General features: G+C 59.1%; 44 protein-coding genes and 1 tRNA gene (1 of these 45 running past the window's edge). 20 read left to right on the forward strand and 25 right to left on the reverse strand.

The genetic code is table 11. From position 1 onward, the window contains the following. Nucleotides 1-139: 139 nt before the first annotated feature. Nucleotides 140-961 (reverse strand): universal stress protein, encoded by an 822-nt coding sequence (locus tag AB731_RS12840; protein WP_047094427.1) that lies wholly within the window; start codon nucleotides 959-961, stop codon nucleotides 140-142. 245 nt (nucleotides 962-1,206) lie between these two features. Between AB731_RS12840 and AB731_RS12845 the strand changes: the two genes are divergently transcribed. Continuing rightward, nucleotides 1,207-1,491 carry a hypothetical protein gene (locus tag AB731_RS12845; RefSeq protein WP_231638948.1) on the forward strand — a complete coding sequence of 95 codons (285 nt, stop codon included), beginning with the start codon at nucleotides 1,207-1,209 and terminating at the stop codon, nucleotides 1,489-1,491. Here AB731_RS12845 and AB731_RS12850 read toward each other — a convergent pair. Together AB731_RS12850 and AB731_RS12855 are read right to left on the reverse strand one after the other, a co-directional pair. Continuing rightward, nucleotides 1,488-2,120: a response regulator transcription factor gene (locus AB731_RS12850; RefSeq protein ID WP_047094429.1), complete on the reverse strand. Its 633-nt coding sequence runs from the start codon at nucleotides 2,118-2,120 to the stop codon at nucleotides 1,488-1,490. The genes AB731_RS12845 and AB731_RS12850 overlap by 4 nt on opposite strands. After that, complete coding sequence (locus AB731_RS12855) at nucleotides 2,113-3,264, reverse strand: sensor histidine kinase (protein WP_047094430.1); 1,152 nt, start codon at nucleotides 3,262-3,264, stop codon at nucleotides 2,113-2,115. The genes AB731_RS12850 and AB731_RS12855 overlap by 8 nt, the downstream gene beginning before the upstream one ends. A gap of 268 nt (nucleotides 3,265-3,532) precedes the next feature. Here AB731_RS12855 and AB731_RS12860 point away from each other — a divergent pair, with 268 nt between their 5' ends. Then, nucleotides 3,533-4,747 carry a L,D-transpeptidase family protein gene (locus AB731_RS12860; protein WP_052769065.1) on the forward strand — a complete coding sequence of 405 codons (1,215 nt, stop codon included), beginning with the start codon at nucleotides 3,533-3,535 and terminating at the stop codon, nucleotides 4,745-4,747. 16 nt (nucleotides 4,748-4,763) lie between these two features. Beyond that, nucleotides 4,764-5,279, forward strand: a complete 516-nt coding sequence (locus tag AB731_RS12865; protein WP_052769066.1) for an Hsp20/alpha crystallin family protein — start codon at nucleotides 4,764-4,766, stop codon at nucleotides 5,277-5,279. A gap of 98 nt (nucleotides 5,280-5,377) precedes the next feature. On the opposite strand, the gene AB731_RS12870 is transcribed toward AB731_RS12865, so the two are convergent. From AB731_RS12870 to AB731_RS12910, 9 genes are all read right to left on the reverse strand, one after another. Next, complete coding sequence (locus tag AB731_RS12870) at nucleotides 5,378-6,463, reverse strand: AI-2E family transporter (protein ID WP_047094431.1); 1,086 nt, start codon at nucleotides 6,461-6,463, stop codon at nucleotides 5,378-5,380. Between the two features lie 46 nt (nucleotides 6,464-6,509). Beyond that, entirely contained in the window at nucleotides 6,510-7,586 is a 1,077-nt protein-coding gene (locus tag AB731_RS12875; RefSeq protein ID WP_197076230.1) for an NAD(P)-dependent alcohol dehydrogenase, read from the reverse strand. A 92-nt stretch (nucleotides 7,587-7,678) separates the two neighbouring features. After that, nucleotides 7,679-8,611, reverse strand: coding sequence for a 1-phosphofructokinase family hexose kinase (locus tag AB731_RS12880; protein WP_047094433.1), 933 nt, complete (start codon nucleotides 8,609-8,611; stop codon nucleotides 7,679-7,681). Next, nucleotides 8,608-11,037 carry a phosphoenolpyruvate synthase gene (ppsA, locus tag AB731_RS12885; protein ID WP_047094434.1) on the reverse strand — a complete coding sequence of 810 codons (2,430 nt, stop codon included), beginning with the start codon at nucleotides 11,035-11,037 and terminating at the stop codon, nucleotides 8,608-8,610. Before ppsA ends, AB731_RS12880 begins: the two co-directional genes overlap by 4 nt. Next, a complete protein-coding gene (locus tag AB731_RS12890; RefSeq protein ID WP_052769067.1) occupies nucleotides 11,034-19,388 on the reverse strand; it encodes a GH36-type glycosyl hydrolase domain-containing protein in 8,355 nt (2,784 codons plus the stop codon). The genes ppsA and AB731_RS12890 overlap by 4 nt, the downstream gene beginning before the upstream one ends. Beyond that, nucleotides 19,328-20,410: a universal stress protein gene (locus tag AB731_RS12895; RefSeq protein ID WP_047094435.1), complete on the reverse strand. Its 1,083-nt coding sequence runs from the start codon at nucleotides 20,408-20,410 to the stop codon at nucleotides 19,328-19,330. The genes AB731_RS12890 and AB731_RS12895 overlap by 61 nt, the downstream gene beginning before the upstream one ends. 595 nt (nucleotides 20,411-21,005) lie before the next feature. Next, a complete protein-coding gene (locus AB731_RS12900; protein WP_047094436.1) occupies nucleotides 21,006-23,621 on the reverse strand; it encodes a cation-translocating P-type ATPase in 2,616 nt (871 codons plus the stop codon). Nucleotides 23,622-23,627: 6 nt separating this feature from the next. Continuing rightward, the gene (locus AB731_RS12905) at nucleotides 23,628-24,209 is read right to left on the reverse strand and encodes a GNAT family N-acetyltransferase (protein WP_052769068.1); all 582 of its coding nucleotides are present in this window, start codon (nucleotides 24,207-24,209) and stop codon (nucleotides 23,628-23,630) included. A gap of 131 nt (nucleotides 24,210-24,340) precedes the next feature. Continuing rightward, nucleotides 24,341-24,778 (reverse strand): DUF2267 domain-containing protein, encoded by a 438-nt coding sequence (locus tag AB731_RS12910; RefSeq protein WP_047094437.1) that lies wholly within the window; start codon nucleotides 24,776-24,778, stop codon nucleotides 24,341-24,343. Nucleotides 24,779-24,951: 173 nt separating this feature from the next. Between AB731_RS12910 and AB731_RS12915 the strand changes: the two genes are divergently transcribed. Together AB731_RS12915 and AB731_RS12920 are read left to right on the forward strand one after the other, a co-directional pair. Next, the gene (locus tag AB731_RS12915) at nucleotides 24,952-25,548 is read left to right on the forward strand and encodes a CC0125/CC1285 family lipoprotein (RefSeq protein WP_047094561.1); all 597 of its coding nucleotides are present in this window, start codon (nucleotides 24,952-24,954) and stop codon (nucleotides 25,546-25,548) included. 36 nt (nucleotides 25,549-25,584) lie between these two features. Next, complete coding sequence (locus tag AB731_RS12920; RefSeq protein WP_047094438.1) at nucleotides 25,585-26,571, forward strand: 2-hydroxyacid dehydrogenase; 987 nt, start codon at nucleotides 25,585-25,587, stop codon at nucleotides 26,569-26,571. A 16-nt stretch (nucleotides 26,572-26,587) separates the two neighbouring features. Here AB731_RS12920 and lptB read toward each other — a convergent pair whose 3' ends face one another. Beyond that, nucleotides 26,588-27,373 (reverse strand): LPS export ABC transporter ATP-binding protein, encoded by a 786-nt coding sequence (gene lptB, locus AB731_RS12925; protein ID WP_047094439.1) that lies wholly within the window; start codon nucleotides 27,371-27,373, stop codon nucleotides 26,588-26,590. A 148-nt stretch (nucleotides 27,374-27,521) separates the two neighbouring features. Between lptB and AB731_RS12930 the strand changes: the two genes are divergently transcribed. The 5 genes from AB731_RS12930 (at nucleotide 27,522) to AB731_RS12950 (ending at nucleotide 34,221) form a co-directional block, all read left to right on the forward strand. Then, nucleotides 27,522-28,784 (forward strand): polymer-forming cytoskeletal protein, encoded by a 1,263-nt coding sequence (locus AB731_RS12930; protein WP_156167467.1) that lies wholly within the window; start codon nucleotides 27,522-27,524, stop codon nucleotides 28,782-28,784. A gap of 97 nt (nucleotides 28,785-28,881) precedes the next feature. Then, nucleotides 28,882-29,904 carry a sodium:calcium antiporter gene (locus AB731_RS12935; RefSeq protein ID WP_047094441.1) on the forward strand — a complete coding sequence of 341 codons (1,023 nt, stop codon included), beginning with the start codon at nucleotides 28,882-28,884 and terminating at the stop codon, nucleotides 29,902-29,904. After that, entirely contained in the window at nucleotides 29,901-30,704 is an 804-nt protein-coding gene (locus tag AB731_RS12940; protein WP_231638949.1) for an ABC transporter ATP-binding protein, read from the forward strand. Before AB731_RS12935 ends, AB731_RS12940 begins: the two co-directional genes overlap by 4 nt. Next, a complete protein-coding gene (locus AB731_RS12945; RefSeq protein ID WP_047094442.1) occupies nucleotides 30,701-33,064 on the forward strand; it encodes an ABC transporter permease in 2,364 nt (787 codons plus the stop codon). The genes AB731_RS12940 and AB731_RS12945 overlap by 4 nt, the downstream gene beginning before the upstream one ends. Then, nucleotides 33,064-34,221 carry an efflux RND transporter periplasmic adaptor subunit gene (locus tag AB731_RS12950; RefSeq protein WP_047094443.1) on the forward strand — a complete coding sequence of 386 codons (1,158 nt, stop codon included), beginning with the start codon at nucleotides 33,064-33,066 and terminating at the stop codon, nucleotides 34,219-34,221. Before AB731_RS12945 ends, AB731_RS12950 begins: the two co-directional genes overlap by 1 nt. A gap of 137 nt (nucleotides 34,222-34,358) precedes the next feature. On the opposite strand, the gene AB731_RS12955 is transcribed toward AB731_RS12950, so the two are convergent. Continuing rightward, nucleotides 34,359-34,449: transfer RNA gene (locus AB731_RS12955), tRNA-Ser, on the reverse strand. Between the two features lie 85 nt (nucleotides 34,450-34,534). On the opposite strand from AB731_RS12955, the gene AB731_RS12960 reads away from it, so the two are divergent. Both AB731_RS12960 and AB731_RS12965 read left to right on the forward strand, forming a co-directional pair. Next, nucleotides 34,535-34,939: a metallopeptidase family protein gene (locus AB731_RS12960; RefSeq protein ID WP_047094444.1), complete on the forward strand. Its 405-nt coding sequence runs from the start codon at nucleotides 34,535-34,537 to the stop codon at nucleotides 34,937-34,939. Nucleotides 34,940-34,977: 38 nt separating this feature from the next. Next, nucleotides 34,978-35,961 carry a peptidylprolyl isomerase gene (locus tag AB731_RS12965; protein ID WP_047094445.1) on the forward strand — a complete coding sequence of 328 codons (984 nt, stop codon included), beginning with the start codon at nucleotides 34,978-34,980 and terminating at the stop codon, nucleotides 35,959-35,961. Nucleotides 35,962-36,148: 187 nt separating this feature from the next. Here the strand turns inward: AB731_RS12965 and AB731_RS12970 are convergent, their stop codons facing one another. From AB731_RS12970 to AB731_RS12985, 4 genes are all read right to left on the reverse strand, one after another. Then, nucleotides 36,149-38,230, reverse strand: a complete 2,082-nt coding sequence (locus AB731_RS12970; protein WP_047094446.1) for a RelA/SpoT family protein — start codon at nucleotides 38,228-38,230, stop codon at nucleotides 36,149-36,151. Between the two features lie 219 nt (nucleotides 38,231-38,449). Continuing rightward, a complete protein-coding gene (locus tag AB731_RS12975; protein WP_052769069.1) occupies nucleotides 38,450-40,273 on the reverse strand; it encodes a multicopper oxidase family protein in 1,824 nt (607 codons plus the stop codon). A gap of 202 nt (nucleotides 40,274-40,475) precedes the next feature. Then, entirely contained in the window at nucleotides 40,476-41,297 is an 822-nt protein-coding gene (locus AB731_RS12980) for a ThuA domain-containing protein (RefSeq protein WP_162199489.1), read from the reverse strand. Nucleotides 41,298-41,301: 4 nt separating this feature from the next. Then, the gene (locus tag AB731_RS12985) at nucleotides 41,302-43,251 is read right to left on the reverse strand and encodes a M1 family metallopeptidase (protein ID WP_047094447.1); all 1,950 of its coding nucleotides are present in this window, start codon (nucleotides 43,249-43,251) and stop codon (nucleotides 41,302-41,304) included. A gap of 259 nt (nucleotides 43,252-43,510) precedes the next feature. Between AB731_RS12985 and AB731_RS12990 the strand changes: the two genes are divergently transcribed. Further along, the gene (locus AB731_RS12990) at nucleotides 43,511-44,398 is read left to right on the forward strand and encodes a hypothetical protein (protein ID WP_156167468.1); all 888 of its coding nucleotides are present in this window, start codon (nucleotides 43,511-43,513) and stop codon (nucleotides 44,396-44,398) included. A 125-nt stretch (nucleotides 44,399-44,523) separates the two neighbouring features. Further along, nucleotides 44,524-45,441 (forward strand): glycoside hydrolase family 16 protein, encoded by a 918-nt coding sequence (locus tag AB731_RS12995; RefSeq protein WP_082126497.1) that lies wholly within the window; start codon nucleotides 44,524-44,526, stop codon nucleotides 45,439-45,441. Nucleotides 45,442-45,460: 19 nt separating this feature from the next. Here AB731_RS12995 and AB731_RS13000 read toward each other — a convergent pair whose 3' ends face one another. Beyond that, the gene (locus AB731_RS13000) at nucleotides 45,461-46,555 is read right to left on the reverse strand and encodes an acyltransferase family protein (protein ID WP_047094449.1); all 1,095 of its coding nucleotides are present in this window, start codon (nucleotides 46,553-46,555) and stop codon (nucleotides 45,461-45,463) included. 85 nt (nucleotides 46,556-46,640) lie between these two features. Continuing rightward, complete coding sequence (hemF, locus tag AB731_RS13005; RefSeq protein WP_047094450.1) at nucleotides 46,641-47,495, reverse strand: oxygen-dependent coproporphyrinogen oxidase; 855 nt, start codon at nucleotides 47,493-47,495, stop codon at nucleotides 46,641-46,643. A 46-nt stretch (nucleotides 47,496-47,541) separates the two neighbouring features. On the opposite strand from hemF, the gene pdeM reads away from it, so the two are divergent. The 3 genes from pdeM (at nucleotide 47,542) to AB731_RS13020 (ending at nucleotide 49,446) form a co-directional block, all read left to right on the forward strand. After that, nucleotides 47,542-48,261, forward strand: a complete 720-nt coding sequence (pdeM, locus tag AB731_RS13010; RefSeq protein ID WP_047094566.1) for a ligase-associated DNA damage response endonuclease PdeM — start codon at nucleotides 47,542-47,544, stop codon at nucleotides 48,259-48,261. 94 nt (nucleotides 48,262-48,355) lie between these two features. Continuing rightward, nucleotides 48,356-48,874 (forward strand): translation initiation factor IF-3, encoded by a 519-nt coding sequence (gene infC, locus AB731_RS13015; protein ID WP_047094451.1) that lies wholly within the window; start codon nucleotides 48,356-48,358, stop codon nucleotides 48,872-48,874. 23 nt (nucleotides 48,875-48,897) lie between these two features. Further along, complete coding sequence (locus AB731_RS13020) at nucleotides 48,898-49,446, forward strand: hypothetical protein (protein WP_047094452.1); 549 nt, start codon at nucleotides 48,898-48,900, stop codon at nucleotides 49,444-49,446. On the opposite strand, the gene AB731_RS13025 is transcribed toward AB731_RS13020, so the two are convergent. From AB731_RS13025 to AB731_RS13035, 3 genes are read right to left on the reverse strand one after another with little or no spacing between them, the layout of a single operon-like run. Then, nucleotides 49,443-50,642 (reverse strand): pyrophosphate--fructose-6-phosphate 1-phosphotransferase, encoded by a 1,200-nt coding sequence (locus AB731_RS13025; protein WP_047094453.1) that lies wholly within the window; start codon nucleotides 50,640-50,642, stop codon nucleotides 49,443-49,445. The genes AB731_RS13020 and AB731_RS13025 overlap by 4 nt on opposite strands. Nucleotides 50,643-50,698: 56 nt before the next feature. After that, nucleotides 50,699-51,355, reverse strand: coding sequence for a hypothetical protein (locus AB731_RS13030; protein WP_047094567.1), 657 nt, complete (start codon nucleotides 51,353-51,355; stop codon nucleotides 50,699-50,701). A gap of 47 nt (nucleotides 51,356-51,402) precedes the next feature. After that, the gene (locus tag AB731_RS13035) at nucleotides 51,403-51,780 is read right to left on the reverse strand and encodes a VOC family protein (RefSeq protein ID WP_047094454.1); all 378 of its coding nucleotides are present in this window, start codon (nucleotides 51,778-51,780) and stop codon (nucleotides 51,403-51,405) included. A 75-nt stretch (nucleotides 51,781-51,855) separates the two neighbouring features. Between AB731_RS13035 and AB731_RS13040 the strand changes: the two genes are divergently transcribed. The 3 genes from AB731_RS13040 (at nucleotide 51,856) to AB731_RS14255 (ending at nucleotide 55,934) form a co-directional block, all read left to right on the forward strand. Next, on the forward strand, nucleotides 51,856-53,364 hold the full coding sequence (locus AB731_RS13040; protein ID WP_047094455.1) for an SLC13 family permease: 1,509 nt from the start codon (nucleotides 51,856-51,858) through the stop codon (nucleotides 53,362-53,364). Between the two features lie 151 nt (nucleotides 53,365-53,515). Beyond that, complete coding sequence (locus AB731_RS13045; RefSeq protein ID WP_047094456.1) at nucleotides 53,516-54,871, forward strand: cystathionine gamma-synthase family protein; 1,356 nt, start codon at nucleotides 53,516-53,518, stop codon at nucleotides 54,869-54,871. A gap of 112 nt (nucleotides 54,872-54,983) precedes the next feature. After that, entirely contained in the window at nucleotides 54,984-55,934 is a 951-nt protein-coding gene (locus tag AB731_RS14255; protein ID WP_047094457.1) for a hypothetical protein, read from the forward strand. A gap of 18 nt (nucleotides 55,935-55,952) precedes the next feature. Here the strand turns inward: AB731_RS14255 and AB731_RS13055 are convergent, their stop codons facing one another. Continuing rightward, nucleotides 55,953-57,527, reverse strand: a complete 1,575-nt coding sequence (locus AB731_RS13055) for a sensor histidine kinase (protein ID WP_162199490.1) — start codon at nucleotides 57,525-57,527, stop codon at nucleotides 55,953-55,955. Nucleotides 57,528-57,664: 137 nt separating this feature from the next. Next, nucleotides 57,665-57,671: the 3' portion of an META domain-containing protein gene (locus AB731_RS14030; protein ID WP_047094459.1), read on the reverse strand. It continues 644 nt past the right edge of the window; 7 of the gene's 651 nt are visible here — the last part of the coding sequence; its start codon lies off the right edge, out of view; it ends in the stop codon at nucleotides 57,665-57,667.

Here is a 57,671-nt window from a genome sequence, read left to right on the forward strand (position 1 = left end):
GATTGGCCTGGTGGTTTGACCGGTCCGGGAATAAATGCGCCTGATCTTCGCCCGATCAAATTTCCAGCACCTGCGGTCGCTCTTGCAACACTCGGCTGGCAGCTGCGCGGACGATCCCCCCACAAACGGCCGCCCGCAATCAGTGCGAAAGCATCACGGCTATCGGCGGATCGTCCAGCAAGTCGCGGGTCACCCCGCCCAGCACCCATTCGCGGAAACGCGAATGGCCATAAGCACCCGCAACCATGAGCGGCGCAAGGCGCTGGCCGCTTGCGTCGAACAGCTTTTTCGCAATCATGCCGTCAGCGGGTGTGCCGAGCTCAATGTTTACAATTTCACATTCGATATCGTGCCGTGACAAATACACGGCAATGGCTTTGGCGGGCAGCAAATCCGGGTCCAGCCGGTCCTCTTCGACGCACAATACATGAACATCGCTCGCATCCCGCAGCAGCGGCATGGCTGCCTGGACGGCATGGCTGGCCTCGGCCGATCCGTTCCAGGCAATCGTCACCGGATGGTCATGAGCCAGACCCTTGCTGTCTTCGGGAATGACCAGCACGGGCGGCCGCACGTTTCCGACAAGATCATTGGCAAGGTTGGACGGCCTGCGATAAGCTCCGAAGAGGCTGTGCGCGCCCACTATTATTGCATCGGCGAGCGGCGCAAGGTGCATCATAGCCGATTTGGCCGATCCATCGCGCGTGTGCCAATCCCAGCGGACATCTTCCTTCGAGAGCCTCGCTTCGTACTTTTCTTTGACTTGCACCTCCTGGCGTTTGAATTCAGCAGTCATCTCCAGCGCCATCGCTCCCTGGAAATCGCCGGGTATGCTCAAATCGAAAGGTATGGCGTGAACAAAAGTGAGGTGCGCGTCGAAGCGTCTCGCGAGGTCGAGTGCCGACTGAAGCCGGGCTTCCATGCAAGGATCTTCGAAAACATGTACGAGAATTGATCGCATTACAGCCTCCCTCTGCGGTCAGCACGATAGTGCGACCGGTTTGGAATGGACCATCGCCGCCGAAGCGTAACTACGCATATATCCCGATGCCAGATCCGTGGAAATTCGTGTTTACAGCGCGCGCCGGCTGAATTCATCGACGTCCGCAAACGAAAGGTGCCGCAGTGAGCAACTGGCGATTGATCAAACTGGAACTCGCGCCGACCGAAGCCTTTCCCCATGGATCGCCGAGCAGGTGCTATCTAATGCGGTTGCCGCTGGATGCAGGCGGAATGATCGATGAACTGGCGCGCGCATTTGAACCGAAAAGGGCCACGCTCCGAAGGTTCTGGCCGAACGAACCCGATCAGTCTGGATATGTGTTGAAGGTGCCCGGTGGATGGGCTTTTTCCCATACCGCAGGCGAAGTCGATCTTGAACCTGTCTTGCATCTTGAAGACCATCCGATCCGCCAAGGGGAATATCTTACCCTGACCGAACCTGACGGGAGCCGCCTGCCCTTTCGTATCGTTTCGATAGCAAACGCCTAGTCGGCCGAGGTACGATCATTTTCACCGAGGCCGGCCCTGAACGCTATGCGCAGAAGATCCGACAGACTGTGAACACCAACCTTCTGCATCAGGTGGGCGCGGTGAATCTCGACCGTTCGCGGGCTGATCCCGAGATCATAGCCGATGGTCTTGTTGGGATAGCCTTTCACCAAACCTTCCAGCACTTCATGCTCGCGCGGAGTCAGGCCATTTAGAAGCACTATCGCATCGTCACGGCGCTTGTGCCGCCGATCATCGTCGTTCAGCCTTTCTTCGGCATGTTCAAGCGCCTGGATGAGAGTATGCTTTTCAAACGGCTTTTCGATGAAATCACAGGCGCCTGCTTTCATTGCGGTAACGGCCATGCCGATATCACCGTGCCCGGTCATGATCGTGACGGGTGACGTGATCCCAAGCTTCTTAAGCTCCGTCTGGACCTCGATCCCGTCAGTGCCCGGCATACGCACATCGAGCAGGATGCAGCCAGGTTCGAGCCGGGAGGCCGCCGCCAGGAATTCGTCACCGCTGGCAAATGTGTCGACCTTGTAACCCGATGTCTTGAGCATGAAGCCTACCGAACGCCGGACGCTATCATCGTCATCGACAAGATAAATCGTGCATTCAGCCATCAGCCTCGCTCTTTTCTGCAAGCGGGAGAGTGAAATGGAACTGGGTGCCGCCCAGATCGGAAGCCCCGGCCCAGATCTTGCCGCCATGCGCGGTCACAATAGTGTGACAGATTGACAAGCCCAGTCCCATCCCTGTTTCCTTCGTACTCACGAAGGGATGGAACAACCTTTCCGCGACATGCTTGTCAAGGCCCGGCCCGCTATCGGCAATGATAATCATTATGCTGCGTTCGCTGTGCAGGCTGCTGGTAATCTGGAGTCTTTTGATGGTGCTGCCTTGCATCGCTTCAAGTGCATTACGGATCAGATTGACAAGCACTTGCTGGATCTGGATCGCGTCAACCAATACGATTTGGTCATCGTGATCCAGCTTTATTTCGATGTCCACGCCTTTGCCATCGCCATTCACAAGCGCAAGCGCTGTCGCATCTGAAACCAGTCGGGGCAGGCTGGCCAATTGATGGTGCCCGTCGCCTTTTGCAATGAAGTTGCGCAATCGCTGCACGACCTGCCCGGCGCGAATGGCTTCTTTTGCTGTTTCAGCCACTGCCATATGCAGTTTTTCGAGATTCTCCCCTGTCGGGTCCTCCAGCAGATCGGTGGCGGCATTGGCATAGTTGGTGATTGCAGTGAGCGGCTGGTTCAATTCGTGGGCAATGGACGTCGCGAGCGTTCCCATCGTCGAAATGCGCGAGACATGGGCAAGCTCTGCCTGCAAGGCGTGCAATTGCTGTTCGGTTTCCCGGCTGTCCGTGAGATCCTTGATAAACCCCGCGAACAGGGTCTCGCCCTCTGCCACGAACTCACCGATCGAGAGATCGACCGGGAAAGTCGCACCGTCGCGGGCGCGCGCAGTGGTGACCCGGCCAATGCCGATAATCCGCTTCTCTCCGGTCTTGAGATAATGGGCAATATAACCGTCATGATGTTCGCGATCGGGCGAAGGCATGAGCATGCTGACATTTTCGCCGATGATCTCTTTTTCGAGATATCCGAACATGCGTTCAGCGCCATGGCTGAAAAATACGATCTTCGCGTCGACATCGATGACGATCATCGCATCGGGCATGGTGTCGATCAGCGCATGTAGTGTGTCACCGCCTCCCAACGGTGCCAACAAACCCGCATCTGAAGATCTCGCCATCCCGTTTCCTCGTCGCCGTCTGCGTTCCGAAGACGGTTTTCCTAGCATTTCGATGCCCGTCGTAAAAGCTGGCTCTTGCTGCGGGCTGGTGTCTGGTCGGCTTTTTCGTGAAACATGGTCTTGGCGGCCTCGATTTGCGCTTGCGGCAACTGCCATGCATCGTCGATCTGGCTGGTTGGATTTCACCGCAATGCCAGCAACAGTAGATATGCGCGCTAAGGGGATGTCCTTATTACCCGCGATCAGTTTGCACGCTTTACGCGGTTCCATGCGCATTGTCCTGATTGCCGCCTGCATATTCGTGATGTCGGTTGCCCCGCCAGCACAGGCCGTAACCATGCCGCCGGCAGATCGTTGGGATGCCGTACAGGCCGAGGCTGTCTGGCACTGGCTGCAACGGGCTGATCACGAAGCCATTACCATCGATCCCGTTTTGGGCACGCGGCTGCGCACGGCCATCGACAGCGGCGATCGCGCGAGCATCGACCAAAGCGCACAGGCCGCCGCGATGCGGCTGCTGCTGGCTTATCACGGTCAATGCTGTTCGGCCCAATTGCCGGGCAGCTGGCACATCTCTCAGCCCGTGACACCGGAAATGCTGGCAGATCGACTGAACCAGGCCGTGGCGAACGACCAGATAAGCTTGCTGCTGCGCGCCAGCCGCCCGCGCCATCCACAATACCTTGGACTGGCGCGCGCTTATGCAAACGAAAGTGACGCTGATCGCCGCGCCAACATCGCCCTCAACCTCGCCCGGTGGCGTAGCCTGCCGCTGCCCAAAGAAGGCCGCTATATCGTGGTGAACACAGCCGCGCAGGAATTGACCGTCTGGGACGGGGACCGGGCGATTGACAGACGCCGCGTAATCGCCGGGACACGGGCCACTCCTACGCCAGTCTTCGCCGCGCAGGTCAGCGGCGTAGTCCTCAACCCGTGGTGGAATATTCCCGCCAGCATCGCGGCCGAAGGGATCGGTTCGTTCGTCCGCCGCGATCCGGCAGGTGCCCGGGCACGCGGATACATCTACAGCCAGGGGCGATATCGCCAGATGCCCGGCGATAACAACGCGCTTGGCCGTATGAAGCTGGTGATGCCAAACCGTTTCTCGGTTTTCCTTCATGATACGTCAAACCGCGAACTGTTTGGCCGCGAAGAGCGACTGCTGAGCCACGGCTGCGTGCGGGTGCAGGGTGCGATCGAGTTTGCTTCGCTGATGCTGGAAGGCACCGACTGGACGCGCGCCGCAGTTGACGAAGTTGTCGATCTGGGTGAAACCACAACGATTCCGACAGCTGAAGTCATTCCGATATTCGTCGCATATTTCACTGCGGAAGCGGACGAGGAGGACACCGTCCAATTCCTGCCCGATGTCTATTCCCGCGACGGAACTGCAGGACTGATCCCGCGCGCCTTACGGAGGTTTGCGTATCCGGTGCAATCGGCGAATCCCATAGGCTGCAACGAGGCAATTCAGCCCGATTGAGACAGAGGACACCGTCATGAACGAACAATCCCTTGTGCAGCGTCGATCAGACGCTGCTCGCCAGTATTTCACCGATCATGTCGTCGAGCCTTTCACGCGGATGCGTGATGAGGTCGAGCAGATGATGGGCGACATCCCGACCCGCTGGCCATCTCCCTACCCCGCAAGCCGGCTTGCAACACTGGCCCCTTTTCCGGCGATCGAGATGACCGAGACGGATGACACTTATAAAGTATCGGTCGAAGTTCCCGGCGTCGCGCCTGGCGAAATCGACCTTTCTGTCCAGCAGGATATGCTGGTCATCAAAGGAGAGAAACGCGAGGAGCATGAGGAAAAGGGCCGCGACTTCAGCCGTTCGGAACGAGTGTACGGATCGTTCGAGCGGCGGCTCCGCCTGCCTGACGATGCAAGGTCGGAGGACATCGAAGCATCTTCACGCGATGGTGTCCTTACAATCGCAATACCGCGCGATTCCGAAAGCCGGAATGCCGCCCGGCACATCCCGATCAAGGGGCATGAAGCAGCGAAATAAACGCCGCTATCCGCAGCCTGCGTACAGTACGGGTTGCAGGTGATCGCATATGACAACCGGCAATCCTGCGATCATCATTGCCTTGATCTGCGCCCCGGTCAGGTTCTGCCTGCCCGGGGCGGTGGTTCCTCGCCCGCAGCAATCGCCGCCTCGCGCCTGTCAAGCCGTGTACGCAGGATTTCCAGCAGGGTCAGCGTTGCGGAAATTACCAACGGGCCGAGAATGAATCCGTGCGCGCCGAAGACAGCGATTCCGCCGATTATGGCAATGAATGCAATTACAGAATGCTGCGCCAATTGTCGCCCGACCAACATCGGATACAGGACATTGTCGATCAGCCCGACGATCAAGGTGCCCCAAACCGTGAGGATGAGGGCCGCTGACCATTGGCCGTCAAGCACCAGAAGGATTGCCGCCGGAAGCCAGACAACAAAGGCCCCGAGGAAAGGCACAATTGCCAGCAGCCCCATCACCAGCCCCCAGAATACCGGTGACGGCAGATCCAACCACCAGAACATCAATCCGCCCAGCAATCCTTGCACCATCGAAACAATGGCAATGCCCCACACGGTCGCAAAAATCGTATCGGTCATCCGGGTGAGCAATTTGGCATATTCGCTATCGGAAAGCGGGATCAACAGGCCGATGGCAGAAAGCGCATCATCGCTATCTCTCAAGAAATAAAACAGGAAATAGAAAGTCAGCAGCAATGTGATTGCACTGGTCAGGGAGCCGACAAGCAGGTCGGTCGCCAATTGCTGCATGGCTGCGGCGAAACTGTCGGCCAGATCAACGATGTCGAGATTGGCATCTATCCATGCAACTGCTGTTTGCCAGCCGGGCATACCATTTGCCGCGTTGCGCCAGTCCACCGACAAAAGTCCTTCAGCATCGGCAACTCCCGAAAGGACAGCATCCAGAACTGCACGCGATACCAGCAGGACGGGCACAACAACCAGCACCGTGATCAGGATCATCGTCAGAACGACGGAAAGGGTCGTAGAACGCAGGCGAAGGCGCATTTTGCGCTCAAATCCTGCAAACAGGACAGCCAGCGTGGCCGACCAGACAAGTGCGGCAAAAAACGGCTCCGCTATCAAGTAACACAGCACGATTCCGCCCAGCACAAACAGCGCCAGCAAAGCCCGCGAAAAATCCGGGGGGAGAGGAGAATGCTCGTTCATGCTGCGCGCCTCCGTGTTGCAGCACGAACCAGGTGTTTCGCCTGCATCAGGTCGTTATCGCGACTTTCAGCACGCCGCCGCGCTGATTGGCAAACAATTCGTAGGCATCCACGATTGAATCCAGCGGGAAACGATGGGTTACCAGCGCTTTTGTATCGATCCGTCCGGAAGCCACGGTAGCCATCAATCGCCGCATTCGTTCCTTGCCACCGGGACATAGTGTGGTGACGATGTGATTATCCCCTAGCCCTGCCGAAAAGGCATCGCACGGAATGGTCAGATCGCCCGAATAGACGCCGAGCGAAGACAGGGTGCCGCCGGGCCGCAACACTCGCAGCGCCCCCTCGAAAGTTGATTGCAGGCCCAGCGCCTCGATCGCGACATCCACGCCGCGTCCGTCGGTAATCTTCATGATTTCATCCACCGGATCGACTTTGGAAAAATCGACCACATGCGTCGCGCCCATCTGTCTGGACATTGCCATGCGAGCGGGAATGCTTTCGACGCCGATGATTGTTGTCGCACCCATCATGTAAGCCCCGGCAGTAGCGAACAGGCCAATGGGGCCCTGGGCAAACACGGCGACCGTATCGCCAATCCTGATCTTTCCTGATTCCGCCCCGCCAAATCCGGTGGACATGATATCAGGGCACATCAGCACCTGTTCGTCGGACAGACCATCCGGAATGGGTGCAAGGTTTGCCATGGCATCGGGCACAAGCAGATATTCCGCCTGAGCACCGTCGATCGTATTGCCGAACCGCCAACCTCCTATGGCCTTCCAGCCATGCCCTTCCTGCCCCCCGCATTGGGCGTGAAAACCGCACAGCGAAGCAGTGGAAGTGCCAGACGGCGTAATTGCCCCGGCGATGACACGCTGACCTTCGGTAAAGCCGTAAACGGCAGAGCCGAGCTTTTCGATTCTACCGACCGGTTCGTGTCCCACGGTCAGGCCCTTTTCGACCGGATACTCGCCCTTCAGGATGTGCACGTCGGTACCGCAAATTGTTGTCGTCGTGATCTTCATCAGGGCATCGAGCGGGCCGACATCGGGAACCGGCTTTTCTCCCAGCACGATCCGTCCCGGCTCGACAAATATCGCCGCTTTCATCAATTCCGCCACGCGCCATCCTCCCTATCGCCTGCGGCCGGAACGGTGGAGGATTTGCGAGATGGGGTAAGTACGCAAATGTTCGTAATCGCCGGTGCCAGCGCCTACTGCGGTACCGGCATGTGTTCCAGAAGCCGCTCCATGTCGGCAGGCCTGCAAAGATCGGTCCCTGGCGTCAAAACCGCGGCTGCTCCGGCAGCAACACCGTAGCGGAAGGCCTCTGCGGCATCGCTTCCTATGGCAAAGGCGTGGACCATCCCCGCGACGAAACTGTCCCCCGCCCCGACCGTGCTGCGTGCTTCGACTTCCGCCGCACTCAATCGCAAGGTCGCCTCTCGTGTAGCCAGCAGCGCGCCGCCCTCTCCCATCGTTACGGCAAGGTTTTCAACCAGCCCCTGATCAACGATCTCGCGCGCTGCAGCTTCTAGCGTCTTGTCATCGGCAAGCGGCCTTCCGACCATTGCTTCAAATTCCAGCCGTCCCGGTTTGGCGAGAAATACGCCGCCCTGTGCAATGCATGCTTTCAGCGGCGGCCCTGAGGTGTCGAGCACGAAGCGCGCCCCCTTCTCGTGGGCGATGCGGCATACCGAGGCGTAAAAATCGGTTGGCACGCCGGGCGGAAGCGAGCCGCTGGCAACCAGATAATCGCCCTTCATCGTGGCAATGGCGTCAAGGCAGGCCTGCCATTCTGCTTCCTGCAATTCCGGCCCGGTAGATGAAAAGCGGAATTCGTGCCCGCTCGATCGTTCAAGAATGGCAGTACTGAAGCGGGTCGAACCCGCGATGGGAATTCGTGTCTTCACCAATTGGTGCAAGTCGACAAGATTATCGAAAGCAACGCCTCCCGCTCCGCCCGATGGATAGAAACAACGGACATTGTTACCCAGCCTGACCAGAACGCGCGCCACGTTGATGCCGCCACCACCCGGGTCGACACTCGCATCGTCAGCACGAAGCTTGCGCGTGTGCTCCAGCTGTTCGACCGAGTAGGCTACGTCAATCGCAGGGTTCATTGTCAGCGCGGCGATCCCGTTCATAGGCTATGCGTTCCGGTAAGCGATTTGGGAGGTTCAACTACGGCGAGCGCCGCTTCGGCTTCTTTGACATGACGTTTGACATCGACGAAACTGTCGGGCGTTACCGAGATTGAATCGATCCCGCATTCCACCAGAAAGCGCGCGAATTCAGGGTGATCGCTAGGGGCCTGACCGCACAATCCGACTTGGCAGCGGTGCCGGTGTGCCTCGGCGATTACATGCCTGATCATCCACTCTACGGCAGGATCGCGTTCATCGAATTGATCGGCCAGCAGATCGGAATCGCGGTCTATGCCAAGCGTGAGCTGGGTCAGGTCGTTGCTGCCAATCGAAAACCCGTCAAATCGCTGTGCGAAATCTCCTGCCAGCACGACATTGGACGGGATCTCACACATGACGTAGATTTGCAGTCCGTTTCCACCCCGCTCCAGCCCCTCTTCGGCCATGACGCCAAGCACTTTGTCAGCTTCTGCAACTGTGCGGCAGAAGGGGATCATGACCGCAACATTGGTAAAGCCAAGCTGTTCGCGCAAGCGGCTGATGGCGCGGCATTCCAATGCAAAGCCTGCACGGTAAAGGTCGGAATAATAGCGCGACGCGCCGCGAAATCCGAGCATGGGGTTTTCTTCCACCGGCTCAAACGCGCTGCCACCGATCAGGCTGGCATATTCATTGGTCTTGAAATCACTCATCCGCACGATGACGGGTCGTGGATGCGCGACCGCGGCAATTCTCGCCAGGCCGCGCGCTAGGTGATCGATGAAATAGTCAGCCGCCCGGTCATATCCCTTGGTGAGCGCCGCGATTTCAGCTTTCGCCTCGACGTCTTCCAGTGCCGCAGGATCAACCAGCGCCATGGGATGCACCCGAATTTCGTTGGCAATTACGAACTCCATCCGTGTCAGGCCAATTCCGTCGATGGGCAGGCGCCACCATCGCATCGCTGCCGATGGCTCGGCAAGATTGAGCATCACCTTGGTGCGAGTATCCGGAACCTTGCCCAGGTCGAGAATGCGGACTGTGTAGTCCTCCTGGCCGTCATAGATCGCGCCGGTCTCTCCGCCGAGGCAGCTTACCGTGACCATTTGGCCGTCCTCCAGCAAACGTGTCGCATCGGTCGCACCGACAATGGCAGGCAGGCCGAATTCCCGCGCCACGATAGCCGCATGCGAGGTGCGCCCGCCATGATCGGTCACAATGGCCGATGCCCGCTGCATGATCGGCACCCAGTCTGGATCGGTCGTACCGGTCACCAGAATTGCACCATCGACAAACCTGTCGATATCGGCGGCGTTCTCGATATGGCAGACCGTGCCGCTGGCGATGCCATGACCGATAGCCAGGCCGGTCAGGATGGGCGCGGCGCTGGCTGACATTGCATAGTCTTTCAATGTCGCTGTCTTGGCTCTTGATTGCACCGTTTCAGGGCGTGCCTGCACGATGAAGAGATCGCCGGTCAGACCATCCTTTGCCCATTCCATATCCATCGCGCAGCCGTAATGATCTTCAATAGCGACCGCCCATCGCGCAAGCTGGAGCACCTCTGCGTCTTCCAGCACATAGCTGCCGCGCTCCTCAGGGGTGGTTTCGATATTTTTTGTCGGTCCGTCCGCTTTTTCGGCATAGATCATCTTGATCGCCTTTTCACCGCGCTGGCGGGCGATAATGGGCACGAGCGAAGTGTCATCGAGCAATGGCTTGAACACCTGCCAGCTATCGGGATTGACCGCGCCCTGAACGATATTTTCACCCAGTCCCCAGGTGGCATCGATCAGGACTGTTCCGGGAAAACCGGTTTCGGTATCGATCGAGAACATGACGCCCGAGCCCGCAAGATCGGCGCGCACCATCTGTTGGACACCGATGGACAGCGCCACCGCCGCGTGTGCGAAGCCATGCGCCTCGCGGTAACTGATTGCCCGGTCTGTGTAGAGCGAAGCAAAACATTCGCGGCAGGCATTCAGTAGCGCTTCTTCCCCGGCGATATTGAGGAAGGTTGCCTGTTGCCCGGCAAAGCTGGCTTCGGGCAAATCTTCTGCCGTGGCGCTAGAACGTACGGCGACCGGTGGCTCTGCCATTCTAACCCGCCCGGACAAGTTGCGGTAACCCGAACAGATGGCTTGTTCGAGTTCCTCCGGCCATGTTCCTCCCGCGATTGCAGCGCGAATTGCGTGACCAGTTTCTGCAAGGCTCGCATCACCACAGGACAGGGCCTCCAGATGGTCAGCCAGCAGCTGTTCCAATTGGTTGTGCGCCAGATAGAGGCGGAATGCGTCGGCCGTTGTGGCGAAACCCGGAGGTACTGCAACGCCCTTGGGCATTAGCGCACCGATCATTTCCCCAAGCGATGCGTTTTTGCCCCCGACCAGCGCGACGTCAGCTCTGCCCAATTCAGCGAAATCCAGTACCAGGGGTGACCCCATCATGCTTCTCCTGCTTGGGCGAGATCGCGGGTCCGCATCACAACCTTGCGGGTCTTTCCGGGACCGGGAAATTCCACGAAGGCACCATCGCATGGCTCGCCGTCCACGCTCATCGCGAAGGTTCGGTCTTCGCCTACGTGCTCCACCACAATTACGATTGCCGCATCTCCGCGGCGGAAAGTGGCCCGGTAACCTGGCCATGCAGTCGGTAGGGCCGGCGCGATATGCAATCCGCCTCCACGCATCGTAATGCCGAGTATTCCTTCTACGCCCAGCCGCCATGTCCATGCGGCAGCGCCGGTGTACCAGCTCCACCCGCCCATCCCGCGGTGCGGTTCCACACCGCCAATATCGGCGGCGATGGCATAGGGTTCGGTGCGGTAAGTCTCCGCGTCCTCCGGCGTTGCCACACGCTTCACCGGACTGAGCATGTCGAAAATCTCCAGCGCCCCGTCACCGTCTCCTTGCTGGGCGAAGGCAAGGCCGAGCCATGCGGCGGCGTGCGAATATTGCCCGCCGTTCTCGCGAATTCCGGGGGGATAGGCCTTGATGTATCCCGGATCACGCGGGCCCTTGTCGAATGGCGGCCACAACAGCCGCGCCAAGCCCGCTGTGTCGTCGATCAACTCCTCCTTGGCGCAGTGCAGCGCCCGGCTGACGCGTGCGGGATCAGCTCCGGCAAAAGCGGCCCAGCTTTGCGAGATCGAGTCGATCCGGCATTCCTCTTCCGTAGCAGAGCCCAGGGGGTTACCCGCATCGTCGAACGCGCGCCGGTACCAGTCGCCATCCCAGCCGGCATCTTCGGCATTTTGCCGCAACCGGTCCGCCCTGGCCTGCCAGAAATCAGCCTCCGCCTTATGATTACGTTGGCGGTGGATATCCGCCATCATCGCCGCAGTCAGGGAAACGAACCATGCTAGCCAAACGCTTTCACCGCGCCCCTCGCGGCCAACGCGGTCCATTCCGTCGTTCCAGTCACCGGCACCGATCAGCGGCAGTCCGTTACGGCCATAATCGACGCGCTCCAGCGCACGCTCGCAATGTTCAAGAATGGGCGCGCGTTGATCCGTGCGTTCAAATTCGGAATAGCGGTCCTCCTCGTCAGCGCGCAGCTCGGGTGCCGTCAGATAGGGCACCTTTTCTTCCAGGATGGAAAGGTCGCCCGTCGCGCGAACATATGTCGCGACAGCGTAGGGAAGCCAAACAAGGTCGTCGGAACAGCGTGTGCGCACGCCGCGCCCTGCCGGCGGGTGCCACCAGTGCAGCACATCACCTTCTTCGAACTGATGGGCGGCGCATTCGAGAATGTGAGCGCGAACTCTTTGCGGATCAAACGGCAGCAGGGCGAGCATGTCCTGCAATTGATCGCGATAACCGTAGGCACCGCTCGCCTGGTAAAAACCGCTACGTGCCAGAATGCGTGATGAAAGACTTTGATAAATCAGCCAGTTGTTGACCATCAAATCGAAAGCGGCGTCCGGCGTTTCAACTTCTACCCGGCCAAGCAGATCAGACCAGGCCTCTGCCACCTCAACGCCGGTTCCCTGCCACTTCGTGCCCTCGCGCCAAAGCTTTGCCAACGCGGCAGCTTCATCCCGATTGGCCCCTTCACCAAGGATGAACGCTATCTCCTTCATCTCTCCGGCCGCCAGATCGAGATGGATCTGACAGGCGCCGCACGGATCCTCTCCAGTCGCCTGCGTGCCCGCCAACCCCCAGCGCGACAGCGCCTCTGGCTGTGCCAGATCTCCTTCGCGCCCCAAAAATTCACAGCGATCCGTCGTGAAGCCATGTGGCTGAACAGTGGCCGTGAGAAAAGCCGCGCGCCCGGCAAATTCAGCGTTCCAATGACTCTGCGCAAGGATCGCCTGCGCGTCCGCGTCGAAAGTGCAGGTGATATGTCGCCGTGCAGTTCCGAACAGCGAACCCATCAACCATTCGGCATAATAGGTTGCCGTTATGCGCCGCGCTCGGTCGCTCAGATTGCGCACCCGGAGCCGGACGATCTTGACCGGGTTGCCGGGTACGATCCAGACGCTCTGCTCCTGTTCAAGTCCCTGCGCAGTGGTGCGCCATGTGGAGCAGCCCCGGCCATGACGAATCTCGCATGGTGCATCTGTGCGGGCTGCACCCGGTGTTATCGTCCAGACCAATGCGCTTTCCTCATCGCGCAGATAAAGCACTTCGCTAGGGCGATCATTGACGGGATCGTTGGTCCACGTAGTGAGCCGCTGCTCTCCGCTGTTAATGCTCCAGCTGAAGCCGCCGCCTGCTTCTGTAACCAAGGTTCCGAAATTTTCATTGGCCAGCACGTTGATCCACGGCGCGGGAGTGGTCTGGCCGGGACCGAGCCGGATCACATATTCCGACCCATCACAGCTGAATCCGCCAATGCCATTGTCGAACAACAGTTTTTCCGACGTATCGAGGACATTGCCGTCCTGCGATTCCGGCGGCAGCGTCGGGATGATCGGGGGCAGGCGTCCGCCTGTTTGCCGGCCTTGCTCCAGTTGCGCCGCGATAGACCTCCCGTCATCGTCAAGCACCACCGCTGCGACAGTTTCCAGCAGCCGTACATGCTGCGCTCCGACCTGATCGCTGAACAGCAAATGGATGCCGCCATTCCGGCCAAGCATATCATGCGCGCCGATGCTGGCGAGCAAGTCCGCCAGTTCTCCTGTGAACGAAGCGGCGTATGATGATCCGCTTGTTTGCAAAAGCACCAGATCTACCGCAAGGCCGCGGCTGCGCCAGAACTTGTGGGCGCCGCACAATTCCTCAACCAGCCTGTCTTCTACGCCGGTCACCCGGAGCAAGACAATCGGCAGATCGCCCGATAGCGCCATCGGCCACAATTGCCGCTGCCCCCATTCATTCGCCCGCAGCAAATGCTGGCCAGAGCGCAAGCCGGAATGCGGATAGACAAGCGCGGAAGCGAGCGACTGTATAACCGGAAGCAAATCCGGCGTTATGCGCGCCCCGTGGGCGGAATGTGCGGCATCGATGGCAGCATCCCGCATGAGCCAATCCACCGCTCCGAGTGACGCATACCGCGCCGCGATTTCGAGCGCGGAACTGCTCGAAGCTCCGGCAATCGTGATGAAGCACATCTCGCGCCGTTCGCCGGGCGCCAAAACAATCTCGGTCTGCAAGGCCATGATCGGATCAAGCGTGAAGCCGATTGACCCATCAAGCGGTTCGCAAGCGCCACGCGGATCAGAATACGTTCCCCCGCGCCCGAGGAAAGCCCGCCGGTCCGCACTGTAGCTGAGGTTATCAAGCGGGCCATCACCGTCGATGGCATAATGCAGGATCACAGGCGGAGTATCTTCGGGCCGGCGCGGGCGCCGCCGGATCATCAGCCCGCCAAGCCGCTCGATAAACTGGCTACTGACGAAAAGCTTGCTGAACGCAGGGTGCCGTTCATATTCGAGCGGCGGCGCAAGCACGGTTTCAGCATAGCTGGTGACCCGCAATTTGCGCAGTCTGTCGCTTTCATTGACGAAGCTGACCCGGCGAACCTCGATATCGTCACCGCCGCCGATCGCGATTTCAAGCTTGTGATCAATCTGGCGGATCCGGCTGTGGAACTCGGCGCAATGGGGCGAAAAAATTATCTGGCTTTCATCTGCGACCTTGCCTGTCGGTTGACGGGTAATGGACCACGTCGCTTCTGCCTCCTCCTCGTGAATATAAATCCACAAGCCTTCCGCGTCGCGGGTCGAGTCAGGAATAAACCGCGTAAGTGCCTGCCCGTGCCATCCAAGACCACCACCGCCGCTATCGGAAATGCAGCTCGACAGCCTGCCATTGCCCAGCACAAGCGCCTGCGGATAAGCCGAAAGTTGCGGGGTCCATACATGGTATTCTGCCACCGGTGTGGACGGACCGGTATTCTCTAGATTGTCCAGCCGCGGCAATTCGGGTGGCAAGTCATGCGGGATGCGTTCGCTCAGCAGCAATGACACCAGACGCATTTGCGGATCCCGGGAAAAGCGGGCAACCATCACATCATCCGTCAATGCATTGGCAATTGCACAGAGCAGCATGCCTTGGTGGTGCGCCATATATGCGATCACAGGCGTGAATGCCGCGTCTTCGCGTTTGCGCTCAGGCGTGAAATCCAGCGCTTCCCACAGGCCGTAACGCCCCTCCGCACCAAGCGCCGAAATTGCCCGAAGATTGGCGGCGGCCTGTCGCGGCGCAATCGCCAGAGCCAATGCGGACGCGTAAGGCGCGATGACGTGATGGCGTGCAAGACCGCGTCTCAGCCCGAGACCCGGCGTGCCAAATGCCTGATAGCGGTACCGGTGTTCTGGGTCACGTTCGGCATAGGCGGATTCAGAGACCCCCCACGGCGTTCCATTTGCGCGCCCCTGAAGGCGCTGCACCGCAACGGCTATACGCTCGCTTTCTTCCAGCAGGCTGTTCGAGCCGCTGCGAAGAAGCAGTCGCGGCATGAGATATTCGAACATCGATCCATTCCACGACAGAAGCGCCAGCCCGCCAGCCGCCCGTGTGACCGGGCGTTCCAGATGGAACCAGTGTTCCAGCGGCACATCGCCTTTCGCGATCGCAAAGAAGCTGGCCAGCCGCGCTTCCGATGCCAGCAGGTCGTACCGGTGCATGTCGATCTGACCGGTGCTTATGTTGTAACCGAGGAAGAACAACTTCCGCTGCCTGTCGTAAAGCCAGGCGAAGTCCATCGACCATGCGAGCGCTTCAACCTCGGCGGCCAGCGCGTCGAACTCGCCATTTGCGTCCCCGTCCGCTGAAAGATCACGCTGCATATCGGTGATATGGTCGCCAAGCCGCTCTAGCCATCCGACCAGATCGCGTGCGCTTGCAGGGTCGAGACCCCCGTCATGCTCGCAGATCAATTCCGTGATCTCTTCAAGCAAGGGCAGCTCGGATAACATGGTATCGAGCTGCCGGGCCTGTTCTTCCGCTGTGGGCACCTCGGATTTGGTAAGTGCTTCCCACTGCGCCAGTACAACTTCCAGCTCGTGCGCATTTTCAGACCTGCTCGCGCTTGCGCGCATGAGGTCGATCAGATCACGCAAACCTTCCCATCGCTGCGGTTCCAGAGCGGTGTCCGTACCTGCCTCGCGCAGAGTTTCCGCAAAGGCGATCAGCCCGACTGCCAGATTGCCGCTGTCCACCGTCGAAACATAGCGCGGCTCCAGCGGGCGCAGATGGAGCGTTTCGTACCAATTGTAGAAATGCCCGCGATACCGTTCCATGCGGGAAAGTGTTTCCATTACATTCCAGCCGCGGGCCAACAGCTCAATTCGCCCGAGATAACCCAGATCCCATGCCGATGCGCTGGATGTGAGCAACATGCCGATGTTGGTCGGCGAGGTCCGGTGACCGATTTCTTCATGCGGTGGCCCTTGGTAATTGTCAGGCGGCAGCCAATTGTCCACGGGTCCGGCGAACTGTTCGAAGAAATACCAGGTGCGGCGAGCCAGCAGGCGCAGATAGCGGATATCTTCCGGGTTCAGCGGATCGACAGCTGGCTGGCGAGGCTGGCTTGCGCGCAGCATGATTTCCGGCGCCACCAGCCACACGGCGAGCAGTGGCAATCCGGCAGACAAGGCCGCAGGCCTGACGAACAGCAAGACACACGCGATCACCGCTGCCACAAGCACGCTCGGGCCCATTTCCCGCCAGATCGCGCGGCGCGCGGTCTCGCCTGAATGCCGGGCAGCAACTTGGGCCGCGGCAGTCCATTCCAGAAGATGGCGATGGCTGACGAAGCTGCGCCACAGTGTCACTGCAATAGCGTGTAGTGAAAGCAGCGCCTCGTGCAGCAGGCACACCATCGCCAGCAACCACCGGCCCGCCTGGTCTTTCAACCGGGAAACCAGGCCATAGCTGGCACCAATCCGGCGGCCCCGGGCAAGGCCGCTGACAAGATCGGTGGCCAATTGCCCTCCTGGCCCAAACGCGACCAGGAAAGTCCAGAACCATGGACTGCCAGGGAGAACCAGCCACCCGGCCATAGCCATCGCAACCGAACCCGGCGCCACCAGACTGCGGCGCAGATTGTCCAGCATCTTCCATCGATCGATGCCGGCAATCCGTGTTGGCAGTCGCTTTCCATTGGGGCCGGGCACGCGCCGGCCAAGCCAGCCGAGCAATTGCCAATCGCCCCGTATCCAACGGTGCAAACGGCGGGCATATTCGGGATAGGTCGCAGGGAAATTCTCATAAAGCACGATGTCCGTGGCAAGCCCCGCGCGGCCATGCGCGCCTTCCAGCAGATCATGACTGAGGATGCGATTTTCCGGCATCCGGCCATCCACACTTGCGTGAAATGCGCGCAAATCATAGGCGCCCTTGCCGACGAAAATGCCGGCTCCGAAAAGGTCCTGATAAATGTCGGAAACCGCGCGGCTGTAGATGTCGATCGCCGTATCTCCGGTGAATAGGCGGGCGAACAAGGTTCGCATCCCGGCAGCAGGAGAAATTTCCACCCTTGGTTGCAGCAGGGCAAATCCCCTGAGCACACGGCCTGTACGCCGGTCAAAGCGCGCGTGATTTAATGGATGCGCCAGCGTCGCGACCAACCTCGCCACCGATCCCGGAGGCAGGAGCGTGTCGGCATCGACTGTCACTACATAGCGAATGCCGGCCAAGCTGCGCGGATCGCCTTCGTGAAGTGAAAAACTGCTTCGGTCGTCGTCCACAAGCAGCCGGTTGAATTGCTCCAGCTTGCCGCGCTTGCGTTCCCACCCCATCCAGCAGCCTTCGCTTTCGTTCCACAGCCTTGACCGCAAGAGCAGATGGAACGGGCCACTTGGCTGATCTGTTTGCTCGCCTTCCGGTAGCGTGCGTGGGTGTCGCCTATTCTGATCGCGTATCACCTGTACCAGGGCTTCGCGAAGCGTCTCGTCCGAAGGCATTTCCTCGCTTTCGGCATCGGGCAAATCTGCCAGAAGGACTACGCAAAGGCGCGGATCCGCATTTGCAAACCAATGCGTCTCCAACTGTTCGGCAAGGTTCGCAATATCGCTGACCGAGGAGACCATGGCAGGCACGACGACGGCGCTTTTGGCATCGCAAGGCATTCCGTTGTCGAAATCCATCTTCGGCAGAACCGATGGCGGCAATAGCCGGGTTACTCCCCAATGCACGGCGGTGAATGCAAGAACGGAAGCTGGCAAAAGGCTTACAGCCAGCCCGAGCATCCATTGTGCCGGCGCTGCGTCCATCCACCACAGATATGCGGCAGGCAGCAACAGCGAGCCTGTCCCGGCGATTATGATCGCGAAAGCATAAAACCAGCCCGGATATGTGCGGACCAGCCGTTGCAGCCTGACGGGGAGTTCAAGATGTAATCCGAGTTCACGCTCGAAGATGTCGCGGCCGCCATCGATTAGCCAGTACCCTATATGCTGCTCAACCGTGTGACCGGTCTCGGCCGCAGCCCGTTTGACTGCAATTTGCGCGACCGAAACTTCATCCCGCATGGACGCTGATGCCATGCGCTCAACAGCATTGCGGTATGTATCGCGGGTGGCGAAATCCATGGCCGCATATGCACCCGATGGATCTTCGCGCAAGGCGGCCTCCACCAAGCTCACCTCGTCGAAGAAATCGTTCCAATTGATCGCCGCAATAGTCGCCAGATTGGTGATGCAGCGCGCCACGCGCTCGGTTGCTTCAAGCGAAGCAGATTCGCAAGAACGCGGCGAAATCTCGACAGGCTGCGCTAACGCATCTTCGAACAATTCCGCCATCGCCATGATCAGCATCTCGATGCAGGCGATGCGCAGCATGGTCGGCAATGCCCATAACTCGGCAATCGTCAGATAATCATGGCGCTGATATGCTGTGACAAAGTCAGTTGCGATGGCGTGCGTCAATTGCAGGTGGCTCGCTATCAACAGCTCGCGCGCTACCATGGCGACACGTGGTTCGCTGCCAGTTACAGGGCCAGTTATCGGGCCAGTTACCGGGCCAGTTTGTGGGCCCGTATCTGGACCCGTATCTGGGCCAAGTGCAGGCAGCCGGCGATAAAACGCGGCAGGCAAATCCTGCTCGATCTGGCGGATCGCACGGTGCACCTGGTAATCATTATCCAGAAACCATTCGGCAGCCTTGGTTGCATCTGGAGGAGGATCGACACTCGCTCTCCGGGCGCGCTCCAGCCAGCGGCGAACAGCGCCAATCTCGGACCAGACGGGCATCGCTTGCGGTGGTCCTGAAACGATCCTGTGCCGCTCTGCGATTGCAGCCGTAACACTTTCGAAGCCAAGCGGACTTTGTTGGTCCAGCGCGGCGTGCATCAGGGAAAGCGAAAGGCCGACGGTGCCACGCAGCTCACTGGCTCTGGGCCAAAGCGGCATTCGATATTGGGCCGCACGATCAGTACCGGAATGTCGCTATGTCCCGCGACATAGTCGGTTACGCTGCCACAAGGGATATCTTCCAGCCCGGTACAGCCGTGCGATGACATTACCACCATGTCCGCCCTCTGGTCGCGAATGATCCGGCACAGTTCCGTTCGCGCGTCCGCCGGCCCTACGGTCATCACGCGGACCGGAACGCCATCCTCAACGCTGCGGCGGCGCAGCGTTTCCATTTTTGCACGGGCTCCTTCCTCGCAGCTGGCCTCGAATTCAGCGACGAGGCCAGGATGACTGGATCGCCGGGGCTGCAATATCTCTTGGACCTTCGGCACGACATGGACGAGGATCAGGGTTGCACGATGAGTCCGTGCGATCCGGCGAGCGAGCGGCATGATGCTTTCCGCGCGGGCCGAGCCATCAATCGGCACCAGGATGCGCCGGTATCTGGCATCCCCAAGCGATTTGGGCGGAACCAGCAGCAGCGAGGAATTGCCATCGTTCATCAATGCCTGCGCAGTCGCGCCCAGCCCTGGCCCGTTGTGGCTGTCGCGGCGGTGCATCGCGATCACGGACGTATCATGCGCTTTCGCCCAATCTGCCAGCTCCTCCCCAGGATTGCCGGCAAGCAATACACTGTCGATTGCCTGATCGGTGCCCGACCGGGGTGCAGGCAATGCGCCACCTTCCGCAGGCTCTCTGGATTGTCCGGAGACCAGCTTGCGCAGGTTCTCCCGTTCGGCACATTGCCGGGAATGCCATGTAATCGGGTCCGCCGGGGACGAGAAATGGCGCCGCAATTCAATAACGCGGGCAAAGGTGACTTTCAGGCCGAGGCTACATGCCACTGCAAGGGCGTGCGGCGCGAGTGAATGGACTCCGTCAAGATCATCGATGCACGCGAGCAGGCGCGGCTCGTTCGTTGACTGGCCACGGCGATAATTTTCATCCGAAGCCGAAAGGGTGAAACGGCTCTGTTCGCTCTTGGCTTCGGAGAATACTCTGGCGTTGCCAAAGACCATGGCTCTGTCCTCGACTGAGCAGTGAAGGGAAGTCTTCACCTCTTTGGCAAATATGCTCGCGCACCCAGATCGAGCCTATAGGTGACTCTCCGTATCAGGCCGTATCAGGCCGTATCAGGCCGTATCAGGCCGTATCAGGCCGTATCAGGCCGTATCAGGCAGTATCATGCGGTATCGGGGAGTATCGTGAACCTAGGATCGGCGCGGCTCCTGCCAGGCAGTCAACTTGGCGCGCTCTTCTTTCAGTAATTGCCGCAAAGTGCGACGCTTCGCCGGATCTTTTTCGGATGCCAGCCTGCTCGCGAAGTTTGCTATGTTCCGGTTGGCCATAAATACTGCATCTTCCGCTGACATAACCTTCAATCGCCTTTTCAGCTCCTTCCACCACAGTGTTTTACAACTCTCAGGCCATGATTGTAAAACTTCCGGGAATTTTGTCTTGCTTTCAGGCTATTGCGTCGCGAATGGAGGCAAATAACCGGGCGAAACGCGGCTCGCGGCGAGCCGATCAATATCCAGCCGGACGATCTCCGCGACTCGATTCGGCTTGGGAAAAGCCGCTCTGGTCAGATGGTTGCGTCGCAGATCATGCGGATCAGCAGCGCGGTCGATAAACGATGCGTTTGGTGGTCTCTGTCACGACAAGCACCAGCACTCCGCCGGCAAGGCATTGCAGCAAGACGGATGATGCAATGGGGGACAGTCCGAGGATTGTCTGCAACGGCCCCCAGTTCATTCCCAGCAATTGCAACGTTATCGCAAGCGCCATTCCGCCGAACATCCAGAGGTTTTCCGGTGGATGCCAGCGCCAGAATGGCCGGTGCAGGTGGCGGATACTGATAAGATAGGCGAAGTGGAAGAAGACCACTGTAAGCACCACGGCGTTGCGCGCGGCGTCAATCGTTTCTCCGGCCCCGAGCATGGTGGAAAGGACCCACACGGAAATGCCGGTCATCGCCAGTGCCCCCGGCAACATGAGAATGATTGCCTCCCGGTCAATCAGCCTGGCAAGCGTTGCGCGCACAGGCTGCTCCAGCTCGTCGCCCTCCCCCTTGCCGAATCCCAGCGTTACATCTTGCACGCCATTGGTAACGACATTGAGCCAAAGGAGCTGCACTGCCGTAAGCGGCATTGGCAGGCCAAATGCCAGTGCGCCAAGGAACATACAGATTTCCGCAAGACCCGTGGCCAGCATGAACAATACGATCTTGCGAATGTTTACGAAAGTGATGCGCCCTTCCTCAACCCCGGCGACGATAGTGGCGAAATTATCATCGGCCAAAACCAGGTCCGCTGCACTGCGGGCCACGTCGGTGCCGCTGCGCCCCATCGCGACGCCGATATCGGCTGCCCGCAATGCCGGCCCGTCATTTACTCCGTCGCCTGTCACCGCGACGATCTGACCCGACTTTTCAAGCGCAAGGACGATTGCCAGCTTCTGATCGGGTTCGGTCCGCGCGAACACCTTGGCGCCGATCACAAGATCGACAAACAGCGCCGAGGACGGATCGTGCTGTTTCAGCTGTGCGCCCGTGACCACATCTTGCAAATCAATGTGCATGCCCAGCTGATTGGCAATTGCCAGCGCAGTTCGCGGATGGTCGCCGGTTATCATCCTCACATCAATGCCCGCCGCCTGGCAGGTCCGGATCGCATCGATTACTCCGTGGCGCAACGGATCCGCCAATCCGACAAATCCCACTATGCCCAGCCCTGACATACTCTGGCGCAGCGGCCCTTCCAGCCGTTGCACGGTTTTTTGCGCGAAGGCGATCACCCGGTATCCATCGGCCGCCAGACGTTCGGCAATTTCGCGGTGCTCGGGCCCGGCGTCTTCGCACATTGCAAGAATCGTTTCCGGCGCCCCCTTGACGACAATCCTGACGCCATCGGGCAAGCCGAGCGCTACTGCGGCATGCCGAAGTGCGGGTTCGTAATGAAGATGGTCCAGCCGCGACTCCCCCAGCAATGTTGCGGGATCGCAGCCCGCCTCGCGGGCCAGATCAAGCAGTGCAATATCGACAGCATCGCCAACCGGGCTGCCCGTATCGGTCAATTGTGCCTCGTTGCACCATCCCGCTACCTTCCCGATCTTTGCCAGGCCCGGTAACTCACCATCGGCAAGCCAGTCCGCCCGCCTGATAAGCGTGCCATCGGGCAAGGCCAGACATTCTACCGAGAGACGATTAAGGGTCAGCGTTCCGGTCTTGTCGCTGGCGATTACGGTGCAAGCCCCCAGCCCTTCAACTGCAGGCAGGGACCTTACGATCACATTGCGCCTTGCCATACGGTTGGCAGCAGCAGACAGCGCGACCGTTACGGCAATCGGCAATCCTTCAGGAATGGCCGAAACTGCAAGCGCGATCGCCAGCAAAACGATCTCGCGAAAATCCTCACCCTGCAGGAACAGCAGGATCGAAAGGACCGCAATCAGCGCCATTGTAGCTATCGCAATCTGTCGCCCCAGCACCTCCATACGCCGCACCATCGGCGTTTCGACTGCACTCTCACCTGCTGCTTGTAGCGTCCTGTCGATATGGCCAAGGACAGTGTTGCTTCCGGTCGCCACGACAACACCGCTGCCCCGCCCGCGGACAATAGCAGTTCCCGCATGGGCCATTGTCAAACGTTCGGCTGGCGGAGCTTCCGCGGCCACCTTTGCCTCTGCAGATTTCATCACCGGCATGGACTCCCCGGTCACCAGGGATTCGTCTATCTGCAGACCCTGCGCTGTGATCAGCCGGATGTCAGCGGTAACTTTCACCCCGCTCTCCAACTCCACAATATCGCCCGGCACGATTTGCGCCGAAGGCATATCGAAAATCCTGCCTGTGCGCCGCAACCGTGCCGTTTGCGGCACCAGCATACGCAGCGCCTGCGCGCTGGCATCGGCTTTCAATTCCTGAATGCCGCCGATCAGCGCATTAAGACCAAGCACACCGAAAATGAACCACGCGTCCCACCGGTCACCGATCGCCAGCGACAGCAGGCCGGCGAACAGCAGCAGGTAGATCAGCGGGTTGGCAAATTGGCGCAGGAAGATACCCAGTGGACGCGTGCGGCTTGGCTCAGGCAGAATATTCGGGCCATATTGCCCAAGCCGCCGCTCCGCCTCAACCTCGCTCAGACCCGTTAATGATGAGTTGAGCGCGGCCAGCGCATCGCGCGCATCCAGCGTGTGCCAGATGCGCGGTGATAGCGCTTCATCCATACCAGTTCAGAAGGTTTTCTCGACGAGTTTCAGCGCCGGGTCATCCGGGCTTGGCCGAACCTTGAAGCCCATCTCCTGCTCGAGCTGCAAAGCATCGGAATGGGCCGCGCTTTGTAATGAATAAATCCGTTTCACGCCCATCGCTTCGGCATAGCGGGCAGCATGGTCGAGCAGCGCCCAGCTGATGCCTTTGCCTTTCGCATCGTCACGCGTGCACATCGCGAACTCCGCTGTCTCGAAGTCATTTTCCGCCACCAATATGGCGGTGGCCAGTATCTCTTCTGTTTTGCTATCAAGCGCCAGAAAGTCGATGCTCAAATCATCATCATCGCGGACCATCGCGTCGATCCGCTGCTTGTCGACTTTCTTCATACCGGTCAGGAAACGATAATACAGGTCTTGCGGGCTGACACGTTCGAAGAAAGCCTCCAGCAAGGCCCGGTCTTCCCGCCGTGCTGGCGTGATAGTGATTGGCACACCGACAGTTGTCGAGGTGCACACCTCCCAGTCAGCCAGCGCTTCGCTGTTGGAAAAGCGCCGCGGCTTGATTGCTTCAACCTCGGTCGATCGGGTGCGAAAAACTGACATCTGCTTCTCCTGAGGTCACGTGTGATTGTGCATTCTGACCTGTCCGGTTCGCCGGAAAATGGCCTCTGGCAGTTCCCTGTATGACGCCAGCGTGGCGGCCCCGCATTCAGTCTGCGCGTCCTTGTCCGCGATCAGGCCATGGTGCGCGGCCAGAGCGATCTGATATCGGGCGGCAGGCAGCCCTTCACATTATCGATTTCCCCTTCGCTCACATGGCTTGCGATCACCTCCAGCGCGCCTTCGACAAGCGTTATGGGGTCAATGTTCAGACCTTCGGGAAAGGCGCCGTCGATCTTGTCGGCAAAATCCTCTGCGGTTTTCTCGTTCGTGGGAGTTGCGCGCGGGGTCCACCCTTCGAAATACACGCCTCGGATAAGGGTCGGCAGTTGCGCCGAAAGGTCGACCGCTTCGGCCACCGGCAGCCGGTCGCGCAAGGCATGCAACGTGCTTCGCAACAGCCGAAAGGCGCGGGCCTTGTCGTCCCAGTCGAGCGCTCTCATCAGGTCATCAAGCCAGATGTTCGCATCCTGCACTGCCTTATCGAATTGCCGTAGCCCTAGCGCGCTCATTAGACTTCTCCAGCTGCGTGTCTGTGTCCACGGCCGACACCTTGTCGGCTACGTTTTGACGCCTTGTTGAAGCGCAATTCGCAATGCCCGTCGTTACGTATGCTTACGGATGTCACAGCAATGCCTGCGCGCCGAGAATCGCGGCACAAAAATTCGAAAAAGGAGCTGCCGCGATGACTTTCATGAACCCGCTTCATACCTGTCGGGGCTTGATACTTGCTGCCTTTGCGGTGCTTGCAGCGTGTGCGACGCCCACGCCATACCAGCCGGATTTGCCAGGTCAGCGGGTATCTGGCGGATTCTCGGAAGAACGACTGGCGGACAATCGTTACCGCGTCACTTTCACCGGAAATTGCTTCACATCGCGAGAGCGGGTCGAAGGCTATCTGCTTTACCGCTCCGCCGAACTTACGCTGCAAAAACAGTATGACTGGTTTGTTATCGCTGATCGCCTGGTTGAACGCGATGCGCGAACGTTCGAGGAGTACAACTACTCTCCATATTGGGGGTCGGCTTATGGATACTGGCGGCCCTATTGGGATTATTACGATCCGCGCATCGGCTGGCGCCGTTGGCATCCAGGGCTGCGCGAGCCCTTCTGGGCCGACCGGGTGACTTTACGGACAGTAGAACAGTTCACGGCCCATGCCGAGATTGTGATGCACCGCGGCGCTGTTCCAGGCAACGAAGAGCGCGCCTTTGTCGCACGTCAGGTAATTGCGGATCTGGAATCGACGATAGAACGCCCCGCCGAACGCGGCACCTGTTGAGATGCCCTAGGCTACAAGGGCTGGAGGGCGGTTCAGATGAAAGTCGTAATCTTCAGCGCCGAGGCGCACGATCGTGCCTTCTTGCCCAGAGCAAATGCTGACGATGCCCATGAGTTGACCTTCCTTGATGCACGGCTCGATAATTCGACCGCTGTGCTTGCATCAGGATATGATGCTGTTTGCGCCTTCGTTTGCGATGAACTCAGTGAAGAAGTGCTTGTCCAACTGCACCGGCAAGGCATTCGACTGGTCGCCTTGCGGTGCGCCGGATTCAACAATGTCGACCTGCAGACCGCCAGCCGGCTGGGCATTACTGTGGCGCGGGTTCCCGCGTATTCTCCGCACGCCGTAGCTGAACATACGTTTGCATTGCTGTTGATGCTGACGCGCAAGCTGCACCGCGCGCACAACCGTGTTCGAGAAGGGAATTTCGAGCTGGAGGGTTTGCTTGGCTTCAATCTGCATGAAAAGGTACTCGGGATTGTCGGAACGGGTGCGATCGGCAACGTCGTGGCGCGCATTGGAACAGGCTTCGGCTGCAAGGTCATCGCGTGCGATCCAGCGCCCAATGATGAGTGCCGCGCGATGGGCGTGCGCTATGTCGATTGGTCCACGCTTTGCCGCGAGGTCGATATCCTGACATTGCATTGTCCACTAACAGCGGACACGAAGCATCTTTTGTCAGCGCGTGAAATTGCGGCGATGAAACAGGCGGTCACGATCATCAACACCAGCCGGGGCGCAGTGCTCGACACACGGGCGGTGATAGATGGTCTGAAATCCGGCAAGATCGGCGCACTCGGTCTCGACGTTTACGAAGAGGAAGACGGACTGTTCTTCCACGACTTATCGGAGCAGGTGATCCAGGATGACATGTTTGCCCGGCTGATAACTTTCCCCAATGTCGTCATCACGGGACATCAGGGCTTTTTCACGCAGGAAGCGCTTGCTGCCATTGCCGAAACGACCATCGCCAATTTGAGCTCATTCGCGGACACCGGGCACGCAGTCCACGCGCTTTGAGCTTCGCCTCGCAAGCCTAATCGTCCAGAGCACCCAGATAGCGGCTGATCACGACAGGATCATCGAGCATCTCCTCCGGCGTTCCGCAAAACACCGTTGTTCCCTCGTCGATCAGATATGCGCGGTCGATGACATCCAGCATCTCGGGCACGTTCTGATCGGTGATAAGGACACCAATCCCGCGACGCCGGAAATCTCCGATCAGGCTCTTGATGCTCGCGATTGTCAGCGGGTCGATACCGGCAAAAGGCTCATCCAGCAGGACAAACAGCGGATCAAGCGCCATCGCCCGTGCCACTTCACACCGCCGCCGCTCACCGCCGGACAGCGAAGTCGCCTTCGCTTTTCGCAAATGCGCAATCCGCAGGTCGTCAAGCAGGTCTTCCAACCGCTCCAGGCGGCTATTCCTATCGGGCTCGACGATTTCGAGCATAGCGAGAATGTTATCTTCTACCGATAGTCCGCGAAAGATCGAAGGCTGCTCCGGCAGATACCCGAGGCCAAGCGCAGCGCGGCGATAAAAGGGCAGGCCGGATATGTCTGTGCCGGCAAGGACGATGCGCCCTGCATCGCAGGACAGCAGGCCAAGAATGCAATAGAAAGTTACGCTCTTGCCGGCGCCGTCACGCCCGAACAGGCCCACAACCTCCTGGCTGGACACGCTTAGCGACACGCCAGAGAGGACATCGCGCGGGCCGAAAGCCTTGCGGATATCGACGACCTCAAGAAGGACCGGATCGGGCAAGGCTGCGCTTGAAGCGCGCGCCTGCGGTATCGCCGGATTGTCTGAATGCCGTTTCATGTCGGGAAATTCGCGTCGGCTAGAACTGGAATGGATGGTCCGGCTTTCCTACCAGCGCGAGAATGATCCTGACCTCAGGATATCTACGGATGTCGCGGCCAACCCGAACACGCCAGCTTGTCGGCAACATACGTTGGGGAGGTGCGACATGAGTATGCGACAATTGAGCCCCGGGGTCCGCGCTGCTCTAGCGGCAATCGCTTTGCTGGGTGCCGCAACAATCGGGGCGCAAACGTCAGGCCAACCGACAGATCAGCAGACAGATCAACCGACTGGCGAAATAACAGATAGCGGCGACGCAATCGAGAATACGCAAATTGCCACCAACACCTCCCCAGAGACTGCGGAAGAAACCGACATGGTATTCGTTTCCGGCGAAGACCTGTCTGTTTCGACCAGGACAAGCGACGATCTTTTCGCTGCGGGCGGAACGATCGAGATTGTCGGTGCAAGCGCCGACCACTTGTTCATCGCAGGCGGGGAAATCGCTGTGCGCGATGCGACCTTGCAGGACCTGATCCTTGCCGGCGGCGAAGTGCGCTTGAGCCGCGCTGTTGTGGCAGACGATCTGATCGCCTTCGGCAGCGATCTCTTCATTGAGCGCGGCTTCGATATTGGCGACACTGCAGTGCTGGCCGGCGGTAATGTGCGCATGGAAGCACCTGTCGGCGGTGATCTGCGCATCGGTGCAGGCGAGATCTATGTGAATTCACCAATTGCCGGAACGGCGCGGCTGTCGGGCGATACAATCGTCCTTGGCCCACAGGCACGGATTGGTGGCGATTTGCTGTATCGTACCGAAAATCTTGTGATCGAACCCGGCGCTGTTGTCACAGGCCGCAAGGAACAGCTGCCCGCGCCCGATTATTCGCAACCGGAAGATGCGGGGCGGGAAATGGGGCGGTTACTGCTGTTTGCAGGTCTATCGATCTTGCTTAGCTATGCTGTCATAACAATTGGGCTGGTTCTGGCAGCGCCCGGACTGATGCGTTCCGCATCGCGGGAAATGCAAAACCGCCCGTGGCGAAGTTTTGGCATCGGCGCTCTATTCGCATTCGTCGTCCCGATATTTGCGCTGGTGCTTTTCATGAGTGTGTTTGGAATACCGCTCGGCATCCTCATCACTGTGATCGCAATCGCGCTGACTCCGATCGCCTTCGCTGTTGCTGGCTATTGTACGGGGATGATCGCGCGTAGACTGGCGACCAGGCAAACCGAGCCGCCGGCTACGCGCTCTGCCCGCATCCTTTGGCCGCTCCTTGGCATTGTCGCTCTATTCCTGCTGACCCTGATCCCGTTCCTTGGCATATTCATCTGGTTTATAGCCATGCTGTTCGGGCTGGGCGCTTTGCTTCAACGCGCTGGCGGAGCATTGTCCGCACCTGAAACAAGAACGATGGCATCGGCCTGATTTCGCATGATGGCTGCAAGCGCCCGAACTGCAAAGCGGCCGGGCTGCTATTCAATGCCGATGACATGAACTGCGGTCATATGATACCAAGCCCGAAATGAGCAGCGTTGGGCAAAGCTCGGTCCTGTTCATGCTGGCCGCAGCCGCAGTCTGGTGGGCCGGGACGCGGCTGCCTGCCTATGTGGTCGCGCTCAGCGAGCGAACGGGCATCGGGCATGGTTTGGCTGGTATGCTGGTGCTGGGCGGGATAACCTCCCTGCCCGAACTGGCCACCGGTACAAGCGCCGCCGTCATTGGCGTCCCGCTCCTGTCCCTTAATGATATCCTGGGCAGCGCCAGCCTCAACCTGCTGTTGTTGGCGCTGGCTGACATGGTGATCGGCGACCGTCCGCTCACATCCGTCATCGCGAAACCGGTCACACTGATGCAGGGTGTGCTCGGCATGATCCTGTTCGCCCTGACGGCGGCGGCCATCGGCACTGGCGGCGGCGATTGGGGCGGACCGGTAGGTGCATGGTCGATGGCGATTTTTGTCGCTGTGATAATCGCCCTTGTCCTGTCCGACCGGGCTGAACGCAGGCCCATGTGGCAGGTGATCCACCCTTTGGAACCTGATCTGTCAGAGGTTTCGGGAGCCATGCCGATGCCGGTATCCAAGCTGGCAACAGGGCTTGCAGTGCTGACCGTGATTGTATTGGCAGGCGGCATCACGCTGGCCAATACAGGCGATGCAATCATTCGCGAAACAGGGTTGGGAGTTGGTGTTGCCGGATTCCTGATGGTGGCAATTGCCACATCGCTGCCCGAAGCCAGCGCCATTGTGGGCGCAATGCGGCATCGCAGATATGAGCTGGCCGTGGGCGAGATCTTTGGTTCAAACATGTTCAATCTGGCAATCATTTTCGTTGTCGATCTCGCAGCATCAGGGCCGCCCGTGCTGAAACTGGCAGGCGATTTCGAAATTGCAGCGGCGATGCTGGCACTGGTGTTGACCGGCATCTTCGTGCTCGGGCTGATCGAACGGCGCGACCGCGTTGTGCTGCGCATGGGACAGGATTCGATTACCGCAATCGGCGTATATATTGCCGGTGTTGCACTGCTGCTTTCGATATCGGGGTGATCTTCAATCAGGATATTTGCGTAGGGCCGGTTGCCTGCGCACGTGGTTATGACAGCACAATGCAGGCGGCGACCCAAACCAGTCAACCAGACGGAGACGAGCGAGCCTTCTCCGGCCGCGAACTGTTCAAGACCTACATTACCGGGGAAACGCAGGTGCACGCATTGCGCGGAGTGGATTTCGATATCCGCAAAGGAGAAGTGCTGGTCCTGCTAGGCCCATCGGGCAGTGGCAAATCGACTTTCCTGAACATAGTCGGCGGGCTGGATAGATCGACATCCGGCACGCTGTATTATGCTGCGGAAAACCTCACAGCGAAAAGCGACCGCGACCTGACACGGTTTCGACGCCAGCGGATCGGGTTTATTTTCCAGTTCTACAATCTCATTCCCAGCTTGACCGCGGAGGAGAATGTCCGCCTTGTTACCGATATCGCGTCCAACCCCATGGACCCCGCCGAAGCGCTGCACCATGTCGGGCTGGCAGAACGCCGCCATCATTTCCCTGCGCAACTTTCCGGAGGCGAGCAGCAACGTGTCGCTGTGGCGCGGGCGATCGCCAAACGCCCTGGCGTGCTGTTGTGTGACGAGCCGACCGGCGCGCTCGATTCCAGCACCGGCATTCGCGTGCTGGAAGCCCTTGAAGCTGCCAATCGCGAACTTGATACAACGCTGCTGATCATCACTCACAACGCCGGGATCGCGGCGATGGCCGACCGCGTGTTTCACTTTCTCGACGGGCAGATCGCCCGGATCGAGACCAATGCCGAACGCATCGCTCCAGCGGAGATGACCTGGTGAAGGCGCTCGATCTGAAACTGGTGCGCGATCTGTGGCGAATGCGCGGACAGGCGTTGGCGATCGCCGTGGTGTTGGCCGCAGCATCAGCCACTTTCATTTTGTCCATGGGCGTGCACAATTCGCTGAAAATCACGCGCGACGCCTATTATGCGCAGAACCATTTCGCCGATGTATTTGCCCATATGGTCCGCGCGCCCCGCAGCACACTGGATCGTGTGCGGCAGATCGACGGGGTACAGCAGGCTCAGGGCTCGATCCAGCAATATGCAATCCTCGACTATCCGGAAAGAACCGAGGCTGTGCGGGCCTTGCTGCAATCAGTGGACGAACACGGGCGCGATCAGCTTAATCTTGTGTATCTGAAAGAAGGGCGCATGCCCGCTGCCGGTCAGCCGGGCGAAGTGGTGGTCGATGAAGCATTTGCAATGGCGAATGAAACCGGCCCGGGCTACGAGGTGGATGCGATCATCTACGGGAACCGGCAACGGCTGCAGATCGTCGGCATCGGCCTTGCTCCCAATTACGTGAATGCTCTTGCCCCTGGCGACATCATCCCGGACGATACGCGTTTCGGGGTCTTCTGGATGGGCGAAGAAGCGCTGGAAGCGGCAACCGACCGAACCGAGGCGATCAACACGATTTCGGTAAGCCTGCAACATGGCGCGTCTGAAGAAGATGTGATCCGCGCCATCAACGCAATATTGGAACCCTATGGAGGGACCGGTGCCTATGGCCGCAGTGACCACCCCAGCCATGCGTTTCTTGAAAGCGAACTGGATCAGCTGGAGGCGATGGTGCAGATCATCCCACCGGTCTTCCTCGTGGTGTCGACCTTTCTTGTCTATATCGTGCTTGGCCGGATGATCCGGACACAGCGCTCTTTGATCGGACTGCTGAAAGCGTTCGGTTATTCAGACGCGGCCATTGCCTGGCATTATCTGAAGTTCGCGCTTGCCATTGCGCTAATCGCCATGGCTCTCGGTTCGCTGGCGGGTATCTGGATGGGGCGGTCCATGACCGAACTGTACGGGAGGTATTACCATTTCCCGTTCCTGCGTTTCAGCTTCGCGCCCGTTGTTTTCATTGGCGCCGGAGCGCTTGCCATGCTCTCCGCTGCTTTGGGTGCGATCACCGGCGTCTGGGCGGCGGCGCGTCTTACCCCGGCCGTCGCAATGTCCCCGCCGCCACCCCCCGTATACCGTGCGGGCGCAGTCGAACGGATCGGAGAGCGCGCGGGTTTTACCGCAATCGGACATATGATCGTACGTCATATCGCCCGCTGGCCGGGCCGTTCTGCAATCACTGTGGGCGGCGTGGCACTGGCAGTCGGCTTATTGTTTGCCACACTGCAATTCATTGATTCCAGTCATTTCATGCTCGACACTTACTTCCAGCGAGCCCAGCGACACAATCTATCCGTAACCTTCACAGAACCGCGAAATGAGGATGCGCTTTACCAGTTGGCGCAAATCCCGGGCGTGTTGCGCGTGGAGCCTCAGCAAGCTTTGGCTGTCGAAATGAGCAATGGCAATCGGCACGAAAGAACCGCGCTTGAAGGAACCGCGCCGGACGCGCAGCTGACCGCCAGGATCGATCAAAAGGGCGCGCTGATCGATATGCCGCCAGCCGGGCTGATGCTCAGCCGTCAGCTGGCCACGCAACTGGATGTCCATCCCGGGGACAGCGTGCATATCAAGATGCTTGGCGGCCGCCATGCCGAAACTGTGTTGCCGGTTGGCGCATTGGTGGACGAGTTCATCGGGGCCCGCGCCTATGCGGCACCCGCAACGCTTGGTTCACTAGCCCGCGACGGCGCCCCGGTTAGCTCTGCCCTGCTTCTGGTAGATCCGGCTGCGCGCGACAATATCCTGAAGGAGCTGAAATCCATGCCGCTGGTGCTCAGTATTAGCGACCGCGATTTCGAGATGGCACGGTTCCGGTCAATGATAGACGGCAATATCAACACGATGATCATCTTCTACATTGGGTTCGCTTCAGCCATTGCCGTTGGCGTCGTCTACAACAGTGCACGCATCCTGTTTTCCGAACGCGCCCATGAATTGGCAACCTTGCGCGTGCTGGGTTACCACAGCCGCGAAGTCGCAATTGTCCTGATCGGCGAAATTGCCTTGCTGGTGACATTCGCCGTTCCGACAGGTTTGCTTGTTGGCCACTGGTTGGCGAAGCTGATGTTGCTGATGTTCAGTTCCGATCTGTTTCGCCTGCCGTTCGCCCCCACCAATGCGGCATACGCCAATGCCGCATTGGTCGTGCTGGCGGCCGCTGCAGTGACAGGGCTTGTGGTCGCGCGCCGCGTAATGGGCCTGGATATGGTCCGCGTCCTGAAGGCGCGCGACTGATGTGGGGCCGGATCAAACGCTGGCGCTGGCTGTTGCTGATCGCGGGATTGCTGGCCGCCGGGTTGCTATATGCGCTATGGCCGGAAGCGATCCCTGTAGATACGGCCCGCGTCACCAGCGGCGAGATGAGCGTGGGCATCACCGATGACGGTGTTACGCGCGCCAAGGATGTCTACGTCGTCTCCGCGCCGGTAACCGGTTATCTTGAGCGCATTGAGCTCGAACCGGGAGATCGGGTCGAGAGCGGTGCATTGCTGGCGCGCATGACGGCGCGACCATCCAGCCCGCTTGACCAGCGCAGCCGGGACGAACTTCGCGGTGCTCTTGCGTCGGCAGCAGCGGCAGAAGCTGGCGCTGCTGCGGCTTTGGGCCAGTCCCGGCGCGACCTTGCACGGTCCGAAGAACTGGCAAGCCGCGGCTTCCTGCCGCGGGCCCAGTTGGAAGCTGCGCGAACGCGGGTAGCAACGGATAACTCTGCAAGAGAGCAGGCACGGGCCGAAATGGCCCGGCTGCGCGCCATGCTGGCTGATCCAAGTGGTTCTGCAAGCGGCACCAGCGTAACCGTGCGCGCACCGGCGAGCGGCGAGATCCTCTCGCTCATCAATGAGAGCGAAGCCGTCATCGCCGAAGGCACGCCGCTGATTACCATCGGCGATCCTGCGGCCATCGAACTCGTCGTAGACCTCCGCTCACGCGAAGCGGTGCAAGTCGAAGAAGGTGATCGCGTTACGATCAGCCAATGGGGCGGAACCGGCGATCTTGCTGGCTATGTCGCGCGTATCGAACCGTTTGGTCGTCTTAACATCTCAGCGCTCGGGATTGAGGAACAGCGGGTCAATGTCATCGTGGAACTTGACCCTTCCTCCCGCGCGCAAGCTGCAAGGCTCGGCCATGGTTTCCAGATCGACGCGACGATTGAATTATGGCGCGGCGAAGAGGCCCTGCGGCTGCCGATAGGGGCGCTGTTCCGCGGCCCTAGTGGCGAATGGCAGGTCTTTATCATTGAAAGCAGCCGGGCCCGAATCAGGACCATCGAACTCGGCCACTTGAATGACGAGCACGCCGAGGTGCTTAGCGGACTGGAGCAAAACGCGGTTGTGATCGTAAACCCCAGCGGCGAAGTGACAGATGGTGTGCGCGTCAAGGTGCGCGAATAGGTCCCTCGCTGAAGTACGCCACTCGCCTCTGGGGCCGCGGAACAGTCTTTTGCGGGCCGCAAGGTACTTTACAGCGATGCCGTTCTGGCGCGCTTCCGGCAAAGGATGTGATATTCACATATCAACTGGATAAGTAGTGGCGGAGCGGGTGGGATTCGAACCCACGATACGGGGTTACCGTATACACACTTTCCAGGCGTGCGCCTTCGACCACTCGGCCACCGCTCCGCATGCCTGTTTTGGCAGAAGGCGCGCGTCTAGCGGGACCAGTGGCGGATGACAAGCGTGCTGCGCGTCCCTATTTGCATTGCCCATGGCACGAACGATTGGCTTGGCTCCCTCGGCGGAGGAAATGGCAGCGATGGCGCGTGCGGCGCTGGACCGACTGCCGCCTGCATTTGCCGAGCAGATGGGAGAGATTGTGCTGCTGGTGGAAGAGTGGCCGGACGCAGAGATTCTCGCAGATCTTGGCCTCGAAAACCCGTTTGAGCTGACTGGCGTTTACGAAGGCCTCCCGCTGACAGAGCGCAGCATCGAACACACCGGCACCATGCCCGACCGCGTGCGCCTGTTCCGCCGCCCGATTTTGGATGAATGGGCCGAGCGCGGCGATGAAACTATCGAGCATCTGGTTGCGCATGTTGTAGTGCATGAAATCGGGCACCATTTCGGATTGAGCGACGATGATATGCACGCGCTGGAGGATATGGCGGACTGAGCCTTGCCTTCCGCGGCGTCCGTGGCAGTGTGGCGCGCATGATCCATCGCATCGCCCTTGCCGCCCTTCCCCTTCTGCTGCCCATGGCTGCTATCGCGCAGGAGGCGCCGGAACCGGCAACGCCCGGCTCCGTAATCGCGGCAGCTGCACCGGAAGAGTGGACCGCCATTCCGGCGGAGGATTTGCTGGTGATGGAACTAGCGCCCGATACAGCGGGCAATGCGCGCCGCGTAGTTATCCAGTTGATACCCGCCCCGTTCAGCCAGCCGTGGGTAGAGAACATCCGCACGCTTGCCGCTGCGCATTGGTGGGACGGGACCAGCGTGAACCGTGTGCAGGACAATTACGTTACGCAATGGGGCGATTTGACGGAGGATAAGCCGCTGCCGCACGGGGTGGTTGCGCCGGAGGCAGCTTATGAAGCTAGTGACCTTCTTGCAAAAACAACCAGCTTGAGTTGGCTGATATCGATTGGTGGCAATTCGGGCAATGCAGGACCACCGGCTCCGCCACTCGATGGCCGGGATGACCTACACGCTGCACTGGCCGGCTTCGGTGGGGGTTGGCCAATGGCATGGTACGGATATCAAGCTTCTCTTCAGGCATGGCCCATCCATTGCTATGGCTATGTCGGGGTGGGCCGCGGCTACGCACCGGACACCGGCACCGGCGCAGAACTCTACACGATCATCGGTCAGCCGCAGCGGCACATGGATCGCAACCTTGCCGTCGTGGGCCGAATCATCGACGGGATGGAGCACCTTTCCAGCCTTCCGCGCGGAAGCGGAGATCTGGGTTTTTATACCGACGAAGAGGATCATCTGCGGACAGCAATTCTCTCGGTGCGGCTGGCCAGCGAAACCGCCGATCCTCCGAGCTACGAATATCTCGATACCGCCAGCGAAACCTTTGCCCGCTACGTCAACGTGCGCGCCAATCGCGATGATGCGTTCTACACCGTGCCAGCAGGCGGCGTCGATGTTTGCAGCGTGCAGGTACCGGTGCGCCAGACTGGCTCTTGATCAAATAGGGTGACGAAGGTGACATCGTGACGATCACCGGAAGAGCAGATTGGTCAATTAATTCATGAGTTTAAGCATAAAAGCCAAGGTGACACTTCTGCGAAAAAAATTTCGAGCGCAGGGAAACAACAATGTGAAACAGCGCCACTGCGATACGCCTTCGCGCGCCCTGTAGGAAACTGACTGGTCAGGTCCGGTCGGTTTGGGCCACCGCGTCACTTGCGCGCAAGGAACTGACAATGCGGGTCAGATGCGCCAGATCCTGCACTTCCAGATCCACTTCGTAAGTGTGGAACGGATCATCGCGCTGGGTCAGTTCCAGATTGATCACATTGGCGTTATTGCGCGCGAACACGCCTGCCATCTCTGCCAGCGTTCCCGGCCTGTTGTACAATACCACATTCAGCCGCCCGACGGCTCCGTGCGAATGTTCACCCCATGACAGATCGACCCAATCGGCATCCACGCCATTGGCCAGCTGCAGGCAATCGATCGCATGGACTTCCACACTTTCGCCCACGCGGCGAAGGCCCACGATACGGTCGCCCGGCACAGGGTGGCAGCATTCCGCCAGATCGAAAGCGACGCCTGCCGTCAGCCCCTTGATCGAAATAGCACGTTCTTGCGAAGGCTCTTCCGGCATATCCGCCGTACTGCCGGGGACGATGGCCTCCATCACCTCGCGGTCGCCCAGTTTGGATGAGCCGATGGCATACATCAAATCCTCGACGCTATCGAAATCGAGCCGGTCGGCGGCCTGCTTCATCGCCTTCTTCCCAACCTTGGTTGGCAAGCGTTCGGCCATCTCGTCGAACAGTTTCTGCCCGATTTCAGCCACTTCATCACGTTCCTTGAGGCGCACCGAACGGCGGATCGCCGCCCGCGCCTTCCCCGTGACAACAAATCCCAACCAGCTCAGTTGAGGCTGCGCCTTTGTGCTTTTGATCAGTTCCACCACATCGCCATTGGCCAGGGGCGTGCGCAATGGCATGTGCCGCCCGTTGATCTTCACGCCCACCGTCTGCGCGCCAAGATCGGTATGCACGGCAAAGGCGAAATCGACTGCGGTCGCGCCTTTGGGTAACTGGAACAGCGCTCCCTTCGGGGTGAAGGCGAATATCCGGTCCTGGTAAATCGCCAGCTTCGTGTGTTCGAGCAGTTCCTCTGCATCGTGGCTGGCATCGACGATTTCGATCAGGTCGCGCAGCCAGCCTACCGCCCCATCGGGCCTGTCGCCTTGCTTGTAGGCCCAATGCGCCGCCAGCCCGAATTCATTGCGCTGGTGCATTTCGCGGGTGCGTATCTGAACCTCGACACGCATGGATTTGTCATAAAACAGCGTCGTGTGCAGCGATTTGTAACCGTTGTTCTTGGGGGTCGAGATGTAATCCTTGAATCGCCCCGGAACGAACTGGAACGCGCTGTGAAGAATACCCAGCGCGCGGTAACAATCCTCTGCATTTTCGGTCAGCACACGGAACGCCATGATGTCCGACACCTGCTCGAACGGCAGGTGCCGCTCGGCCATCTTCTTCCAGATCGAGTAGGGATGCTTTTCCCGCCCCCAAACCTCAACATCCAGCCCGGCCCCGGACAGCGCCTGCTTGATATCGAGAGCGATGCGGTCAACCTGGCCCATGTCCGACTGGCGCAATTGGTCAAGCCGGTTGGTGATCGTGGTGTAGGCTTCCGGTTCAAGCTGCTGAAACGCTAGCAACTGCATTTCCCGCATATATTCATACATGCCCACGCGCTCTGCCAAGGGAGCGTATATATCCATCGTTTCGCGGGCGATCCGCTGGCGTTTCTCCGGCTTTTTGATGTGATGCAGCGTGCGCATATTGTGCAGCCGGTCGGCCAGCTTCACCAACAACACGCGCAGATCTTCGCTCATGGCGAGGAGGAATTTTCGCAGGTTTTCTGCCGCGCGTTCATTTTCCGGCATCTGCTCGATCTTGGAAAGTTTGGTGACCCCGTCCACCAGACGGGCCACTTCCTTGCCGAAGTTCAGCTCGATATCCTCGATCGTGGCGAGTGTATCTTCAACCGTATCATGCAGCAGCGCGGTAATGATTGTTTCCTGATCCAGTTTCAGATCAGTCATCAGTCCGGCGACTTCGACAGGATGGCTGAAATACGGATCGCCGGACGCGCGCATCTGGCTGCCGTGTTTCTGCACGGTATAGACATAGGCACGGTTCAGCAGCGCCTCGTCGGCGTTCGGATCGTAGGCCTTGACCCGTTCAACAAGTTCGTACTGGCGCAACATCGGCAATGAATGTGTGTCGGTCCCCGGCTTTCGGCAAGATAAAAGTCGTCTCGCTTGCATTATGTGCAAGTTGCCGAAAGCCGTGCGACATAATGGCAACCCGGTGATGTGCTGGATCTTCCATTGGCGGGATCGCCTGGAGTAAGGTGCCTGGAGCCGGTTCGGGCGAGGAGGCTGCTGTAGGACAGGCGCTTGTCGGGTGCTGGGCGACCCGGCCAGCTAATGAGCCATATCGGGCATCGCGCCAGTGCCGGGCATGATCATGCGGATGCCCTGCATCATGCCTTCGTCGCCATGGCTGGCGAAGTGGCAGTGCATCACGAAATCACCAATGAAACGCCTATAGCGAGTGCGCATTGTTATCCGATGCCCATTCTTGACTATGACCGTGTCTCGCCAGCCGCCAATCATGCCTGCGTAATCGGGATCAAACGCTTCGCTTCCCTCTACGGTGACATCCCGCCCGTCTTCATCGCGGATGGATATGATCTGGAACGGGTTCACGTGGATATGAAAGGGATGGCTGCCTCCGTCAGAAGTGATTTCCCATTCTTCCGCATCGCCCAGCGTCAAAGTGCGATCAATCCGTCCATGTACATACGGTGATCCGTCGAAGCTGAGAACTGCCCCTCCATCCTCTAGCTGGGCAATGCTCATCGTGGCGTTTTGACTTCCGGTTAATTCCTCGTCCAGAACCGGGCTGTGCCAGGCAAAGGCGCCAAGCTGCAAACCGTTCGACAGCCCATCGACAACACGGGCGCGGACTTCCCCATCAGCAATCTTTGCCTGCGCTGCCGCAGTCAGTGTTTCCAAAAGATGTCCGGCAACATCGGCAACCGGTGCAGCTTCGCCGGTCACTTCCAAAATGCCCAATACGCGGTGATCGTCGGGCACCATGCGCCAGGCCTGATCATTGATCATGCAATAGGATCCGGGCTGCTCGAAATAGGCGAGAGCATCAAAGCGGGCACCCGGATACATATTTGCCACGTCAACGCGCCGGATCGCCTCGCGGGTCAGCCCGTCATCAGCGAAATGAAACTGCTCGACCGGTTCGCCGATGCAATATTCAGCGATCCACGCACGGTGGCCTTGCGCTGGCACGCCGCGCAGATCAGGCGCACCATCGGCCAGTCGGCGGATGCTCATTTTTACGGAACGCCGCAGGCCGGCATGGATCATCCGAAAGCGCTGGAAACGCCCGGTCTCAATGCCGCTCAGGGTCGGTTGGATTTCGCCATTGATCCCGAGAAAGCGGCCTGAAGTAAATTCGTTAGTGGGGCCAAATTGGCGCCAGCTTTCCACCTGGCCGACATCGCCTGTGTCGCACGCCCATGCCGGATGTTCCCATGGCCGGGCTTCAGGGTCCGGCGATCTTGGCGCCTTGAGGCGTCTATCCTCGTCAAAGCAGCCATACTGTATCTGGGAAAATACCAGGACCTGTTCGGCAAAAGATTGCCCGGAGCCTGGCGAGAATAAAATGTCCACGTCGCCAGGTGAAGTCCGGGTGGGGATACGGTCGCCTTCGATGATAAGCGCACCGGCCATGCCCGATCCCAATTGCGCACTCGTGGCGCCATGCATGTGCGGGTGGTACCAGAACGTACCGGCGGGATGGTCTTCCGGGATCGCGAATTCATAATCAAACCGCTGCCCCGGATTGATGGAGACCATGACATTATCGCTATTGCCACCGGGAGAAACCCACAGACCGTGGGTGTGAATATTGGTGGAATTGAAACATTCATGACGCTGGATTTCATCCGGTTCGCATGGCGGCAGATTGTTCTGCACGCCCAGTCTGAGAACTTCGCCGGGTGAAACCCTCATTTCAGGAGCGATGAACCGGTCAACACCCTCTCCGCGGAAGGCCCGCAGTTCCACCGTATCCATCTGCCGGGTCCACGGATTGTAAACTTCATCCTGTACCCGCTCGACCGAAACCTCGTAGCTCGGCTGCTCCGCATTCACGTCATCGTCGCTGGATGATTCGGAATACGCCGCACCGGAAACCAGCACGAACATCGTGATAAGAAACTTCATTGTGATTGCCCCCCGACAAGCCCCTTGTCCTGGGTGTTAGCAGCAACCTCCTTGCCGGCCAAATTGTAACTTTGTGGACTCCCGCGTTAGGTGCTGGCCAAATCGTCTTCGGCCCATCGGCCTGCAGCACGAACCGGTACCGCAAAGCCGGCGGATCGCTGACCCGCCCCGCGTATAGGAAAGCGCTATGCTTGACCGGCGCTCAATCAGTGTGAGGGCAGTCGCCATCACCCATGGCCCAGGATATGCCGCCTTCAATCATACTGCGCACGCCGTCTTCGGCATAGCTTTCTTCGGTGTGACCCAGTGCGGAATAGAAACTGCGCCCATTGCCGATACAACGGTTCCAGACGATCGGGTGATCATCGCCCATCGTCAGATCCGTACCGTCATTCCAATAGCCTTGCACATAACTGTCTTCGTCAACCGCGGCGAGCACGTGAAAACGCCCGCGCACGCTGGCATCGAACGAATACCATTCGTCGTGGCGGTACCACGGTGACGGCAGATCTGCTGTGGCGGGATGGGTAGCGTCTTCGACAAGGATGGTGCCGGAACGCACCCCGGGGTTCAGCGGGTGGCCGATAAAGCGCGCGCCGATCAGCTCGCGGGCATACCAGTCCCAGGTCACACTGCCATCGCCCGCCGAATGCAGGCCGACGAAGCCGCCGCCTTCCTCGATAAAGCTGCGGAAGGCGGATTGCTGTGCAGGCGGCAATGTGTTGCCGGAAGACAAGGCAAACACCACTGCGTCAAACTGCTCCAGCCGCTCTGCATCAAACCATGCATGGTCTTCGGTAAATGTGACCGACCAGCCGCGCGCCTGCGCGATTTCAGCAATCGCCGCCCATGATGCCGCTATGGAATCGTGGCGCCAGCCGGATGTGCGGCTGTAAACAAGGATCGCTCCCGTTTCTCCTGCCGCTGCTGGACCGCTCGCGTCATCCTGTGCTGCAACTGGCACCGGCAGCAAGGCCGCAGCACACATCAGCGCTGCATTGCCAAGTGCCGGGGCGCGCAGCACGCTATCAGGCTCCGCTCGCTTCATACCCCACAATCGGATCGACCTGGCTGCGGGTGTAACTGTGATAGCTGCCGCGCGTTTCGTCGTATATCCGCGTGGCAATAGGCTGACCCCATGCGCCGGTGTTCCACAATGCCTCGAACAAGGGTTCGACAAACTTGTTGCGGCCCACGCGGCCAAGGAAACCCTCGGCCTGGGCTACGGCGGGCTGGTATTCATTGCGCAAGGCAGCTTCCAGCCACAGGAACAGCACTTCATTGTTGCCAGAACCTGAAAGGCCAAGCGTTTCATTGAGCGCGGCGAGTTCGCGGTCGCTCATTTCATCGGGCAGCTCTTCCAGGAAACGGCGCTGCTCGAATGCGCTCCATGCGGCCCATACGTCGCTTGTAGGCAAGACAGCGTCAGCGGAATACGCTTCGACTGCACCATCAACGGCGGCAAAAGCCTGCGGATCAGGGGCAACTGCGTTTTCCGGCAGACCGGTGCCGTAAAGCCATTCGTCCAGCATCAGCGATGCCTCCAGCTCTTCGTCGCCCTGCACCACATATTCGCGCAGATCGGCAAGGAACATTTCAGAAGTTGCAGGCTGGAAGGCGTTACGATCGAACCAGCCGCGCATGAATTCATCGAATGGCTCGCGCCCGATGATGCTTTCCAGCGTATGCAGGAACAGCGCGCCCTTATCGTACACGATGGCCGAATTGTATTCGAGCGGGTTGAGTTCATCAGGCGTGCGCAAGGCAGTGCGCGGATTGTCGGCGCCGAGCGATTCAAGCGCTTCCTCAACTCCGGCATATTCCAGCGCCCGTTCCTGCATGGCGCGGGTTTCCCCGAAAACCTCTTCGGATATGCGGTTGGTAAGATAGCTGGTCACGCCTTCGTTCAGCCAGCCATCGCGCCAACTGGCATAGGTGACCAGATTGCCGGACCAACTGTGCGCCAGTTCATGCGCGATCAGGCCGGTGTTGGACCGGTCGCCCGCGATGAAAGTCGGCGTAAGAAACGTCATTACCGGGTTTTCCATGCCGCCATACGGGAAGGCAGGTGGCAGAACGATCATGTCATACCGGCCCCAGCGATAGGAGCCGTACAGGCCCTCTGCCGCGTCGATCATGGCTTCGGTATCGCCCAGTTCTTCAGCGGCCGCTTCGATCTGCTCCGGCTCTGCCCAAACGCCCGAACGCGGGCCAAGTTCGGCAAATTCAAGGTTTCCGGCGGCAATCGCGATCAGATACGGCGGGATGGAATTGTCCATCGTGAATTCAAATGCGCGGCGGGCGGATTGGCCTTCGACAGCCTGCAATTCTTCAGGATCGCCACGGCTGATGCCGCTCATCACGACAGTCAGCGGATCGGGCGCGGTGATGCGCGCTTCCCAGGTCTGGCGAATGCCGGGGCTGTCCTGCGTCGGGATCCAGCTGCGGTTGAGGATCGCCTGACCCTGGCTGAACACGAACGGCTGCTTTCCGCCTGCGGTCTGTTCCGGCGCCAGCCATTGCAGCGCTTCTGCCTCTGGCCCGCTGGCATAGGAAATGACGATCTGTTGCAGGCCCGGCCCGGTCAATTCGCCTAGTTTGACGGTGATCGGTTCGCCCTTGTCGGGGTCGCTTTCACCAATTTCATAGTCCAGCGCATTGCCATTGCCGTCTGCAATTCCGCCGATCATCAGCCCGTCGGAATCGAGCACGATCTCGGTCGCATCCTCAGCTGCCTGAATATCCAGCGTGGCCGTGCCTTCGACGCGCTTCCCTTCAAAATCCAGATCAAGATCGAGCGCCACATGCGTCACCCGCGCTTCCAGCGGGCGGGCATAGGTAAACTCATCCATGGCCTGCTCTGTGGTCAGAACCGGAGCGATCACGCGCTCCTGCGAGGGCAGATCTTCGGCGGAACAGCCTGCAACAAGCAGGGCCGCAAGAGAGGCGAGAACAGGAAAACGCACAGGAAAACGCATGGTATCTCCGGAAATAAGACAGTTTCGCTGCGTGCCATAGCACGGCGCGGCCGGGTGTCATCTGCCGAACGGCATCTGCCCGATGGCGTTTATCGGACGTATTGGACTGTTTGTCGAGCCAGACAAGACGCAAGACTTTTGCTTGTCTTGGTGGTATTTCAGCCCGTTACTTTATAAGGATGTCAATCCAATGCCAATGCCGACAGCTGTTTCGCGCCTGCAAATTGCCAAACTGGTTTTGACGGCGGCCACCTTGGCAATGGCACCTCTAGCCCAGGCCCAGAATACCCAGGCGCAGGAAACCCCGGATGAGGCAGCAAACGATGGCAATGCGATCATCGTACAGGGAGAGCGCGTGGACTCGCGCGATATCCGCAATACGGCGCGCGACATCACCGTCGGCTCGCAGGCCATCAGCCAGCCGCTGCCCCGCTTCCAGCGCCCCGTCTGCCCTGGCATCTGGGGCCTTCCGGCTGAAATTGCCCAATCCATTATCGACCGTATCTATGACAATGCCGAAGCCGCCGGTATCGAGATGAATGCAGAACCGGAATGCGACGCAAATGTCTGGTTGATATTTGTCGATGATCCGGAACAGACGTTTGCGCAATTGCGCGATGAGCGGTCTTTCATGACCCGCCATCTGACACGGTATCAGCTTCGCGAGATTGAGGACCAGGTGGGATCAGCGCGGGCCTGGAATCTCATCACTTCCCGCAACGAGGACGGTCAGCGCGTGCCGACCGGTTTCGAATATCGATCTCTTGCAGCCCAGGCGCGCGCATCCGGCTTGCCGGGTCCTTCGGTTCAAGTACGGTCACCTTCGCGTATACAAACCGGAATCCGCCAGGATCTGGAAATGTCCGTCGCCCTGATTGAACGTTCTGCGCTTGTCGAACTCGATACCTATGCAGTTGCAGACTATGCGACCATGCGCCTGCTATCCTATACCCGGCCACCCGGTAACGAAGATGCAGTAAGCACAATTCTTACCTTGTTTGAGCCGGATATGGAGGCGTATTCCCCGCACCGTCTCACCGAATTCGATATGGCCTATCTGCAGGCTCTTTATCGCAGCAATGAATTCCGTCCTGCCCGCATGGCGATTGGCAGCATCAGTGATCTGATCCGCGAAGGCGCGCCCTGATTATCTGTGTGCGGGGCCAATTGCACGGCGTGGATGCGGGCCTGCACCATCCTGTCTGACCTGGCGGAAAGGTGTCAGACAATCCTTGGCGTGACTCATCCGTTTGCCTTCGATAGGCTGGCGGCATGAAGACAACCCAACTGCTTACTGCACCCCTCGCCGCACTCGCCCTGCTCGCCCTCAACGCTTGCCAGGAAGGCGTAGACCCCGCCCCGCAAACCGAAGCGGAGCTTGATGCGACCCAGGCGCAAGCCGGGAGCGGCCGCACACTGATCTTTTCAGACGAATTTTCGGGCGACAGTCTGGACCGCACCAAATGGAACGTGGTCGGCATGGATTTCTGGGTGAACGAGGAAGAGCAGGCCTATACCGACAGCACTGACACGATCCAGTTCCTGAGCGAAGCGGAAGGCGCCGATGGCGGCGTGCTGGTGCTACGGCCCGTGTACCGCCCCGGCGTAGACACTCTCGAAGACCGCAATGCCGATTTCATATCAGGCCGGGTCAACACACGCGGCACGTTCGACTTTACCTATGGCCGCGCAGAGGCACGCATCCGTATGCCCGATGCCACCGGCGTGTGGCCCGCATTCTGGCTGCTGGGCAATGGTGATTGGCCGGACACCGGCGAGATCGACATCATGGAATATATCGGTGAAGCCGACTGGACCGGCACCGCTCTGCACGGCCCCGGATATTCCGGCGATGCGGGCATCGATGACCGCTACTATTTCACCGATGGCAGCGATGTGACGGACTGGCATGTCTATGCGGTGGAATGGGAAGCGGACGTGATCAGCTTTTACATCGACGACACGCTGACCATGCGCATCCCCAAAACCAACGTCGAATTTTTCGGACAATGGGCCTTCGACAACCCCAAATTCCTGATCCTGAACTTCGCCGTGGGCGGCATCTTCCCGAAAAAGATCAACGGCATCGAAGAGCCGTATGTGGGAATGCCGCAGGAAACAGCGGACCGCATTAAGGCGGATGAGCTGTTCATGGAAGTGGACTGGGTGCGGGTCTATTCTGGGGAGTAAGGCAGAGACCGAACAGGCACTATCTTTCTTCTGCGAGACGCGGAGCCTTCCACGTCACCATCCGTTCGGAAAGGCTCCCAACAAGTCCTAAGCTGGGCTTTTCCACCAACTTCCAGCTAGCTACGGCCAAAATGAGAGTTGGCGCAAGAGCCAGCGCTACGTTTTCGTACCAGGCTTGTCCGGGATACAAGTGGACCGCAAGCTGCTGCATCGGGAACGCATAGATGTACGTTCCATAGGAAAAATCGCCCAGGCGATTATAAGCCAAGATTACGCCGCGTGGCACATAGGCCAGGATCAAGACGCTGTAATTCAGCGCAATGATGAGCAACATCGTAAACCAATCACTTCCGAAGAAAGGTGCTGCGATAAGCCAGAGGACGACAGCTATACGCCAATCCAGTCGGATATGATCGCGATAGACAAAGGTCATCATGCCCAGCACAAACGGAAATGCGAGCCGCATAAGGCTTCCGGGCCTGCCTCCGGCGAGGTCGGACAAGTTGAACCCGATGATCAGCGGCGAGACGTACAGAAGGATGAAAACTGCGACACTAATCGCGAACATCCGCGGACGCTCCAAAAGCCCAAGCATGCCTGCTACGAACACCCCGGCGTAGCAAATCACTTCATAAAACAATGTCCAGAGACTTCCGTTGATCGTAGGCCCGTATGGATTGCCTTCGATCACCCCCGGTAAAGTCCATTGAAGCGAATAGAGTGAAAGGTTGCGCGGCAGATATGTCCAAGTCGCCGGGTCTGCTGCATAATCACCAATCGAATGAACTGTTGTGAGTGGTCCGAAAAGGAGCACCGTGAGCACCAGAACCACGAAAAGACCTGGGAACAACCGCAGGAACCGAGCCACACTCCAATGGGTTAGCGATGGCCTTCGCACGTAGCTTCGTGCGATGAGAAATCCAGAGATGTAAAAAAACACAGCGACACAGAACCAACCAAGACTTTCACCAGCAAGCGCCTTCAATGGCTCGAAAGCTCCATAGCCCATTGTGATGGGAAACGAGTGGGACACGATGACGCCGATGGCGGCGATCATTCTGATCAAGTTGAGATTGTTGTCACGACTTGAAACGCGAGCACTAAGATATTGCATCAGGATCTGGATCGCATTTGAAGCTTTCGAGCGCGATAGTCAGTCGTACACATTGAACGGCGGGCGAGATAAATGACCGGCACCATTAAGTCCAAACAGCCTCAGGCGGCAGGCTCATCAGAATAGCGTCGATATTGCCGCCGGTTTTCAGGCCGAACAGCGTGCCCCGGTCATATACCATGTTGAACTCGGCATAGCGGCCGCGCCATTCGAGCTGTTGCAGCTTTTCTGCGTCATTCCATTCCATCCCCATGCGTTTGCGCACCAGTTGCGGATAGATGTCGAGAAATGCCTCCCCCACGTCCCTGGTGAAGGCGAAATTGCGGTCGAAAGACGGGTCATCATCACATTCCAGATGGTCGTAGAAAATCCCGCCCACCCCGCGGTGCACCCCGCGGTGCGGAATAAAGAAATACTCGTCCGCCCATTTCTTGAACCGGTCGTAATAGGTCGGGTTGTGTGCTGCGCAGGCCGCGCGCAGGCGGGCGTGAAATGCCTCTGTGTCTTCCTCATAAGGGATAGGCGGGTTGAGATCCGCTCCGCCGCCGAACCATGCCGTCTGTGTGGTCAGGAAACGGGTGTTCATATGCACGGCGGGCACATGCGGATTGGTCATGTGCGCGACCAGGCTGATGCCGGTAGCGGTGAAGCCGGGCTTTTCCTCGCTCGCGCCGTTCACCTGATCTGCAAATTGCGGGCTGAACGTGCCAGAGACGGTGGAGACATTCACGCCGACTTTTTCAAACACCTTGCCTTTCATCAGCCCCTGCACGCCGCCGCCGCCATGCGATCCGTCTTCGGTGTCGCGGTCCCACGGAGTGTAGGCAAAGCTGGCATCCGATCCGGCCTCACGCTCGATGCTTTCGAATTCTGCGCAGATGCGGTCGCGAAGGCTTTCAAACCATGTGCGGGCGGCTTGGGTCTGATTTTTTCTGTCCATGCTGCAAGCTCTTGCCAAACCCACCGCCGCGCGGCAAGTGACACTGATGGTTCCCGTTTCGTTCACCTTCCCCTTTTGCGGCGACGAATTTCGCCTTGTGCCGCAAGATAGCGGAGCGCGGGCGCTGTTCTGGCCGCGGGAAAATGCGCTGCTGGTGGCGGATTTGCATCTCGAAAAGGCGAGCTTTTTTGCAAAACACAACCAGTTCCTGCCGCCATATGACAGCCGCGAAACGCTGGAACGGGTGGCAGAGGCTGTCCGGCTGACCGGTGCGCGGCGGGTTTACACCCTGGGGGACAATTTCCACGATTCGGATGGATCGCAGCGGCTGGAACCCCATGCGGCAGGAATGCTGGCCGCCCTCACCCGCGCCACCGACTGGGTGTGGATCACCGGCAATCACGACCCTGCAATGGAAGCACGCAGCGGGGGCACCATTGCCGAGGAACTGGAAGTCGGCGGGATGATCCTGCGTCATATGGCCAAGCCCGGCGAAACGCGGCCCGAGCTATCGGGCCATTTCCACCCACGCGTTCAGATAAAAGTGCGCCAACGTCACATCCGCCGCCCGTGTGCAGTCGTTTCTCACTTTGAAGGCGATCAGTCCGGACGAATGATCCTGCCAGCCTTCGGCGCGCTGACGGGCGGAATGAATGCCGGCGACCCGGCAATTCTCAAGGCTTTGCAGCCCGCTAGCTCTGTTGATGCGCTGGTTCCGGCAGGAAAACGGCTCGCCAGATTTCCCTTATACAGGGATGCTGCGTGAACTTCTGGCAATTGCCTGCGTTACACCTTACATAGAACGCAGAAAACGTAACAATCAGAGGAGCGATTCCATACCACGTCCACCCCGCCGCACGATGGCACCGCCGGTCAAATCCGGCCCGAAATACGATAACCTCATCCAGTCAGACACGGTCCGCGTCATTGATGGCGAAGGTGAAAACCTTGGCGTCATGAATACCAATGATGCGATCGAGAAAGCCGCAGAAGTCGGCCTGAACCTTGTGGAGGTATCGCCCAACGCGAAGCCGCCGGTCTGCAAATTCCTCGATGTCGGCAAATATCGCTATGAGGCTCAGAAAAAGGCCAATGCGGCGCGTAAGACGCAGAAAACGCAGGACATCAAGGAAGTGAAGATGCGCCCGAACATCGACACCCATGATTATGATGTGAAGATGCGCAACGTGAACAAGTTCATCGACAACGGCGACAAGGTGAAGATCACCCTGCGCTTCCGCGGACGTGAAATGGCGCACCAGAATCTCGGTATGGACCTGCTGAAGCGGGTACAGGACGACATGGCAGAGACCGCCAAGATCGAAGCTTTCCCGCGCCTTGAAGGGCGCCAGATGCTGATGGTGTTGTCGCCGAAATAAGGCAATTGCAGTGGGAGGGTTCGGTGAAAGCCAAGGCGCTTGGTTCCGCCCTCCCCCTGACCTTGCTGGCGGCGTGCGCCGCTGCGCAATCCGATACGTCAACGCGTGACATAGCTGCCACGGACTTGGTTAGGGTGCTGGAGCCTTGCGGTATCACTGCACCCGGTATGCCGGGCAATGACGAACACGCCCATTTGCGGTTTGGCGATGGTCCTGTCCGGCCTTGCAATCCAATAAGCCCTGACAATGCGGAATTTGCCTGCCAGTTAAAAGATGGCGAAGTCATCGAAGACCCGGACTATCCGCATGATGAAGAACGCGCCGTCTGGGCAGCCCCGGCCATCACCATTTCCGATCTGCAATGCCGCGATCTTAAGGGTGACAGTTCCGAAGTCTCTTGTGATTTCATCGCCGCGCATGACGGCTTTGAGCAACGCGTGAGCGGCCATCGCTTCACCCACTGGTATTCCACCGCACACGATGAAATGTCCGGTCACTCCTACGGTGATACATTATGGCGCACGGACGCAAGCTGTCTTGCCCACTTCCGCTTTGGAAGGTTGACCGGCTAACTTTGCCCGATTTCGCCGAGCAGGTTAGTGAACCAGCCCTCGGTCACGTCGAAATGCTTGCCGCCTTTGATCCGCTCGAACTCGATAGCGCGCAATTCGTCACCGCGCTCTTCATCCTGCCCTATCACACCTGACCGGCCCGATAGCGCGGCATCAACCGCAAAGTCGGTACATTCGCGGATCAACGCGAGATCAGCTGCGTTGGCCGGGGCAGAGCGAGAGAAGTAGCCGCTCTTTTGCACCAGCACCTTTTCAGCGCCGATCTGCTGCGCCAGCTTCGTGGCAAACCATTCGCCGGGATTGACCTTGTCCAGCTTCACATGACCGAACGGATCACGCGGCACTTCCTCTCCGGCAGCTTCCATCGCAGCAACGATTTCGTTCACGCCTGCACCTTCGGAAATGAACAGGTTCACCCCGTCGTGCGTATCCATGACAGCACGCAAACGCTCGGCTTCATTGGCGATGTTGAACGGGCGTTCGGGCACGAAAACGCCGTGCACATCCCAGCGCGCGGCGGCGTTTTCCATCCATTCGACAAAATCTGCATTCTTTACCCAGCGGTGGTGCGCATCGGCAGTCGCCGCTGTCAGCCAGCCGCAGGCACGGCCCATCACTTCATGCACGGTCAGCATACGCGGATTGGCGGTGTGTTCGGCAATGACATTGCGCGCGAATATCGCGCCCTGTTCTGCCGCCGTCCACGCACCCAGCGATTGCTTGATCGGGATCACATCATTGTCGATGGTCTTGGGCAGGCCGACTACTGTCAGATTATACTCGTTCGCGGCCAGATAGGCGGCCAGATCTGCGGCGGCGGTATTGGTATCGTCACCGCCGATCGTGTGAAGCACATCGACCCCGTCCCTGGTAAGCTGCTGCGCGGCAACCTCGAGCGGGTTCTGTCCCTGCTCCACCAATCCGCGCGCCTCGCAATCTGCAACATTGGTAAACTTGACGCGGCTGTTGCCAATGGGGCTGCCGCCAAAGGCGTGAAGCTGCCCGGCATTTGCGCGCACATAGGGTGTCACTTCGACATAATCGCCGGTCAACAACCCGGCATAACCATTGCAATAGGCGATGATGCGCACATCGGGCGCAATTTCGGTATATCGCTCAATCAGCCCGCCAACAGCGGAGGAGAGGCAGGGCGCGAGGCCCCCGGCGGTCAGCATTGCTACGGTTTTTGTTGCCATGCGAAGCTTACTGCCAAGTCAAACCGCACACGGCTAGTGGGATTTTGCACCGCATCTTACAGGACAGCAAATTCCAGCAGCGTGAAGCGCGCAGGCGCTGTGCTGTAAACGCCGTGCCCGCGCGACTGGCGTGAACCGAAAGTCAGGCCGATCCTGCCGGCACGTACAAGCGTCTCGACAAACTCGCGCGGATGGCGCTCCCGGTTTGATCCCATCACCGAAATCCAGTTTTCATCGAACATGACCGTCAGTTCGTGTTCGCCGGGGGTGATTTCCTGCAGGCGGCTGTTCGGTGAATACCACCGGGCAAATGCGCCATCCCCGCGTGCCAGCCAGTCATCACCTGCACGCTGGATATACAAGGAGATTGCACCTGGCAGATCAGGATTTTCCTGCGGGACAAAGCGCGCCTGTCGCTGCGCATCGACGCGGTAGCGCAGCCGAATGCCGCGCGCATCGCGAAGCGAGCCTGTTGCGCGGGTCACATAGTGGACGTGGCCGTCCCGTTGCCGCGGGCCGGGGAAATCGAAATTCCAGCCTTGCCCATCAATCTGTGGATGCAGCGGCATGCCCACAGAATAATTGCGCCGCCGGATAATCGGGCCAATTTCCCAGGCGGTGGCTTCTGCGCGGCGCTGCGCAGCAGAAAGAGGAGCCGAGGCGAGGGCGAGCGCGCCGCCCGCCGATCCGATAAGAAAATCACGACGTTTCATGGCGATGTCATAGAATGCAGCAGCTTGCCGCGTGCTGAACTCGCCGTTCAGCCAGGCTCCCACAGCTCCAGCGGATTGCCATCGCAATCCATGATGCGCGCAAAGCGGCCCACCCCTTCCATCTCTTCGCGGTGCGTTGCCTCGACACCTGCCGCGCCCAGCCGCGCAACCAGTACATCCAGCCCTTCGACACGCAGGTTGAGCATCACTTGGCGGTCTGCCTGCCAATAATCCGAGGTATCCTGAAACGCGGCGAAGACGGTTGGCCCGGCATCCTGCATCCACACCCATTCTCCGTCCGGCGTGGGCTGCCCGCTCTGCGTCGCAGCGATGCCAAGGTGATCGCGGTACCAAGCTGCCAGCCTCGCCGGATCGGACGAGCGGATGAACATGCCGCCAATCCCCAGAACCCTGCCCTCTGCCATGTGCTGCCTCCTTGCCCTGTCCCCGCGAATCCCTACGGTCGCAGACTATACGGGTTGGGAGGATAAGCACAGGGTATGACAGCGACACGCACCGGCTTCTGGCTTGGCCCTGCACTGTTTGCGCTTACGCTGCTGCTGCCTGCTCCAGCCGGGATGATAGGTCCGGCGTGGAACACCGCTGGCCTGGTCATGTGGATGGCCACATGGTGGATGACGCAGGCAATCCCGCTGACAGCCACGGGGCTCCTGCCATTTGCCGTGCTGCCATTCGTCAGTGCCGGCACGGCAAACGAAGTGGCAGGCGATTATTACTCTCCCATCATCTTCCTGTTGCTGGGCGGCGCTTTCCTGGCGCTCGCGATCGAACGGACCGGGCTGCACAAACGGCTGGCCTGCTGGATATTGGACAGGATCGGCGGGCGCGGCGGCGAATTCGGGCTGCTGCTTGGTTTCATGATTGCAGCGGCCATACTTTCCAACATCATCTCCAATACCTCTACCGCGCTGATCATGATGCCAATGGCCTTGGCAGTGCTGTCAGGCGGGGCAGCGTCCTCATGTAACGAAGTGATAGGACAGAAAGGATCAACCTCATGTAACGAAGTGATAGGGCAGAAAGAATCCCGTGCAGACGGCACGCTGGATCAATCCGGCCTTTCAGGAGCGCTACCAATGGGGCTGGCGTTCGCCGCCAGCATTGGCGGGCTTGGCACCATCATCGGCTCCCCCACCAATGCCATCGGCGTGGCTCTGCTGCGCGACATTTCCGGTATCGAGATTACCTTTGCACAATGGGCGATGTTCGGTGTGCCCATCGTAATCGCCGGCATTCCGCTGGCTGCCGTCATCATCGCGAAGGTGCAGCGCATCGCCGATCATCCCTTTGACCTTTCGGCAGCGCGCAAAGCGATCGCGCCGCAGGGACCCTGGAGCGAGGCGGAGCGGCGGCTGGTGCCGGTGATCGCGGTCACTTTTCTTGCTTGGATGCTGCGCGGATTTGTCGCGCCCTATTTCCCCGAAGGATCACTAACTGATGGCACAGTGGCCATTGCAGCGGCGTTCCTGCTGTTCACCCTGCCGGATGGGACGGGCCGCCGCCTGCTGGAATGGCGCGAGGCAAACCGCGCGCCGTGGGATGTGCTGATGATGTTCGGCGGCGGACTGGCCCTGGCAGGAGCGATGACGCGCACCGGGCTGGCCGATTGGCTGGGCAATGCGCTGCTGCCACTGGCCGGCGTTCCCGTCATCGTCATCGCGCTGGCCTTGGTGGCGATGGTGATCCTGATCACCGAATTTGCCAGCAATGTTGCCACCGCCAGCGGCATCATGCCCGTGGTGGCGGCGCTGGCTGTTGCGATCAGCGGAGAGAGTGGCGGCAATGTCGTGCTGCTGCTGGCGATGCCCGTTGCACTCGCGGCAAGCTGGGGCTTCGTGCTGCCCGCCGGAACAGGGCCAAATGCCATTGCGTGGTCGACAGGCCGCATCGCTTTGCCACGCCTCATCAAGGCAGGCATCACGCTCGATATCGCCGGGATTTTCCTGATCGTCGGGGTGGTCTTTTCCATCGCGCAAATCACCCAATAGGCTTGCGGGAATCAGCTGAGGAATATAATTACGATTGCAACCAGTTTTCCAGTGTAGATGCGTTCCTGCGGAGGTTAGGAACGGGCGACCCGGAAATCCTGCAACACCCCTGCCTTCCTAGGGGTGAGAACTTGCAAGGAAGGACGCCGCCATGGCCGATACCCCCGACAATTCCCAAAACGATCCGCACAGCGATCCCCTCGGTGCCGTCACCACCCCGACCCCGCGCCGCAAGCCCAAGCCCGAAATCACCACGATTGGCGGGCGCCAGCTGAAGCCATCGACGCTGATGATGGGCCACGGCTTTGATCCGGCCCTGTCCGAAGGTTCGCTGAAAGTGCCGATCTTCCTGACAAGCACTTTTGCGTTTGAAAATGCGGCGGCGGGCAAGCGTCACTTCGAAGGCATCACCGGAAAGCGTCCCGGGGGGGCGGATGGCCTTGTCTATTCGCGCTTCAACGGGCCAAATCAGGAAATCCTGGAAGATCGCCTCGCCATCTGGGACGGGGCAGAGGACGCGCTGTGCTTCTCTTCCGGCATGACCGCGATTGCCGTGCTGATCCTTGCAGCCTGCAATGCGGGCGATGTGATCGTGCATTCCGGCCCGCTCTATGCCGCATCCGAAGGCTTTGTTGCCAAGGTCATGGCAAAATACGGCGTCACCTATATCGCCTTCCCCGCTGGCGCGAGCCGTGAGGAACTGGACACGGTGATGAAGGAAGCCAAGGCCAAGGCTGCCGAACAAGGCGGTGAAGTGCCGCTGATCTATCTCGAAAGCCCCGGTAATCCGACAAATGCTCTGGTCGATATCGAAGCGGTCAGGGAAGCGCGCGACGCGCATTTCGATCCCGACCGCTGCCCGATTGCCATCGATAACACTTTCCTTGGGCCCCTGTGGCAAAAGCCGCTGGATCAGGGCGCTGATCTGGTAGTGTATTCGCTTACCAAATATGTCGGCGGTCATTCGGATCTGGTTGCGGGAAGTGTTTCGGGCGCAAAGAAATGGCTCGATGCGATTCGGGCGCTGCGCAACACGATGGGCGGCATTGCTGATCCCAACACCGCGTGGATGCTTTTGCGCAGCCTTGAAACGGTGGAGTTGCGGATGCAGCGCGCCGGCGAAAATGCCACGAAGGTTTGCGCCATGCTGAAGGCGCATCCCAAGGTGGAAGGGCTCGGTTATCTCGGAATGATCGAAGATGCACGCCAGCAGGACATTTATGATCGCCATTGCCTTGGCGCAGGTTCCACCTTTTCGGTCTTTATCAAAGGCGGCGAAGCGGAAAGCTTCCGTTTCCTCGATGCGCTGAAGGTCGCAAAGCTGGCAGTCAGCCTTGGCGGAACGGAAACGCTCGCCAGCCATCCGGCCAGCATGACGCATCTTTCGGTCGCAGAGGAACGCCGCGCGGCGCTTGGCATTACCGACAATCTGGTGCGTATTTCGATCGGGATTGAAGACCCGGACGATCTGGTTGCAGACTTCGAGCAGGCGCTTGAGGCCGTTTAAGCTGTAGGTATGGGCCAAACGCCGCTTGCCCCGCTTGGCTTTGGACAGCTAAGAGCAAGGTATAGCGGCGTATGGGCCGTATGAATTTCAGCGAATATGGACGGGAAACAGCGTGCTCCGGAAAATCGGTCTTTTGCTCAGTGTCGCAGCTTGCGGCGCATTGGTCACCTCTTGCGGCGATGATGAAACAACCACGCCCACACCAACCCCGACTGATACCAGCACGGCGACGCCCACACCCACGCCGACGTCGGTCATCAACTTCAGTCTGACCACGGATTTTTCCGCCACCAGCTTCAACGCAAATTACGGCTACGCTTTCTTCACCCCGAATGGCGGCGGCACCGAAGTGTTCAGCGGCGGCACGCGGCTGAACGGGACTAGCGGTATCAGCTTTGTTGCCTCACCCGAAAGCGCGACATTCCTGTTCCCCGATCTCAGCGATACCGTTGTTTTTGGTGCAGGCGACTTTGTCAGCGTTTCCCCGACGCAGCGCCAATATGCCGCAGGCGACACCGCGCTTACGCTGTTCCTGCCGTTCACACATGTGATGCGCGTCAACTACGAAATTGATAATCAGGCGTTCACGCGGGACAGCGTGGATGGCACTTTGCGCAGCCAGCGTACTGCCGTGTTCTTCAACAATGTCACCACAACAGACGATCTCACCGCGACCCTTTCCTACACCGGGGCGGTGGATGTTACCGGGGGCGATCCGGGTGTGACCGCGGCAGGTGCAGTCACCGCGCCAGACGTCACCTTTACGGTCACCCCTGGCACGGAAGACACGTTGACCGGCACGATCAATCTGTTTGAAACCGTAATGGGCGCGCCGACGCAAATCGCTTCGTTCAGTATCAGCGCGACAGTTTCCGCCAGCGGCGTTTTCCAAGGCACGATCACCGATACAGCCAATGATCTTACCGGCAATTATGTCGGCTCTTTGGCGGGTGCCAACCGGGAAGAGATATTGATCCTTTTCGCGGCGCAGGATGCCAATGTCGCAGGCGCAGCGGACGACGGCGATGACCGCGTGTATGTGGGCAGCTATATCGGCAACTGAGCCGACAGCTCCGCGTCTCTACGCCCTCGCCTTGCGCAAAGGCACGCATACACAAAAGCGCGATCCTACTCCGACGGCAGAACTGACGGTGATCTTGCCGTTCATGAGGCGAACCAGTTCTGCCACGATGGCAAGACCCAGGCCGGATCCACCGAACCGGCGCGTGGTCCCTTCATCGACTTGTTCGAAATTGTTGAAAATGCGCGCGATGTGGATGTCTTCGATGCCGATGCCGGTATCTTCGACTTCCATCTGAATCCGGCCTTCGTGCATTGATATCCGAAGGGCAATTTCACCCTTCTCGGTGAACTTGACGGCATTGCCCAGAAGATTGCCCAGCACCTGGCGCAGCCGCATTGCGTCGCCTTCCACCCATTGCGGAACGTCCGGCGCGATCCTGCAATGCACTGACAGGCCCTTTTCCATCGTGCGCGCTTCAAGCTGATCGATACTTTCCCGGCATAGCGCATGAAGATCGAACTTTTCTCGCTCCAGCCTGAGCGAACCCGCATCCATCCGCGCAAAATCGAGGATATCGTTGAGCAATTGCGTCATCGTCTCGCCAGATTTGCTTATCATCTCCACATAGCGGCGTTGATCGGTATCAAGCCGGGTCTGTTGCAGAACGTCGGCAAACCCGAGCACGCCGTTCATGGGTGTACGGATTTCATGGCTCATCTGCGCAAGGAACCGGCTTTTGGTTTCGGCCAGCTGGATCTGCCCGCGCAGAATGGCTGCAATCGGCAGGCCAACTGCAAAACTGCTGAGCAGGAATACCTGCAGCACCATGACCTTTTCGCCCAGTGTGCCATCGACAAGATTGATCGGCCCGCGACCGGCTGCAGTTGCGATAATCGCCACCACGGCAAGGTTGATGATCGCAACAGCATTTCCGACAGGACCGAGGCGCAAGGCATAAAGGATGACAATTGGCGCATCGAGAAACAGGAACGGATAATCCGACTGCCAGAAGGTGTACACGCTGATCAAAGTGCCCAGCGTGATGATCCCGATCGCTTCCACCAGCTTGTCGCGAGTCAATTGGCCGCGCGCATTCCAGCCTTCGATCAGGATGACAGAAGCCGGCACAAACAACAGCAGGCCCAGCGCATCCGATCTGGTCCATTTCCACCATTGCCACAGCCATTCCTGCAAATCTGCCGGCTGCAAAAATCCTTGGGCGGCTATGCCCGACACCGCCGAGGCGCCGATGGCTATGCCGGCAAAGGTCAGGATGTGCCGCGCATCCTGAAAGTTGATCGGATGGCAGCGCAGGCGCGCAAGCCCGTACAACACCGCCATCACTTCAATCTGGTTTGAAAGCGCCAGCCCCAAGGCCAAAAACCATCCATCGCCCGCGTTCAGATTTGCCATGATATTTGCCAGGAATGCCGCGAACAGCAGATAAACCAGCCGATCGGGCGGCGACCGCAACAAGGCCACCAGCAGCAGCGCATTGGGGAACCAGACCGCTGCGACACGTCCTTCTTCACGGGTAAAAGCTATCCCCAGCGACGCGAGCAGGCCAAAGCCTACCCCAACAACCAGCATCATGGTGATAATGGAGCCAGCTTTCATGAACAAAGGCGGCATTCCAGCATAACCGCCGGGATTCGCGGCCAATGCATGTTGAAAGGATTTCGGCATTGCTATGATCACCACGGGTTACGATTGCCCGCTGTTTCTACACACGCGGTCCCTGCGTATGGTCGACAAGGCCCTAGGCGTTGTTACCTA

The sequence above is a fragment of the Aurantiacibacter marinus genome (assembly GCF_001021555.1).
In the GTDB taxonomy this organism is placed as follows: Bacteria; Pseudomonadota; Alphaproteobacteria; order Sphingomonadales; family Sphingomonadaceae; genus Alteraurantiacibacter; species Alteraurantiacibacter marinus.

Coding starts and splice junctions, on each gene's coding strand:
- AB731_RS12920 (WP_047094438.1), top strand. CDS start 25,585: ATGAAAGTCGTAATCTTCAGCGCCGAGGCGCACGATCGTGCCTTCTTG.
- AB731_RS13040 (WP_047094455.1), top strand. CDS start 51,856: ATGACAGCGACACGCACCGGCTTCTGGCTTGGCCCTGCACTGTTTGCG.
- AB731_RS13000 (WP_047094449.1), bottom strand. CDS start 46,555: ATGCAATATCTTAGTGCTCGCGTTTCAAGTCGTGACAACAATCTCAAC.
- hemF (WP_047094450.1), bottom strand. CDS start 47,495: ATGGACAGAAAAAATCAGACCCAAGCCGCCCGCACATGGTTTGAAAGC.
- pdeM (WP_047094566.1), top strand. CDS start 47,542: ATGGTTCCCGTTTCGTTCACCTTCCCCTTTTGCGGCGACGAATTTCGC.
- AB731_RS13035 (WP_047094454.1), bottom strand. CDS start 51,780: ATGGCAGAGGGCAGGGTTCTGGGGATTGGCGGCATGTTCATCCGCTCG.
- AB731_RS12960 (WP_047094444.1), top strand. CDS start 34,535: ATGGCACGAACGATTGGCTTGGCTCCCTCGGCGGAGGAAATGGCAGCG.
- AB731_RS12845 (WP_231638948.1), top strand. CDS start 1,207: ATGCGGTTGCCGCTGGATGCAGGCGGAATGATCGATGAACTGGCGCGC.
- AB731_RS12880 (WP_047094433.1), bottom strand. CDS start 8,611: ATGAACGGGATCGCCGCGCTGACAATGAACCCTGCGATTGACGTAGCC.
- AB731_RS12930 (WP_156167467.1), top strand. CDS start 27,522: ATGAGTATGCGACAATTGAGCCCCGGGGTCCGCGCTGCTCTAGCGGCA.
- AB731_RS12910 (WP_047094437.1), bottom strand. CDS start 24,778: ATGAGCGCGCTAGGGCTACGGCAATTCGATAAGGCAGTGCAGGATGCG.
- AB731_RS12970 (WP_047094446.1), bottom strand. CDS start 38,230: ATGTTGCGCCAGTACGAACTTGTTGAACGGGTCAAGGCCTACGATCCG.
- infC (WP_047094451.1), top strand. CDS start 48,356: ATGGCACCGCCGGTCAAATCCGGCCCGAAATACGATAACCTCATCCAG.
- AB731_RS13055 (WP_162199490.1), bottom strand. CDS start 57,527: ATGCCGCCTTTGTTCATGAAAGCTGGCTCCATTATCACCATGATGCTG.
- AB731_RS12900 (WP_047094436.1), bottom strand. CDS start 23,621: ATGGATGAAGCGCTATCACCGCGCATCTGGCACACGCTGGATGCGCGC.
- AB731_RS12850 (WP_047094429.1), bottom strand. CDS start 2,120: ATGGCTGAATGCACGATTTATCTTGTCGATGACGATGATAGCGTCCGG.
- AB731_RS12995 (WP_082126497.1), top strand. CDS start 44,524: ATGAAGACAACCCAACTGCTTACTGCACCCCTCGCCGCACTCGCCCTG.
- AB731_RS12860 (WP_052769065.1), top strand. CDS start 3,533: ATGCGCATTGTCCTGATTGCCGCCTGCATATTCGTGATGTCGGTTGCC.
- AB731_RS12935 (WP_047094441.1), top strand. CDS start 28,882: ATGAGCAGCGTTGGGCAAAGCTCGGTCCTGTTCATGCTGGCCGCAGCC.
- AB731_RS12965 (WP_047094445.1), top strand. CDS start 34,978: ATGATCCATCGCATCGCCCTTGCCGCCCTTCCCCTTCTGCTGCCCATG.
- AB731_RS12975 (WP_052769069.1), bottom strand. CDS start 40,273: ATGAAGTTTCTTATCACGATGTTCGTGCTGGTTTCCGGTGCGGCGTAT.
- AB731_RS12950 (WP_047094443.1), top strand. CDS start 33,064: ATGTGGGGCCGGATCAAACGCTGGCGCTGGCTGTTGCTGATCGCGGGA.
- AB731_RS12895 (WP_047094435.1), bottom strand. CDS start 20,410: ATGGTCTTTGGCAACGCCAGAGTATTCTCCGAAGCCAAGAGCGAACAG.
- lptB (WP_047094439.1), bottom strand. CDS start 27,373: ATGAAACGGCATTCAGACAATCCGGCGATACCGCAGGCGCGCGCTTCA.
- AB731_RS13030 (WP_047094567.1), bottom strand. CDS start 51,355: ATGAAACGTCGTGATTTTCTTATCGGATCGGCGGGCGGCGCGCTCGCC.
- AB731_RS12865 (WP_052769066.1), top strand. CDS start 4,764: ATGAACGAACAATCCCTTGTGCAGCGTCGATCAGACGCTGCTCGCCAG.
- AB731_RS12905 (WP_052769068.1), bottom strand. CDS start 24,209: ATGTCAGTTTTTCGCACCCGATCGACCGAGGTTGAAGCAATCAAGCCG.
- AB731_RS12915 (WP_047094561.1), top strand. CDS start 24,952: ATGACTTTCATGAACCCGCTTCATACCTGTCGGGGCTTGATACTTGCT.
- AB731_RS13025 (WP_047094453.1), bottom strand. CDS start 50,642: ATGGCAACAAAAACCGTAGCAATGCTGACCGCCGGGGGCCTCGCGCCC.
- AB731_RS12870 (WP_047094431.1), bottom strand. CDS start 6,463: ATGAACGAGCATTCTCCTCTCCCCCCGGATTTTTCGCGGGCTTTGCTG.
- AB731_RS12855 (WP_047094430.1), bottom strand. CDS start 3,264: ATGGCGAGATCTTCAGATGCGGGTTTGTTGGCACCGTTGGGAGGCGGT.
- AB731_RS13045 (WP_047094456.1), top strand. CDS start 53,516: ATGGCCGATACCCCCGACAATTCCCAAAACGATCCGCACAGCGATCCC.
- AB731_RS12890 (WP_052769067.1), bottom strand. CDS start 19,388: ATGCCGCTTTGGCCCAGAGCCAGTGAGCTGCGTGGCACCGTCGGCCTT.
- AB731_RS12985 (WP_047094447.1), bottom strand. CDS start 43,251: ATGCGTTTTCCTGTGCGTTTTCCTGTTCTCGCCTCTCTTGCGGCCCTG.
- ppsA (WP_047094434.1), bottom strand. CDS start 11,037: ATGATGGGGTCACCCCTGGTACTGGATTTCGCTGAATTGGGCAGAGCT.
- AB731_RS12840 (WP_047094427.1), bottom strand. CDS start 961: ATGCGATCAATTCTCGTACATGTTTTCGAAGATCCTTGCATGGAAGCC.
- AB731_RS12990 (WP_156167468.1), top strand. CDS start 43,511: ATGGCACCTCTAGCCCAGGCCCAGAATACCCAGGCGCAGGAAACCCCG.